Origin of the sequence: Geofilum rubicundum JCM 15548 (assembly GCF_000974365.1) — a bacterium.
Classification (GTDB): domain Bacteria; phylum Bacteroidota; class Bacteroidia; order Bacteroidales; family Marinilabiliaceae; genus Geofilum; species Geofilum rubicundum.
In genome coordinates this window covers 1-57,671 of record NZ_BAZW01000006.1, presented here as the reverse complement: position 1 = coordinate 57,671, position 57,671 = coordinate 1, and the positions used below count along the sequence as shown (strand labels likewise).

At 46.0% G+C, this 57,671-nt stretch carries 52 protein-coding genes, 1 tRNA gene and 2 pseudogenes (1 of these 55 running past the window's edge); 25 read left to right on the top strand and 30 right to left on the bottom strand.

All coding sequences use genetic code 11. From position 1 onward, the window contains the following. The 9 genes from JCM15548_RS04845 to JCM15548_RS04810 form a co-directional block, all read right to left on the bottom strand. A protein-coding gene (locus JCM15548_RS04845) for an alpha-L-fucosidase (RefSeq protein ID WP_162198174.1) crosses the window boundary here: on the bottom strand, positions 1-312 show its 5' portion. Its footprint begins 1,302 nt before the window's first position; the window shows 312 of its 1,614 coding nt (coding positions 1-312); the start codon lies at positions 310-312; its stop codon lies beyond the left edge, outside the window. Positions 313-810: 498 nt separating this feature from the next. Then, positions 811-1,116 carry an alpha-amylase family protein gene (locus tag JCM15548_RS04835; protein WP_062122796.1) on the bottom strand — a complete coding sequence of 102 codons (306 nt, stop codon included), beginning with the start codon at positions 1,114-1,116 and terminating at the stop codon, positions 811-813. Between the two features lie 662 nt (positions 1,117-1,778). After that, entirely contained in the window at positions 1,779-4,952 is a 3,174-nt protein-coding gene (locus JCM15548_RS04830) for a glycoside hydrolase family 2 TIM barrel-domain containing protein (protein ID WP_062122795.1), read from the bottom strand. 220 nt (positions 4,953-5,172) lie between these two features. Further along, entirely contained in the window at positions 5,173-5,313 is a 141-nt protein-coding gene (locus JCM15548_RS20985; protein ID WP_083984976.1) for a twin-arginine translocation signal domain-containing protein, read from the bottom strand. A 31-nt stretch (positions 5,314-5,344) separates the two neighbouring features. Further along, positions 5,345-7,363 (bottom strand): sodium:solute symporter, encoded by a 2,019-nt coding sequence (locus JCM15548_RS04825; RefSeq protein ID WP_157482433.1) that lies wholly within the window; start codon positions 7,361-7,363, stop codon positions 5,345-5,347. Next, the gene (locus JCM15548_RS21530) at positions 7,348-7,989 is read right to left on the bottom strand and encodes a hypothetical protein (protein WP_157482431.1); all 642 of its coding nucleotides are present in this window, start codon (positions 7,987-7,989) and stop codon (positions 7,348-7,350) included. The genes JCM15548_RS04825 and JCM15548_RS21530 overlap by 16 nt, the downstream gene beginning before the upstream one ends. Before the next feature lie 34 nt (positions 7,990-8,023). After that, entirely contained in the window at positions 8,024-9,199 is a 1,176-nt protein-coding gene (locus JCM15548_RS04820; protein WP_062122794.1) for a n-acyl-d-glucosamine 2-epimerase, read from the bottom strand. Positions 9,200-9,217: 18 nt separating this feature from the next. Continuing rightward, complete coding sequence (locus JCM15548_RS04815; protein ID WP_062122792.1) at positions 9,218-10,132, bottom strand: dihydrodipicolinate synthase family protein; 915 nt, start codon at positions 10,130-10,132, stop codon at positions 9,218-9,220. A 78-nt stretch (positions 10,133-10,210) separates the two neighbouring features. Next, positions 10,211-11,848 carry a sialidase family protein gene (locus JCM15548_RS04810; protein WP_062122791.1) on the bottom strand — a complete coding sequence of 546 codons (1,638 nt, stop codon included), beginning with the start codon at positions 11,846-11,848 and terminating at the stop codon, positions 10,211-10,213. Between the two features lie 184 nt (positions 11,849-12,032). On the opposite strand from JCM15548_RS04810, the gene JCM15548_RS04805 reads away from it, so the two are divergent. Continuing rightward, positions 12,033-12,758 carry a FadR/GntR family transcriptional regulator gene (locus JCM15548_RS04805; protein WP_062122789.1) on the top strand — a complete coding sequence of 242 codons (726 nt, stop codon included), beginning with the start codon at positions 12,033-12,035 and terminating at the stop codon, positions 12,756-12,758. Between the two features lie 70 nt (positions 12,759-12,828). Here the strand turns inward: JCM15548_RS04805 and JCM15548_RS04800 are convergent, their stop codons facing one another. From JCM15548_RS04800 to hpt, 9 genes are all read right to left on the bottom strand, one after another. After that, positions 12,829-14,130 carry a peptidylprolyl isomerase gene (locus JCM15548_RS04800; RefSeq protein WP_062122788.1) on the bottom strand — a complete coding sequence of 434 codons (1,302 nt, stop codon included), beginning with the start codon at positions 14,128-14,130 and terminating at the stop codon, positions 12,829-12,831. Positions 14,131-14,150: 20 nt separating this feature from the next. Further along, the gene (locus JCM15548_RS04795) at positions 14,151-14,954 is read right to left on the bottom strand and encodes a peptidylprolyl isomerase (RefSeq protein WP_062122786.1); all 804 of its coding nucleotides are present in this window, start codon (positions 14,952-14,954) and stop codon (positions 14,151-14,153) included. Between the two features lie 26 nt (positions 14,955-14,980). After that, positions 14,981-15,355 carry a peptidylprolyl isomerase gene (locus JCM15548_RS26150; protein WP_369403673.1) on the bottom strand — a complete coding sequence of 125 codons (375 nt, stop codon included), beginning with the start codon at positions 15,353-15,355 and terminating at the stop codon, positions 14,981-14,983. Next, the gene (locus JCM15548_RS26145; RefSeq protein ID WP_173427646.1) at positions 15,352-15,792 is read right to left on the bottom strand and encodes a peptidylprolyl isomerase; all 441 of its coding nucleotides are present in this window, start codon (positions 15,790-15,792) and stop codon (positions 15,352-15,354) included. The genes JCM15548_RS26150 and JCM15548_RS26145 overlap by 4 nt, the downstream gene beginning before the upstream one ends. Before the next feature lie 81 nt (positions 15,793-15,873). Beyond that, positions 15,874-16,221 (bottom strand): hypothetical protein, encoded by a 348-nt coding sequence (locus JCM15548_RS04785; RefSeq protein ID WP_062122785.1) that lies wholly within the window; start codon positions 16,219-16,221, stop codon positions 15,874-15,876. Between the two features lie 58 nt (positions 16,222-16,279). Continuing rightward, positions 16,280-17,134 carry a UDP-2,3-diacylglucosamine diphosphatase gene (locus JCM15548_RS04780; RefSeq protein WP_157482429.1) on the bottom strand — a complete coding sequence of 285 codons (855 nt, stop codon included), beginning with the start codon at positions 17,132-17,134 and terminating at the stop codon, positions 16,280-16,282. Between the two features lie 69 nt (positions 17,135-17,203). Next, positions 17,204-18,208: a GTPase ObgE gene (gene obgE, locus JCM15548_RS04775; protein ID WP_062122782.1), complete on the bottom strand. Its 1,005-nt coding sequence runs from the start codon at positions 18,206-18,208 to the stop codon at positions 17,204-17,206. A gap of 178 nt (positions 18,209-18,386) precedes the next feature. Then, on the bottom strand, positions 18,387-18,962 hold the full coding sequence (locus JCM15548_RS04770; protein ID WP_062122780.1) for an adenylate kinase: 576 nt from the start codon (positions 18,960-18,962) through the stop codon (positions 18,387-18,389). Positions 18,963-19,146: 184 nt separating this feature from the next. Then, a complete protein-coding gene (gene hpt, locus JCM15548_RS04765; RefSeq protein WP_062122778.1) occupies positions 19,147-19,683 on the bottom strand; it encodes a hypoxanthine phosphoribosyltransferase in 537 nt (178 codons plus the stop codon). A 206-nt stretch (positions 19,684-19,889) separates the two neighbouring features. On the opposite strand from hpt, the gene JCM15548_RS04760 reads away from it, so the two are divergent. Beyond that, entirely contained in the window at positions 19,890-20,768 is an 879-nt protein-coding gene (locus tag JCM15548_RS04760; protein WP_157482427.1) for a hypothetical protein, read from the top strand. A gap of 5 nt (positions 20,769-20,773) precedes the next feature. Then, complete coding sequence (locus JCM15548_RS04755; protein WP_062122773.1) at positions 20,774-22,807, top strand: ComEA family DNA-binding protein; 2,034 nt, start codon at positions 20,774-20,776, stop codon at positions 22,805-22,807. A gap of 7 nt (positions 22,808-22,814) precedes the next feature. On the opposite strand, the gene JCM15548_RS23030 is transcribed toward JCM15548_RS04755, so the two are convergent. Together JCM15548_RS23030 and JCM15548_RS23025 are read right to left on the bottom strand one after the other, a co-directional pair. Next, a complete protein-coding gene (locus JCM15548_RS23030; protein WP_369403674.1) occupies positions 22,815-24,134 on the bottom strand; it encodes an RQC domain-containing protein in 1,320 nt (439 codons plus the stop codon). Between the two features lie 80 nt (positions 24,135-24,214). After that, positions 24,215-24,994 (bottom strand): annotated as a pseudogene (locus JCM15548_RS23025) (RecQ family ATP-dependent DNA helicase); the annotation flags it as partial. A gap of 379 nt (positions 24,995-25,373) precedes the next feature. Between JCM15548_RS23025 and JCM15548_RS04745 the strand changes: the two are divergent. From JCM15548_RS04745 to JCM15548_RS25040, 9 genes are all read left to right on the top strand, one after another. Then, positions 25,374-26,525, top strand: a complete 1,152-nt coding sequence (locus JCM15548_RS04745) for a lactonase family protein (RefSeq protein ID WP_062122771.1) — start codon at positions 25,374-25,376, stop codon at positions 26,523-26,525. A gap of 9 nt (positions 26,526-26,534) precedes the next feature. Continuing rightward, a complete protein-coding gene (locus JCM15548_RS04740; protein ID WP_062122769.1) occupies positions 26,535-27,044 on the top strand; it encodes a YkgJ family cysteine cluster protein in 510 nt (169 codons plus the stop codon). Between the two features lie 85 nt (positions 27,045-27,129). Next, positions 27,130-28,155, top strand: a complete 1,026-nt coding sequence (gene porQ / locus JCM15548_RS04735; RefSeq protein WP_227625475.1) for a type IX secretion system protein PorQ — start codon at positions 27,130-27,132, stop codon at positions 28,153-28,155. 109 nt (positions 28,156-28,264) lie between these two features. Further along, complete coding sequence (gene cmk, locus JCM15548_RS04730; protein WP_157482425.1) at positions 28,265-28,966, top strand: (d)CMP kinase; 702 nt, start codon at positions 28,265-28,267, stop codon at positions 28,964-28,966. A 13-nt stretch (positions 28,967-28,979) separates the two neighbouring features. Beyond that, the gene (locus tag JCM15548_RS04725) at positions 28,980-29,882 is read left to right on the top strand and encodes a 4-hydroxy-3-methylbut-2-enyl diphosphate reductase (protein ID WP_062122767.1); all 903 of its coding nucleotides are present in this window, start codon (positions 28,980-28,982) and stop codon (positions 29,880-29,882) included. 49 nt (positions 29,883-29,931) lie between these two features. Further along, entirely contained in the window at positions 29,932-30,915 is a 984-nt protein-coding gene (gene pfkA, locus JCM15548_RS04720) for a 6-phosphofructokinase (protein WP_062122766.1), read from the top strand. A 639-nt stretch (positions 30,916-31,554) separates the two neighbouring features. After that, positions 31,555-33,033: a tagaturonate reductase gene (locus JCM15548_RS04715; RefSeq protein ID WP_062122764.1), complete on the top strand. Its 1,479-nt coding sequence runs from the start codon at positions 31,555-31,557 to the stop codon at positions 33,031-33,033. An 87-nt stretch (positions 33,034-33,120) separates the two neighbouring features. After that, complete coding sequence (locus tag JCM15548_RS25045; protein WP_262486889.1) at positions 33,121-33,894, top strand: UxaA family hydrolase; 774 nt, start codon at positions 33,121-33,123, stop codon at positions 33,892-33,894. 2 nt (positions 33,895-33,896) lie between these two features. Further along, positions 33,897-34,607: a UxaA family hydrolase gene (locus JCM15548_RS25040; protein ID WP_262486888.1), complete on the top strand. Its 711-nt coding sequence runs from the start codon at positions 33,897-33,899 to the stop codon at positions 34,605-34,607. Positions 34,608-34,760: 153 nt separating this feature from the next. On the opposite strand, the gene JCM15548_RS04705 is transcribed toward JCM15548_RS25040, so the two are convergent. Next, a complete protein-coding gene (locus JCM15548_RS04705) occupies positions 34,761-35,822 on the bottom strand; it encodes a GTP-binding protein (protein WP_227625474.1) in 1,062 nt (353 codons plus the stop codon). Next, a complete protein-coding gene (locus tag JCM15548_RS23020; RefSeq protein WP_227625473.1) occupies positions 35,761-36,090 on the bottom strand; it encodes a hypothetical protein in 330 nt (109 codons plus the stop codon). Before JCM15548_RS23020 ends, JCM15548_RS04705 begins: the two co-directional genes overlap by 62 nt. A gap of 239 nt (positions 36,091-36,329) precedes the next feature. On the opposite strand from JCM15548_RS23020, the gene JCM15548_RS04700 reads away from it, so the two are divergent. Then, positions 36,330-36,935, top strand: coding sequence for an acyl carrier protein phosphodiesterase (locus JCM15548_RS04700; RefSeq protein WP_062122761.1), 606 nt, complete (start codon positions 36,330-36,332; stop codon positions 36,933-36,935). Between the two features lie 42 nt (positions 36,936-36,977). On the opposite strand, the gene prmC is transcribed toward JCM15548_RS04700, so the two are convergent. Beyond that, positions 36,978-37,715: a peptide chain release factor N(5)-glutamine methyltransferase gene (gene prmC, locus JCM15548_RS04695; RefSeq protein ID WP_062122759.1), complete on the bottom strand. Its 738-nt coding sequence runs from the start codon at positions 37,713-37,715 to the stop codon at positions 36,978-36,980. A gap of 219 nt (positions 37,716-37,934) precedes the next feature. Between prmC and ribD the strand changes: the two genes are divergently transcribed. Genes ribD through JCM15548_RS25035 form a run of 3 tightly spaced genes read left to right on the top strand, consistent with a single transcriptional unit; the run spans position 37,935 to position 40,487 of the window. Next, positions 37,935-38,990 (top strand): bifunctional diaminohydroxyphosphoribosylaminopyrimidine deaminase/5-amino-6-(5-phosphoribosylamino)uracil reductase RibD, encoded by a 1,056-nt coding sequence (ribD, locus tag JCM15548_RS04690; protein WP_227625472.1) that lies wholly within the window; start codon positions 37,935-37,937, stop codon positions 38,988-38,990. A gap of 34 nt (positions 38,991-39,024) precedes the next feature. Continuing rightward, the gene (gene cls / locus JCM15548_RS04685; RefSeq protein ID WP_227625471.1) at positions 39,025-40,350 is read left to right on the top strand and encodes a cardiolipin synthase; all 1,326 of its coding nucleotides are present in this window, start codon (positions 39,025-39,027) and stop codon (positions 40,348-40,350) included. A 5-nt stretch (positions 40,351-40,355) separates the two neighbouring features. Then, complete coding sequence (locus tag JCM15548_RS25035; RefSeq protein ID WP_262486887.1) at positions 40,356-40,487, top strand: phospholipase D-like domain-containing protein; 132 nt, start codon at positions 40,356-40,358, stop codon at positions 40,485-40,487. Here JCM15548_RS25035 and JCM15548_RS04680 read toward each other — a convergent pair. From JCM15548_RS04680 to JCM15548_RS04655, 6 genes are all read right to left on the bottom strand, one after another. Next, positions 40,484-41,428: a pyridoxal-phosphate dependent enzyme gene (locus JCM15548_RS04680; protein ID WP_062122758.1), complete on the bottom strand. Its 945-nt coding sequence runs from the start codon at positions 41,426-41,428 to the stop codon at positions 40,484-40,486. The genes JCM15548_RS25035 and JCM15548_RS04680 overlap by 4 nt on opposite strands. A 256-nt stretch (positions 41,429-41,684) precedes the next feature. Further along, the gene (locus JCM15548_RS04675; protein WP_062122757.1) at positions 41,685-43,877 is read right to left on the bottom strand and encodes a sodium-translocating pyrophosphatase; all 2,193 of its coding nucleotides are present in this window, start codon (positions 43,875-43,877) and stop codon (positions 41,685-41,687) included. Between the two features lie 410 nt (positions 43,878-44,287). Further along, positions 44,288-45,502, bottom strand: a complete 1,215-nt coding sequence (clpX, locus tag JCM15548_RS04670; protein ID WP_062122756.1) for an ATP-dependent Clp protease ATP-binding subunit ClpX — start codon at positions 45,500-45,502, stop codon at positions 44,288-44,290. A gap of 85 nt (positions 45,503-45,587) precedes the next feature. Beyond that, a complete protein-coding gene (gene clpP / locus JCM15548_RS04665; RefSeq protein ID WP_062122755.1) occupies positions 45,588-46,268 on the bottom strand; it encodes an ATP-dependent Clp endopeptidase proteolytic subunit ClpP in 681 nt (226 codons plus the stop codon). Positions 46,269-46,336: 68 nt separating this feature from the next. Next, positions 46,337-47,698, bottom strand: a complete 1,362-nt coding sequence (gene tig, locus JCM15548_RS04660; protein WP_062122753.1) for a trigger factor — start codon at positions 47,696-47,698, stop codon at positions 46,337-46,339. A gap of 169 nt (positions 47,699-47,867) precedes the next feature. Then, positions 47,868-47,949, bottom strand: a tRNA-Leu gene (locus JCM15548_RS04655). Between the two features lie 522 nt (positions 47,950-48,471). On the opposite strand from JCM15548_RS04655, the gene JCM15548_RS04650 reads away from it, so the two are divergent. From JCM15548_RS04650 to JCM15548_RS26570, 9 genes and pseudogenes are all read left to right on the top strand, one after another. Continuing rightward, entirely contained in the window at positions 48,472-49,023 is a 552-nt protein-coding gene (locus JCM15548_RS04650; protein WP_062122751.1) for a helix-turn-helix domain-containing protein, read from the top strand. A 168-nt stretch (positions 49,024-49,191) separates the two neighbouring features. Next, entirely contained in the window at positions 49,192-49,443 is a 252-nt protein-coding gene (locus JCM15548_RS04645) for a PqqD family protein (RefSeq protein WP_062122749.1), read from the top strand. Then, positions 49,440-50,504 carry an ATP-grasp domain-containing protein gene (locus JCM15548_RS04640; protein ID WP_062122747.1) on the top strand — a complete coding sequence of 355 codons (1,065 nt, stop codon included), beginning with the start codon at positions 49,440-49,442 and terminating at the stop codon, positions 50,502-50,504. Before JCM15548_RS04645 ends, JCM15548_RS04640 begins: the two co-directional genes overlap by 4 nt. A 53-nt stretch (positions 50,505-50,557) precedes the next feature. Next, complete coding sequence (locus JCM15548_RS04635; protein WP_062122745.1) at positions 50,558-51,334, top strand: T9SS type A sorting domain-containing protein; 777 nt, start codon at positions 50,558-50,560, stop codon at positions 51,332-51,334. Positions 51,335-51,370: 36 nt separating this feature from the next. Beyond that, positions 51,371-52,723: an alanine racemase gene (locus JCM15548_RS04630; protein ID WP_062122743.1), complete on the top strand. Its 1,353-nt coding sequence runs from the start codon at positions 51,371-51,373 to the stop codon at positions 52,721-52,723. A gap of 98 nt (positions 52,724-52,821) precedes the next feature. Continuing rightward, a complete protein-coding gene (locus tag JCM15548_RS04625) occupies positions 52,822-55,014 on the top strand; it encodes an urea transporter (RefSeq protein ID WP_062122741.1) in 2,193 nt (730 codons plus the stop codon). Then, complete coding sequence (locus tag JCM15548_RS04620) at positions 54,999-56,330, top strand: hypothetical protein (protein ID WP_062122739.1); 1,332 nt, start codon at positions 54,999-55,001, stop codon at positions 56,328-56,330. The genes JCM15548_RS04625 and JCM15548_RS04620 overlap by 16 nt, the downstream gene beginning before the upstream one ends. Further along, positions 56,327-56,938, top strand: a complete 612-nt coding sequence (locus tag JCM15548_RS04615; RefSeq protein ID WP_062122737.1) for a tetratricopeptide repeat protein — start codon at positions 56,327-56,329, stop codon at positions 56,936-56,938. The genes JCM15548_RS04620 and JCM15548_RS04615 overlap by 4 nt, the downstream gene beginning before the upstream one ends. Positions 56,939-57,143: 205 nt before the next feature. Beyond that, a pseudogene (locus tag JCM15548_RS26570) lies at positions 57,144-57,263 on the top strand (transposase); the annotation flags it as partial. A gap of 146 nt (positions 57,264-57,409) precedes the next feature. On the opposite strand, the gene JCM15548_RS04610 reads toward JCM15548_RS26570, so the two are convergent. Further along, on the bottom strand, positions 57,410-57,671 hold a 262-nt coding region (locus JCM15548_RS04610; RefSeq protein ID WP_157482423.1), incomplete at its 5' end, for a type II toxin-antitoxin system RelE/ParE family toxin.

Below are 57,671 nucleotides of genomic sequence, written 5' to 3'. Positions count from 1 at the left end.
GTCGAACCACAATTCATATACAGGACCGTACTCCGTGAGCAGTTCAAACAATTGATTGAGGAAATATTCGTTGTAGTCATCTGCTTCATACGTAAAGGATCGCTTATCGGCAAAAGGGCGGTCGTGCACAGGTCGAGGAATCACGCGTGTGGTAAAATCGCTGCCATTGCCATAAACACCATCTGGAGATTCAATTTGGTACAAGTCGGCAGGTGAAAGATAAATCCCCAGCCGCAAGCCATATTTCTGACAAGATTCAGACAACTCACGAAGCACATCTCCCTGACCGTCGCGCCAGGGCGATGAAGCCACTGAATAATCCGTATACCGGGTTTGCCACAGGCAATACCTTCGTGGTGTTTTACCACCATCACAACACGCCGAATACCCGCTTCCTTCATCGAAGCACACCACTGATCGGTATCCAAATCACCAGGAACAAAGAGGGTAGCATCTTCAAAGCCAGTGCCCCATTCGCGACCAGTGTAGGTATTAGGACCATAATGAATGAAGCCAAAAAATTCATCTTCAAACCATTTCATCTGACGCGGATGCGGCAACACCTGACCCGAGAGCTCCACTTTTTGGTCATGGGCAAACCCCTCCGGAATTTCAACCGTTTGAATGTATAAGGGCTCCTCCTTAGTTTGACAGCTCGTCAAAAATATCAAAAAAACAACCACCAGAAATGGTCGCCAGGTAAGCAAATAATTTTTCATGCCTTTATAATAAATAGGTAAAGAATTTCATATCCTTAAATGAATGACTACTTAAACTGAAACACATTAAAAGGGAGCGAAGTCCCCTCAATTAACAAAGCCACCACACCATGAGCGGTCGAAGAATAGCGCCATCTGCATCCCTGCCGCCAAAGTAACCATCGTCGATGTTAATGTAAGAATAGCCTGCCTCCATCATACCATTGGCCACCATGGCATCTGCCTGAGCCTTAATAATATCTTCAGAGATGTTCACTCTGTAATTGTTCCAGCTGGCCCAGCCCACCAATGGTGTTAATGGTCGTTCCGACAGAGGTTCCGGGGGTGTTTGGGGATGCTGACACCCACTCCACACAACCACTAAAGCCAAGCATGTAAATAAACAAAAGCGCGTCATATATTTTATGATTTAATTCGTTACAGTCAGTTCACCATCAAAAATCCCCAGAGCAAGATCATCTTCATAAGCGACAATCAGGTCTCTGAGATCCTGCTTCATCGTAAAAAGCGAATCAATTGGTATCGTTCATTCCGAATGCATGCCGCTGCTGAGCAAAAGTTTGGATAGAGTGTACCACTGGAGAGGCCGTGTCTGATGAAGATTTATCACATCCAAAGACAAATGCTGTCAGGATAAAAGGTAGGGATAAAAGAGAATAACTAATTTGTTTCATAGTTTTAATATTCGAGGAAAGAATAAAGGTTTTTTAAAATATTATTAATCAAAGTTAACCTTTTATGAAAATTTTACAAAACCTTAGTAAATAACCTTGCAACCTACCTTTTCATTTCTTTTGATACACCCTTACCCAATCCACAACCATTTCAAAGGGTAGATCATCATTATTAATATCACCTACCCAATTGCCGCCTAAGGCTTGATTTAAAATGATATTTGCATTTACTTCAAGGGTTCCTTTATCGTACTAACTAAAAAACCCACAGAAACCCCTGTCAATCATTAACAGGGGTTTCATCAATCAACTTATTTTTCATCAGTCTTGCTCAAGACAGCTGTCCACCAATCCCTTACATCATTGCAAGTGGCTATATCCAGCACTATTGACCGTACCATTTTGCCCAATTGTCCTGCACCCCTTCCGTTACCGGTTTTATTCTAAAATTGATCGCCGTTGGCGCTGCGCTTACCAAATATTGTGGCAATACACCAGGGCCACAGGTGGCCGTACCAATTCCACTCTGCACAGCATTCAGATGCAAACTCGTAGCGTTGCTGACAGCGGGCAACTGATTATAATGCGTGGCTGCCTTCAATTCTGCATCACTGTAGGGAAGTGCAGCAAATTCAAATGGCACCTCTGATGACACAAACAAACCCGGACCATTGGGGTGCGTGATGGCCATCCAGCGCGTATCGGTGCGATTGCCGCAAGATTGCGGAACCACATAATTCACATACATCCGATCGGTAGTGGTCTGGTAATAATCTATTGTTCCATTCTGCTTGCGATCTGCATAAGTTTCATGGTCGCCTCTGCCAAAATAGTGTACCTGATTATAACTAGCCGGCATATCAAAAGAGAGCCCTACCCGTGCCAGTGTTTTCACCACCGATGTATCGGGGGTGACGAGGCCGCTGACAAGCATTTCTCCATCCGGATTCAGGATATAGGTCAGCGCCACATCCATAATCTTCTGATCTTTTTGGTTGGTGTAAGCCTGCCTCACCAACACTTGTAAGTTGCGACCTGCACGCATCAAATTAACCGACACATCCACCGGGTTCAAAGAAGACAAGCCTAGTTGCTCCCAGTGCCGACCACCATTCCAGTCGCGTCGATCATTGTCGGTGGGCGCGCGATCCACAGAAACAGACAGGGGCGAAGCCAAAAGCTCTTGCCCTTTGTAGATATATGAAACAAGCTCCCCGGTGCTTTCAGAAAAAGAAACGGAGACATCCTGATTCGAAGCTGAGGTGCCATTGATGGTGTAGCGCCGTCCATGCGCACTCGACGATGGCGTTTTGGGCGCCTCGGAAGCCGCAATCACAAACTGGTCATAAGCCACCCGAAAGCCTTCCGATTTAAAGGGCCTTGCCTCGTTCAACTCCCAATTGAGATTCAAAAAAACTTCCCGGTTATTGGCTGGCACAGAAAATTGGCCGTTGGCCAATTGCAGCATGAATGTCTCGCCTGGTACAGCGCTGACTATCTGGTTGCCCGACAGCAGCACTTTCCCCAGATCACTTTTCACTTCCCAACGAAGCGTCAAGGCATCCAAATTGGTAAAATCGTACCAATTTTTGACCTTCACCGTAAGGTTTTCAGTATTGACCAGCTCCGCTTTGACATACTGGTACACTTTGCCCACTTCTTTTAAATGGGGGTAAGGCTGACGATCGGCAGAAATAAGACCATTGGCGTTAAAATTACCAAAACTTGGCACATCTTCAGGACCATAATCGCCCCCATAGGCCCAATACCATCGACCATTTTCATCCACTTCCCTGAAGGTCTGGTCCACCCAGTCCCAGATGCAGCCCCCCTGAACCTGAGGCTCACTTTCAAAAACATCCCAGTAGTCTTTCAACCCTCCTACACTGTTGCCCATTGCATGGGCATATTCACACAGAATATAAGGTCGGACAGGGTTGCTCGCTGCGTAAGCCCTAATCTCTTCCACACTTCGGTACATGCGGGCATAGATATCACTGTGCGCGGTCTCACGCGCCATCTCATATTGCACGGGACGGTTCTTCTCTACCGATTTAAGCCATTCATAAGTTTTCTCAAAATTGATGCCATCTCCGGCTTCATTGCCCATCGACCAAATCACCACAGAAGGCTGGTTCTTGGAGCGATGGTACATTCTTTGGTTGCGCTCCAGATGCTGCTGCAACCAGGTCGTATCCTTAGCCAGAGAAGCTGGTCCATAACCCATTCCGTGCGATTCCACATTGGCCTCATCAATCACATACAATCCGTAAATGTTACACAACTCATACCAACGCTTATCGTTGGGATAATGCGCATTGCGAACCGTATTGATATTGTGCTGTTTCATCAGCCGAATATCCGCCAGCATACTTTCTTCGTCAACAGTCCTGCCCCGCTGGGTGTGCTCATGCCTGTTGACCCCTTTGATAAGAATGGGCTGACCGTTGAACAGATATTGCCCATCCTTTACCTCAGAGCTACGAAAGCCCACGTGATTTCCGGTAATGTGTGCATCCCTGCCCTGCACATCTGTGAGATTCAGAACCAGATGATAAAGATGGGGCGCTTCAGCACTCCAGGGCTTCACAGAATTTAGCACCTTGGTTTCAAAGGCCACAACGGTTTGTGCACCACCTGAAACCACCGTCTTACTGTCCTTAAGGACTACTGCGCCCTTATCGTCCAACAGCTCGTAATCTAACAAAGCCTCACCTTCGAGCGCCCCGCCAATGGTCACATTCAGATCAAAGATTCCATCCTTATAGGTCTTGGTCTCCAGCGATGAGCCGACCTCGTAATCGGCGATGTGCACTTTAGGCGTACTATAGAGATACACATCTCTTTCAATACCACTGATGCGCCAGTAATCCTGACATTCAAGATAAGAACCGGCACTCCATCGGTAAACCTCTACAGCGAGCACATTCTCACCCTCTGTCAGCTTATCCGTTACATCCCACTCGGCAGGCGTTTTAGAATCCATATTATACCCCAGCAACTCACCATTGAGCCAGACATAATAAAAAGAGTTTACACCTTCCAGACAAAGAACCGTGCGTCTGTCCCTCCAATTTTCAGGAACAGTAAAAGTCCGTCGATAGCAACCTACCTCATTGTGTTCGTCGGGAACCAACGGTGGATTCGGTCGGTCCATCCCAAACATCGGATGCACAAACTCATAATTCTCATTCACATATATGGGCAAGCCATACCCTTGGCGCTCCCAATTACCAGGCACCTCAATATCGGCCCAATGACCATCAAAAAAATCCTTCTCAAAAAAAGTCTCCGGACGCCCATCCGGATTTCTCACCCAGTGAAATTTCCATTGCCCGTTGAGATCCATATAAAAAGGCGATTTTTCATAATCGCGCGAAAGCACTTCTTGCTCAGAATTATAGGGAAGCACATAATAATGAGGATCTAATTTATTCATCCCCAAAGAATGCTGACTCTGCCAAACGGGTAGCTTTTCAGCAGAAACATTAAAGGCAAATGCCAAAAGCAGGAATATCACAATAAGGGACAAGCCATTGATACAACTTCTTTTCTTCATGTGAATATATTTAGTTTTAAGTATTACGTTTTGCTCTGTCCGGGACGATCGTTGGCCAAAAAAATTCAAACGATATGGTTTATGTATTACATATGCAAACATAATAAAAAAATTTATAAGTGGAATTAACCAGCACTAAGTTTATAACCATATTAATCTGAAAATAAACATGGTCGTCATTGGACAAGCACCTCGTCCAAGGCAATACACCTAAGTGCGCTCATAGGTCTCCACCAGCTGCCAGGCTTCCTCGATGAACATTAGGATGACCGGATGAAGTGGTACATCCGGTGAAAGAGGTTGCCAGCAAGCCTGAACTCAGCGCTGCTTTCTTTAAAAAATCTCTGCGATTTGATCCCATAACATTGATGTTTTCTACTAATTATCCATTTTTAAATTCTGCCACGTGTAACCTTTAATTTTTTTCTGTTTGGAAAAATCAAACTTAACAACAAGGCTAAGACCACACTTGAAAACATCCCGGTAAAGCCATACATCAAAAAGGAAAGATCCGAGTGGTTTTTAACAAGCAACAACACCATTAATCCACCGGTCACGCCACCCAGAGCGGCCGTCCCGCCAATGCGCTTAAAGAAGATACCCATGACAAACAGCGCGCCGAGCCCCCCGGTCAGTAAGCCCAGAAAGGTATTAAACTGATCCCAAAGTGAAGCAATATTCCAGGCGGCTAAAACCAGTGCCATACCAATACCAAACAACCCGATAACAATACCCGACCAACGGGCCACTAACATGCTTTTAGCGGATGATGCCGTGGGGCACAGGATTTTGAAAAAATCGGCCGTAACAACTGCGGAGACTGAATTGATATTGGAAGATAAAGTGGACATGGCTGCAGCAAAGATGGCCGCTATCAATAAACCGGCGAGTCCTGAGGGCATTTGAGACACAATAAATTGTGGAAACACTGAATCGATATTGGGATTCACAACCCCCAATTGTCCGGGATTGGATATGTAAAAAGCGTAGAGACCAGTTCCCAACAGAAAAAACAGCAGAGATACAGGAATACTCAAAAAACCGTTCAGCCAGATGCTCCTGGCCGTAGCTTTTTCGTCCTTGGTGGTCATGTACCTTTGCACTACGGACTGATCACTGGTGTAGGATATCAGCGTATTGGCCAATCCACCAATTAACACAACCCAGAAGACAGGTTGTGTAAAATCGAAGCGGAAATCGAAGGTGCGAAACTTATCATTGTCCATGGCAGAGGTCCAGAACGTTCCAATGCCACCTTCCACACCGCTCATCATATAAAAGAAGGCCAAAAAGGCGCCGATAATAAGTATAAATCCCTGAATCACATCGCCCCACACCACCGCTTCAATGCCACCACTGGTACAGTAAATAATGGTGACCACTCCCATTATAACAATGGCCCAATACACACTGAAGCCCGTCACCGCATTAAGGGCCAGTGAAGGCAGAAACAGTACGATAGCAATGCGACTTACCATAAAAAAGATAAACAAAAGTGACGCCACCCACCGCACTGGTCGGCTAAAGCGCAATTCGAGATACTGGTAGGCCGTATCAAAATTGAATCTGCGGAAAAAGGGTAGGAAATAGCGAATGACCACCGGCGCAATGAGAATAATGGTTAGATTAAAAACCAACATGCGCCAGTCTGCGGCATAGGTTTTAGCCGGAATGGCTATAAAAGTAATCGCACTTAGCGTAGTGGCGAAAATACTTATGCCGGCTGCCCACCAAGGGATACGCCCACCAGCTTTAAAAAAGTCCGTAGTATCATTCTCTCTACCCATAAAAAAGAAGCCCAGCAGGAGCATTCCTGTAAAATAAATGCCTAAAACCACATAATTGAGCCAGCCAAAACCTGTCTCAACCGAAAATGTGATTGCCTGAATGGAAGCTGACCGAATACCTGGTCGGCTTTCTCCTCCGGCAAGCAATACGGTATTCCCATCTGAGACCGCAGTGGATACGGCTACCGGTTCAGCCATTTGTCCGGCATCCAGCCAGGTATCGGTTACGGTATTATAAACCAGCAGTCGGTTGAAAAAACCGGGATGATGCAACCAAAGACTATCGCGTCGCTCACTTGCCGTCAAATCGCCCGACTCCAAAGCATTCATTTCTGCCTCCACACGGTTATAAATGCTTCCTTCATCGCCCCCGGCCAACAAAATGTGCGAGGCTCCCAAAGGAACGCCAGCGGCCATAGCCAGTTGTATCGGCTTTTTCCTTCCAAGTTGCATGTCGTTTTTGCGCGACCATTTACCTTCCGAGGGGCGGTAGTGGTATACGCCGGAGTAAAATTGAGTTACAGGTTCTTTAGCTTGCCTGGCACGACCACCAAAAAGGAAAAGAGCCGTTTCTTCCCCATCCATCTGAGCCACAAGCGTTGCCCCTGTCAAAGGAGCTGGCAATGAAGGTAATATTTGCCAACCCAGATCTGGTTGTGCCGTATCAAGCTCATAAATCCATCAGACGGCCCTTCATCGGTTTCCCCTCCGACCACAAAAACCTTACTGCCAATAACCGTTGCGGAATGGCCCCTCACCCGATAGGGCAAATCCGGAAAACGCTTAACGGACAACTGCCCGTTGTCATAAGCAATTAAATTGACGGCCCTGCTTAACCCTTCGTTGGACTGTCCGCCAATACACAACAAGCCGTTGGGGACCGACACAGAAGCCCCCTCACCAATAGCTACCGGCAAGTCATGCCCCTGGTAGACCTCCTTCCATTCACCATCGGCCGGCTTTTCCAGTACAATAACAGCATCCGAAAAATACTTGGCGCCTCCTTCCCATGGCTTTCCATGGGGAAATGCTGAGCCGCCGGCAATGATCAGATGCCTGTTATGCCAACCAAAATAACTTCCGGCCAGGCCCTCCTCCAATTCAGGTATTCCCAAAAGGTCAAATGACCAAACCTTGTCTTGTGTAACCCTATTTATTCCATTAACTTCTGCCTCCACAGCCACATACAAAATGGGGAACCAAGCCAACAAAATTAAAAGAACACTTCTCTTTGCGATTAATGTCATCATATCTTTGTCCAAAATGAGTAAAAGCAGCCATGCTTCATCGCTGGGATAGATCAATCAACTCCAGCGTTTTCCAGACCTGGAGCAAGCCACGAGGCACATGAAAACAGCCCTTCCATTTGCCCCCCTTGAGTGGCAGTAAGACTTCGCCTCTGCGGTTCAGATACCCGAACCATTCACCATTCTCAGCATCCGAAAAATGGGCCCAGGTATAAGCATGGACCCGTTCGAACCAGTCCACACACTTTTCATTCCCGGTCAGCTGATAACTTTTAATCAGACTGATAAGTGTTTCCATATGTACCCACCACAATTTCTGATCCCACTCGAGCTGCTGGGGTGGCGCGCCTTTTATATCCATAAAATAAAAAATCCCGCCATGCTCCTTATCCCAGGCATAATCAAGGGTGCGCAGCACTATTTCAGTAGCTTTCTCAATTAATTCAGGTTTTCCCAGACGAACCGCCAAATCCATCACAAACCACATGGCTTCAATGCCATGTCCGGGATTTAAAAGCCGGCCATCAAAAGTGTCTGAGAAACTTCCGTCCGGCTTCACATTTTCTAAAATCAGTCCGCTTTCCTCCTGATAAAAAACCTCCATTACCTCATGGAGCGCTGCTTGAATAGTCTCTTCAACCACCTCTGCCGGCAATAAATGCTCAATCTCCAAGGCTAAATTACAAAGAATCATAGGCAAGGAAAAACCTTTAAGCGGTCGTGTTCCCGGCGTTACTTTACTAAAACGGCCTTTAGGGTTGTCCACCCTATTTAAAATGTTTTGGAAGGTAGATTTTGCAATGTGCGCATGTGCATCATCCCCTGTGGCTTTATACAACTGTCCAAACGCCATGGTGGCAAAGCAATCAGAAAAAACATTGTAGGGCTCCACCAAAGGTTGGCCTTCCCGGGTTAAGGAAAAATACCAGTTAAAGTGACCATCATGACCATGACGGGCCAAAAAACCAGCGCCCAAACGGGCCATATCCAGCCATTCAGCTTTCTTTTCGACGCGGTTGTACAAGGTAGAAAATAGCCAGACCTGACGACCTTGCAGCCAGACAAATTTATCCGTATCAAATATTTTTCCGTCACGCTCCAGACAAGTGAAATATCCCCCGTACTGGCGATCAGGAGAATGCTTCTCCCAAAAAGGAATCACGTTGTGCAACAACGCATCCCTATATTCTGTTTTAAGTTTTCCGACATCCATAAGCCCACCCTCTTTTGACTATTTTACCGACAATAAGGCGCTCATATCCAGCGCATCCACATCAGACACAAAACGCTCATAGGCTTCCGCGCTCATATTCTTCACGGGAATCCGAAACTTCCCAAAATCAAAACCCAGATACTTCATAAAAGCTTTTCCGGTAGCAATGCCCCCATACTTTGGCAGCAAACGAATCATGTCTATCGACATTTGCTGAAGCTGACGCGCATGCGGCAAATCCCAGGCATCAAAGCTTCGAATCATCTCATGGTAAAGCGGTGCTGCATAATTGAAAGTACTGCCGACAGCAGCTCTGGCCCCCAATACTAAAGCTGAAAGAAAATTCTCATCCCTGCCCCAAAGCAAATCAAATTTCCCACCCTCAAAATGCAAACAGCTTAAATAGTCCATAAAATCTTCATGTGTATATTTAATGCCCGCCAAATTGGGGATTTTGTCCGATGCTTCCATCAGAAAATCATACATGGGCACATAGCAACCAGTCAGCACAGGAATATGATAAAAGTAAACAGGCAATTCAGGTACCGATGCGGCCACTAATCGGCAGAATTCAACCAGCTCAACTGCCGTAGGCGGCTTAAAATAGTAGGGAGCCATGATGGCAATGGCATCCACTCCTGCTGAAAAAGCATGCTGAGCGCTGTCAATACTGTCCTTGTATGAAGTTCCTCCCACCAATGAAATCACCTTCACCGCTTTCCCCTTAGCTGCTAAAGTCCAGGCCTCAGTCGTTTCGAGCCGCTCACGCTGCGACAAAGAGACGCCTTCTCCGGTAGAACCATTGATAAAAACGCCAGCCACACCGTTGCGCTGCAAAAATTCCAAATACCCCGGAATCAACTCCGGCATAACATCTCCGTTTTCATCCATCGGTGTAAAAGGAGCAGCAATCAATCCTTCAAATTTCTTCATTATATCCCGTTTACCTTAAATATTTATGGTCTCATCTTTAATACCCCCCCCAACTGCCTCTTTGGGAGACTCCTCAACTCATAAAGCTGGACGGCCCAACAATTCCCACACCGGGACTTTCTGGAAATAAAGCTCTTTGATGCCCTCATAAACAATCCCTACATACTCATCATCAACCATGGTCATGCATGAATAACCAAACCCGGAGGGTTGAAACAACTCAACCTGATGATTGTCAGGCCAGGAAAGGCCTCCATCCAGACTGGTTTTGATGGTCATGTTGGTACGCTGTGTTTTACTGTTGGGATTGGAAAAGAAAAGCACCTGTTGCATCTGGTTCTCCATTTCAATATCATGGGCTATCAGACTGGCCATACAGTTGGGCTCTATCAACGCGCTATTGGTAGAAGGATGGGGCTCCCAGGTTTGTCCCATATCATAAGTGACCGATACGGCACGGCCATTGGTATCCCCTTTATCATGCCGATTAAGATCGTCACGCATGTTAAGCATCAGTCCCCCATCAGCTAATTGAACCACCTGTGCTTCTGTTGTATTGGGCCTGGCACCTGTACCTATGTGCCATGAGTCGCCGCCATCCTGACTGTAAACGATGGTCGAGTGACAGGTATACTGGCCGCCATCGACGGCTTTCGTTCCTATATCTTTTTTAAACTGGGCAGGAAATACCAGCGTACCATCATCCAAGGTGATGCCTCTTCCGGGGCCAGCCAACAAGAGCTGCCACTCCGGATCTTTTATCTGTTCAGTGATGTTAATGGGCTCAGACCAAGTGCGACCATCATCGGTACTTTTCACAAGCACAAACTGACCAGTCTCCTCGGGCAACATGCCAGGTTTGGAATCCCACCAAAGCATATTATCCGGTGAAGATCCGCTTATCCAAAGGGCAGCCACCCATATTGTATTGGTCGTATGGTCGTAGAGCACCGAAGGATCTCCAATACCGTTTAAGCGTTGGCTGCGCCCACCCCATTCGCCCATGTCCATGATTACCTGCATGGGTTCCCAGGTTTGGCCGCCATCCACGCTCCGGCTCATACCTACGTCGATATCCTCTTGCAAATCTTTACTGTTGTTGTAACGGTTATCATAAACTGCAATGAGGGTTCCACTGTTTGTAGTTACCAGACCGGGAATACGGTAGGTATCGCAATCATCCTGTCCGGTAGCTCTAAGCACCAGCGCAGGACGGAATCTAAATGCGCGTTCGGGGTTTAACACCAAATGCCCCCCTCCTTTAAACAAAAGCCGCACCGATTCGATGGAAAAACTTTTTCCCAACAAGGCAGAACTGTCTGCCTTCAAATCAAATACGATGCGGTTGTGCCCGGCTTCCAGACCAGTATTTGTATCCAACCGGGATTTGTGCTTTACTTTGTCGATACCCCCGATAACAATGGATGATTCCACCTCTCCTGAAGCAGAAAGCACCTCATGCCGCAGCGTTATGGAAGATAAAATTTCGGGATTTCCATCCTTGCCAATGATTAAATCCACACGCTCAAATTGGAGGTCTTCACTTGCTTCCTCCACCATCAGATCAATCTCCACAAGCCCTGAATTGTCCCTGTCAATAAACACCGGCACATGTTTTTGTGTTAACTTAGAGGATTCCAGTCCAGCAACTTCTTTTCGATGAACACAGCCGGATAAAGCCAAAATCACTGCAAAAACAACGTTTAAAATTTTCATTCGTATATAATTTACTTATTAACTGAGTCATACCTATCTTTACCCAAAATATAAAAATCCAACATTTCAAGGATTTTTCAAACAAATAAAATTAAATGGCGTAATATGTATTACATAACACGCGAATTTAAATTCTAATTGTGTAAAAACAAATTTTAATTCACTTTTTTTTAGTTTTGCAACTATGAACACCGACGAAATAAAAAACGCCCTTTCGGCCATCGATAACAGAAGCTTAGTAGACAAGGTCGAAATGAACCTTATCCGCTTATTTATGGAGCAGCAGCTCAAAGCTGGAGATTTAATTCCCAAAGAGATGGAATTAGCTACAGGTATGGGCGTTAGCCGCACGGTTATACGAGAATCTTTGAATCGACTTAAAACCATGGGGCTTATTGAGTCGATAAAACATAAAGGCACCATCATAACCAGTCCGGATTTATCAAGCGTCATGCAAAAGATGATGATTCCGGCCATTATGGATAAAGATACGCTTAAGAATATTTTTGAGCTGCGCCTGATCATTGAAGTGGGAATGGCTGATTTTGTAGTGGCACGCGCTACAAAAGAAGACATTAATGAACTAAGAGGGATCGTTATCAATGAAATTTCACCGTCAAAAGACACACTCTTTGATGTGAACTACGAAATCGAATTTCACAGCAAACTATACGCCATAACAGCCAACGAAACGCTTAAAGGTTTTCAGCAACTCCTGTTGCCCATTTTCAGCTATGTGTATTCCAGTGGCCTAATGAAATCCAACCCATCTAACAGAAACTACGTATCTCACCGTGAACTCGTAGAAATACTGGCTCAAAGAGATGCAGATAAATTTCGCGATGGCATGCGCAATCATCTTGAGAACCATTTTGGAAGAGTTCTTGGATCCTCAATTAACGAAGGCTAATGACTGCCTGACAGTAGTTAGGAGAAACAATCAATAATTTATAAACTTGCGGCATATTCACCACTTCAACCTACCGGTAAATAAACTCCATCCGCAGCACCCGCACATCTTTCACCGGCCGGTCGCCCTGATAGGTTTCCAGTAAAGAGATTCTATCTACCAACTCCATACCTGTGGTCACTTCACCAAACACCGTATAGTCACCATCCAGATGGGGGGCTCCGCCCTGGGTTCCATATACATTTCGCTGTTCGGCTGTATAACGGATACCTTTTTGCTCCTCCAAATCATCCAGTTCTTTTTCGGTAAATACACGGCCGGAAACAATATAGAACTGGGATCCGTCCGACTCATCTTTGGGATTTTTGGCGTCGGGCAACTTTGAAGCGGCGATGGCGCCCCGCTTGTGAAAAATGCCCGGTACAATATTCATGGGCAGGGTATAGCCGGGTCCGCGCCAGCCCACCACATCCTGAGGTCCCGCATCCCGGGTATCGGCGGCGCCGGTTTGTATTAAAAACCCGCGGATGACCCGGTGAACGGTCAGACTGTCATAGAACTGGTCGGTCACCAACTTAATGAAATTATCCCGATACTCGGGCGTTTCATTGTAGAGCCTCAGGGTTATATTCCCCATATTGGTCACCATCCGAAAACCCCTGATGGTTTGGTAAGAAGGATATACGGTATTGCTTTTATTACTCAATCCAATGAGGGCTTGGGGGCTTTCCTGATTGTCCAGCAACGGCTTGATCCATTTCCCTTCCAAAACCCGGGTCATGGTCTCACCACCTTCATCCACTTGCTTTTGAATAATGCCTGCCAGACCATGGTCGGTATAAAAGGCCGGTTTGCCGGATTCCAACCGGGCCGAAAGCCGATAATAACCCGAAGAATCCGTCTCCTGAAAGCTGCGGACCGTGGTTTTGCTCACCAGTAAATCGGTGGAAGGGCGCAGCAAGGTGTAAAGCGTATCCACCGTATCGATGGGTGGGACGGGGCTCAGAAAGGCTGAATTCTTTCTGTCCACCTTCAAAACGACCAGATCCAGATCCAGATCATAGGCTGTATATCCTTCCACTTTGTATTGTTGCGTCGTACCGGGAGCGGCTACACGCACCCGATAGGCCCCTTGAATCTCACTCAGATTGGTCACCACCGTCTCCGGTCCCACATAAAAGCCAAAAGCTTTTCCCACCGGCCGGGTGTAATGATCCGAAAGATGCAGCTCCGCCATCCCGGAGATATTGCTGTGATAGGAACCTCGCGGCTCATCGTCGGCATTTTCTTCCGGCGCTTTCTTCGAACCGCCTGCACAAGCAACCATAAGCAAGACCAGAAGCGACAAAAAGGGGTGAAAAAGCCATCTCATAGCAGAAATTTACAGGGTGGTTATTCTATTTTTATCACGACATCCGTCAGCGGACGGTCGTTCTTATCCGTCTTGAGGGCGGCAATTATTGAAACGACTTCCAGTCCCTCCACCACTTCACCAAAAACGGTATAGTCACCATCCAAATCGGGCAATCCGCCAATGGTGGTATAGGCCTCCCGCTGCGCATCCGTGAAATACATATGATCCGACACATTGAAATCAAAATCAATCTTGGCGCGTATTTCCCGTATTAAAGCATTGAAGGCACGGGGATCCTCTTCACGCAAACGGTCCAGTTCCGGCTTTTTGGGCACATAATATTTCTCACGCAACTCCTTTAAAATCGGATTATTGACCCGCTTCTCAAGAATATCCAACTCTTCATGGGTATAAACCCGTCCCTGGACGATGTAGAATTGGGAAATGTCAGACATCCTGAAATGATTGATGTTTTCGGGCTGTCGGGGGGCACAAATGGCGCCCCTCTTATGAAAATACCGGTCGTTGAACTCCGAACTGATATTGTGGGCTCCACTTCCATAACCAATGTGCTTTCCGGGAGGCGCGTTGCGAGAATCGCTTGAGCCACCCTGTATCACAAAATTTTCAATCACCCGGTAAAACAAGGTGCCATCAAAATGATCACTATTCACCAACTTCAAAAATTCACGGCGGTGTTCAGGTGTTTCATTGTAAAGAAGCACCCGCATATTGCCATGACTGGTTTTTATGGTCACATAAGTATCCTGGGCCCTTACCGTTTCAGCAAACATCCAGAAACCAAGCAAAACAATAATCAGCCGCCATCCTGCCTTTCCCATCTGATCTTCAAATAATGATTCAAAATCTATTTTTTAACCACTTTCATTTTCAGCACCACATCCTCCAAAGGCCGGTCCATGTTGTTGACCTCCAAAGCAGCAATGCTATCGATGACTTCCATCCCCTTAACCACTTCACCAAAAACGGTGTAATCACCATCCAGATGGGGCACTCCCCCGACGGTGGTATAGACCTGGCGGTGGTCCTCAGGAATGACAAAATCTTCAACGGCTTCCATTTCGGGTGCCGCTTCCTGCTCTATCTGCTTCATCAAAGCCTCAAAGCCTGCGCGGTCGTTGGCCTGCTGAAAACCTGCCAAGTCATTCCTGTAGGGGGTGGCGTATTTCATCATGATCTGCTGTCGCTGGCGTTCCCCACGCATTTTTTCCAGTTGATTCAACTCCTCCTCGGTAAAAACCTTTCCCTGAACCAGATAAAACTGGGAACCGGATGATTTCTTCTCCGGATTAACCTGGTCGCCCTGACGGGCGGCCGACAGGCGCCGCGCTTATGAAAAAACTTTGGATAGACGATTTCAGCCTCCAATTGGTAACCGGGACCGCCATCTCCCAGACGAGCCTCGGGCGAGGCGCCTTTGGAGTTGGGGTCACCTCCCTGAATCATAAATTCAGAGATGACCCGGTGAAACAAAGTCCCATCATAAAACCCCTCCTCTGCCAATTTCAAAAAATTATCCCGATGTCCGGGCGTTGCATCGTACAGTTGAATGTCGATGTTGCCATAAGTGGTTTCAATTTCTACGTAAGTCTGCTTTTGACAAAAGACCAGCATTTGGGCCATGGCCACCATGGCCACTGAAAACAAAATTCGCTTCATTCTTAATCGCTTATTTTAATTTACCTATTAACCTCAAGACCTATTTACCTAACGATGTATTGTTCTTTTAATCCCTCACAATTATTGTTCCACAGGTTCCAGCACCTCATCAAAATAGGCTATCATGGCCTGCTTCAAGAGTCGCTTCTGGAGGTTGGGACTCAAACTTTTTACATTCTTAATGGCCTCAAATTCGGGCCAGCCCTCTTTGTCTTTCCCGGTTTGCTCCAGGTAGCCCAAATTGGTCAGGAGGCGACATTTGCCCAGATTGATAATGTCCCATTTTTCATCCCGGGTATATTGGGTCATCCCGGTTCCCAGTTCCTGAATACCGACGATAAACAACATAAAATCAAATTCAGCCGTAACGCTGAAATGTTTACTTACCCTTAGAACGGTTTCATTCCATATATCTTCACTGTAGTCCATTTGTCTCATTTTTAGTTTTCACAGAGAACAACAAGTACCTGCGCGGAATGTTGCCTGTTTAGCTTTTCAGTATCTCTTTAAAAGCCCGGATAAAAATTTCTTCGGTTGATTCAGATATTATTTCCTCCACGGTTGATTCTTCCTTGACTTCGGTCATGGATTCATTCCAGTGCTTTAAATGCCAGTCTCCTGCATCATATTCCAAGGCGGTCATGTGATCCACCCAATCGCCAGAATTCAGGTAGGTGGTTACCCCGGCGGCTGTAAGAATCCGCTTTTTCGTTGGTCGGTGAATGTGTCCGCAAATCACATAGTGGTAACCTTTTCGAATGGCCAGACGGGCCACCATGCCCTCAAACTTGGTCACGGCCTGTCCCTTGCCCCCTTTCACCATATCTTTGATTTTTGCGGCCAGGGATATCTTTTTTCCGCCGAAAAAGACCAAAAAAGCATTCACCATCCGATTGATGCCAATTAAAATACCAAATCCCACCGAGCCCATTTTTGCCAGCCATTTGGAATGATGCATAACCACATCAAACACATCTCCATGAAAAATCCAGGTAGTGGTGTTATCCAGAGAAAGAACAATCTTATTGTCCACGGTAAGCCGGCCAAAATCAATCCCGGTAAAACGACGGGCGATTTCATCGTGGTTACCGGGAATATAGACAATTTTAGCCCCTTCCTCGGCCATTTTAAATAAGTAGCGAACCACTTTGAGGTGGGAAGCCGGAAAGTATTTGGGAGAAAACCGCCAGGCATCTATAAAATCACCATTCAGGACCAGTATCTCGGGCTTTATGGTTTTTAAATAGGTGTGCAACTGCTCCGCTTTACTTCCGTAGGTTCCCAAATGAACATCAGAAATAACGACTGCTTTGAGCGGCCTTTTGATCGGTTTGGCTGTCATAGACATTGGTATAAAATCCTACTACAACAACAAATATACTATTTACCCATTAAAACCGGGCAACAACCTTTATCTTTCCAGCATGGAGGTTTCCAATTCTTTCCAGATCATATCCTTTAGTTGAGCAATTCCGTAGCCGGTAACCGAGGAAATAAAGACATAGGGAACATCCGGTAAGTCCTTTTCCAACTCACCCTGCAATTCATCGTCCAGGAAGTCGGTCTTTGAAATGGCCAACAGCCGTTTCTTATCGAGTAATTCAGGGTTAAACTGCTGCAATTCGCTGATCAAAATCTGGTATTCTTTACGAATGTCCTCACTATCGGAAGGAACCATAAACAAAAGAATGGAATTACGCTCAATGTGCCGAAGAAACCGCAGTCCGATACCCTTACCTTCATGTGCGCCTTCAATGATACCTGGGATATCGGCCATCACAAAGGATTTATAATCGCGGTACTCCACAATGCCCAGATTGGGAATGAGAGTGGTAAAAGGATAGTCCGCAATTTCGGGTTTGGCCGCACTCACGGCTGCCAAAAGGGTAGATTTACCGGCATTGGGAAAGCCCACCAGACCAACATCTGCCAGGACTTTTAACTCCAGCACAACAGGCACTTCCACAGATGGCTCGCCCGGCTGTGCATAGCGGGGTGCTTGATGGGTAGAGGATTTGAAATTCACATTTCCCAGTCCACCCCGGCCGCCCTGTGCCACAATGCGTTCTTCACCATGCGTGGTGATCTCAAACAACACTTCTCCGGTTTCCGCATCTTTGGCCACAGTTCCCAGTGGCACTTCAATGGTCTTATCTTCCCCGCTGGCACCTGACGATCGTGAGCGGCTACCGGAGCCGCCATGTCCGGCAATAACGTGGCGTTGATACTTTAAATGAATCAGGGTCCAGTAATTCTGATTGCCCCTTAAAATGACATGCCCCCCACGACCACCGTCACCGCCGTCGGGGCCGCCCTTCGGCTCAAACTTCTCACGTCGGAAATGACGGGACCCTGCCCCACCATTGCCCGAACGACAAAATATTTTGACATAATCAACAAAACTACTTCCTGCCATATACTTATGATATTATTCTTATTTCCGGGTCGGATGGTTTAAAACTGATCGCCCAGACAGGCCGTCAATTCGCTGCAAAGGTACACAAAAAAGATGGAAACAGGCATGGGTGAGAAACTTACAAAAAAAGGGCATCCAAGCAGATGCCCCCCAGTATTCTTATATTTTGAACAGGGTGTTAGACCATGCAGACTTCAATCACAGCGCTTATTCGCTCAAAAATCTCATCCACCGTGCCTTGTCCGTCAATCCCCCGATAAGTTCCCTCCTTCTTATAAAAATCAATGACCGGAGCTGTCTGGCATTCATACACACGAATCCGCTTCTCAATGGTTTCCAGATTATCATCACTGCGCCCGGAAGTCTCACCGCGCTTTAGCAGACGTTCGGTAATTTCCGCATTGTCCACTTCCAGGTTGATCATGACATCAATATCCTCTTCCCGCTTATGGAGCAACATTTTTAAAGCACATGCCTGCTCAATGGTTCGGGGAAATCCGTCAAAAATAACGCCTTTTACAGCCCCCAGAACATTCAGCTTATTTTCAAGCATACCAACAATGATGTGATCCGGCACCAACTCGCCCCTATCAATAAAAGAAGCAGCAATCTTTCCCAAATCGCTGTTAGATTTTATTTCGGTACGCAGGATTTCTCCGGTGGAAATATGTTCCAAGCCGAAGCGCTCAATAATTTTTTCACTCTGTGTACCTTTCCCTGACCCCGGAGGACCGAAAATCACAACATTAAGCATGATGGTATAATTAGTTTTTAGTTATTTTTCGATGAAACCAGATCCCATTAAAGCACACACCTTTTTGCACCTGAACCATCAGGCACAAAAACCATCTCATTCGTTTAAAAAACAGAAATATGAGTTTTCCTACGTATGCTTAATTCTAAAAACCCGGTAAATAGTCGGTTGAGCCTCAGGAGGCTTACTTAACCAGGCTGTAAATATCGGGCAGATTGCGTCCATAGCCATCATAGTCCAGACCATATCCCACAATGAAGTCATTGGGAATTTCCAGTCCGATATAATCCAGCTTCACCTCCCGCTTACAAGCGTCGGGCTTGTAGAGCAAGGTGGCTACGATGACTTCGCTGGCTCCGGTCTGCAACAACTGCTTAACGCTGTTCTCAACGGTGACTCCCGTATCAACAATATCTTCCAGCAGCACCACGGTACGTCCTTTTAGCTCTTCGTTGAAACCAATCAACTCCTTAACTTTTCCGGTACTTCCCATTCCTTCGTAAGAAGCCAGTTTCACAAAACTAATCTGGCAAGGAAATTCGATAAGCTTCATCAAATCAGCCGAAAACATAAAGGACCCGTTAAGAATACATACCATTAATGGATTTTTATCCTTCAGGTCCCGATTGATTTTATCGGCCATTAACCATATAGCCCTCTTAATATCACTAGCCGGAATGGACAGACTAAACTCTTTATCTAAAAGTTGGATGCGCTTCATAGGTGCTTATTCGAAATAATGAAAAAACAAAAGTATAAAAAAAGAGGGATACCCGTTCATTAAAGGTTTACTTTTTGGCCAATAAAACTTAAAAACGTCTTTCACATACAATTGATTAGCCCATAAATCCCGCCCGCCAGATTTGTGCAGAAAAAGGAAAACTGCTATATTCGACCCGTCAAAAGCCTAACCTTAACCCTGTTTGCTTGATGAAACCACCTGCCATTCGCATCTTTGGAATATCCTCGTATGAGCGACCCATCCTTTTCTGTTTTTGCCTCTCTCTGATTTTTATGGCGCCCTCCAATGCGCAACACAGCTCGTTTAAAAGTCCCCTGGGGGGAATATTGGGCAGCAGCGGCGCTTTGGAAAAAAGCCCCTGGGCTATTTTCTCTAACCCGGCAGGACTTTCTGTGCTGAAGAAACCGGTTGGAGGCATAGGCTACCAAAATGATTTTTATCTCAAAGAACTCAGTACCCGCACAGCTTTTGCAAGCGTCCCCTTTCACGGCTCCATCTTCTCCGGCGCATTCACGCATTCCGGCTACCAGCATTTCAGGAAACAGCAATACCATCTGGCCCTTTCCAAAAACCTGGCTCCCTGGTTAAATATGGGCCTGCGCTTCAATTACCACCTTCGCTACCTAACTGGCCGTAAAAACCAGCGACTCCTCACTCTGGACGCCGGCTGGCAATTGGCGGCATCAGAGAAAATCCATTTGGGATTCCACGCCCTTAATCCTGCCCGCAGCCAATGGCACATAGAGGGCCAAAAGGAAAACCATTTGGTGGTATTGGCCACTTCGGTGGACTATAGGCCTGTATCGGACGTGCGACTGGAGGCGGGACTGGCCAAAAAATTGGCATTCCCTCCTACCCTTTCAATGATGGTGGAGAGTCAGGTCCACGAAGCAGTCACCATTAAAGGAACGGCCGTTTCAGCGCCCCTTCGCTTTGGATTGGGAACAGGCATCATATGGCAGTCCCTGGGATTTGAAATGGGGCTCATGCACCATGAAACGCTGGGCTTTTCATCCGCATTCGGCCTGCTTTACCATTTAAACCATACGACCAAAAAACCTTAGTAACCATGAAGTCTTTAACCCTATTTAGTTTTTTCCTGACGACCTTCTTAACCGGCCTTCAGGGCCAGTCGACCGAACAGATACAGCAACTGGCTGCTGAAATATTTGAAAACAGCACGGCTGCATCCGAACAGGAACCGGACTTTTCCTCCCTGACGGATAATTTGATTCAGCTGTATCAAAGCCCCATCAATATCAACCAAGCCCGGCGGGAAGATCTGGAAAAAATCTTTTTCTTAAGTGACAGCCAAATAGAAGCCCTTCTTTATCAGCGCTATCAACTTAAAAACTTTTATTCCATCTACGAAATGCAAAGCATTGAGGGCTTCTCAAGGCAAACATTGGAATGGCTCGAGCCACTGATCACCTTTGGTATTTCTGAACAATTGGCACCCGGCAGATTCCGGGCTAAAGGGGACCTGTTTGTCAGAGCTCAGACCTTATTGGAGACCCGGGCCGGATACCGGCAAAGGGAAGATGGCAGTAAGCCCTATCAGGGCTCTAAAATTAAACTCTACACCAGACTGGAGGTCCAGCCTGTCAAAGATCTTAAGATGGGGTTCATCGCTGAAAAAGACCAGGGGGAGCCCATGTTCAACCATCAGATAGGTACTGGATCATCTGGCGGGTTACTTATCCTGGCAACCGGACAAGGTTCTCAAACAAATCATTGTGGGTCAGTACAGAATGAGCGGCGGTCAGGGCCTGGCTCTGCAGACAGGTATGGCGCCCATCAAAAGCAGTGCTACCACATCCATCCGCAACCGCCAGGCCTCCTTCCGTCCTTCCTCTCTGCTTCAGAATACGGGGGATTGAGCGGCGTGCTCATGGACTTCGGAACCCGTGATCTTTCTATCACTCCGTTTATATCCATAAAAAAGGTGGATGGAAGACTGGACACGCTGGATAATGGCTCCACCATTATCACGAGCCTGAAAAACGACGGCTACCACCGGACCCTTACCGAGTTAAGTCAACGTAAGAATGTGCGGGAAGCGGTTTATGGACTTCAGGCTAAATACCACCTCAACCGTTTCATGATTGAAACGGGCTACCTACACTATCATCTGGCCAATCCGGTACTGCCCCCATCCGAGGTTTACAACCGGAATTACTTCAGTGGAAAGAGGCATCAAAACTTTTGGGTGGCCGGTGAAGGCAGCCTGTACAACCTTCACCTTTTTGGAGAACTGGCCTTTAACCCAAACGGAGCCCCTGCTGTTTGGGGCGGAATATTACTGCCGGTAAAATCGGTTGTGGATCTTTCACTGGGCTATCGGCGAATACCAATGGATTATCGGGCACCCTTGGGGGCTCCGTTGACCGAAGCCAGCGTGCCTGCCGGTGAAAGCGGATTATATATCGGCTGGCAAATGGATTTGCCGGCCAGTCTTACCCTCTCCGCCTATCTGGATTATTACCGACACAACTGGCTGCAATACCAAACGAGTGCACCGGCCAATGGCCATGACTTTCTGTGTGTTTTGAGTCACCAATCCTATAAAGAGTGGGAAAACACCTTGCGTTACCGCTACAGAAATAAGACCATTAACTTAACAACAAGCGACAGGGGAAAACCGGTAGGCAAGCGGACCCAGAACCAATGGCGCTTGCAAAGCAGATATCATACAGCGGCCAACTGGATTTTCACCTTGAGGGCTGACCTTCAGACGGTGAACAGGCCCGACCGGCCAAACCTTCCCAAAGGATTTTATCTGGGACAGGACATACGCTATGTCAGCGACAATAAAAAATGGAACATCACCACCCGTTACGCCTTATTTGATGCAGAGGAATATGACACCAGAGTGTATGCCTATGAACCGGATGTGCTCTACAGTTTTAGTACCCCGGCCTATTACGGGAGGGGCAGCCGGTGGCTCATTGTGGGTAAATGGACCATCCTGCCAAAGCTGGATCTTTGGGCCAGATATGCCCAATGGCAATACAGCAACCGCGAAAATATCAGCACCGGCCATGCTTTGATTGAAGGCAACAGGAGCAGGGAAATAAAATTTCAGGTTAGAAAGCGCTTCTAAGCGCTTTCTAATTACCGACTTCAGAAATAAATTTAATGCGGACCATGCGCACTTCCTCTTCCGAGAATTCATCTTCACCCAGCTCCTCTAAAGCCGTGGGGATGTCATCCGACTCGGCATCCTCTTTGAAATACAGGAATATGTCGTCTCGGTGGTCCTCATCCATCACCTGGTCAATGTGGTAATCAATATTCACCCGGGTACCACTGTAAACAATGGATTCCAGCTCTTTAAGCAAATCGTTCATTTCAATCCCCTTGCTTTCGGCTATATCGTCCAGCGAGACTTTACGATCGATGTTCTGAATGATGGAAATTTTCAGTTTCGACTTATTGGCCACCGATTTTACCACCAGGTCGATGGGACGCTCTATCTCGTTATCTTCAACATGGCTTTGAATCAGTTCGAGAAAATCATTACCAAAACGCTTGGCTTTACCCGCACCCACTCCCGGCATATTCTGGAGCTCGTCCATGGTAATGGGGTAATAGGTCGACATGGCCTCAAGGGAGGGATCCTGAAAAATAACAAAAGGAGGCAGATTGAGCTTCTTTGAAATGCGCTTTCGTAAATCCTTAAGCATGGAAAAAAGCTGAGGATCAACGGCTGCCGTACTGGCTCCGGTACGGGTTTCCTCCTCCATCTCATCATAATTATGGTTCCGCGTCAACATAATACTATAAGGAGCATCCAGATAGGCCCATCCTTTTTCACTCAGTTTCAGCAGCCCATAATTTTCAATTTCTTTGATAATCAGACCAGCCACCAAAGAATGGCGGATAACAGCGCTCCAGTAATGGACATCCTGGTCATCGCCTGATCCAAAAACTTCGAGCTCGTGATGGTTATAGGCCTTCAAAGCGGTGGTCGGCTTCCCGACAAGCATATCCACGACATACTCCGCTTTAAATTTCTCTTTAATATCCCGAACCACCCTTAACATCTTTACTATGGATTCCTTGCCTTCAAACTGCTCTTTGGGATGCAGGCAGTTATCACAGGAGTCACAATTATCCTCATGAAATGGCTCGCCAAAATAGTGCAAGAGCAGTTTTCTTCGACACAGGGAGGTCTCGGCATAAGCCACCGTTTCAAACAACAGTTGCTTACCAATTTCCTGTTCCGCCAAAGGTTTACCCTGCATGAATTTTTCGAGCTTCTGAATGTCTTTATAGCTATAAAAAGTGATGCAACGTCCTTCACCGCCATCGCGACCGGCGCGACCGGTTTCCTGGTAATAGCCTTCCAGACTTTTTGGGATATCGTAGTGCATAACAATGCGTACATCGGGCTTATCAATACCCATTCCAAAAGCAATGGTGGCCACAATGATATCGACCTCCTCATGCAAAAACTTATCCTGATTACCCGATCGGTGGAGGCATCCATGCCTGCATGATAGGCCAGGGCCTTCAGGCCATTAACCACCAGCATTTCGGCCAGCTCCTCCACTTTTTTGCGGCTCAGGCAATAGATGATGGTGGATTTGCCGGCATTTTCCTTTAATATCCGAATGATTTCTTTAGAAGCGTTGACTTTGGGGCGCACCTCATAATACAGGTTGGGTCTGTTAAAAGAGGATTTGAAAACATGCGCTTTCAACATGCCCATTGTTTTTTGAATATCGTGCTGCACCTTCGGCGTGGCCGTAGCTGTGAGTGCTATAACCGGCGCTTCCCCAATTTCATTGATAATGGGCCGGATGCGGCGGTATTCAGGCCGGAAATCATGTCCCCACTCAGAAATGCAATGGGCCTCATCTACCGCATAAAAGGATATCTTTACCTGCTTCAAAAAGAGAATGTTCTCTTCCTTCGTGAGCGATTCGGGGGCCACATAAAGCAATTTGGTCTTACCGGCCATCACATCTTCCTTCACCTGCATAATGGCAGACTTGGTCAGAGAAGAATTCAGGAAATGGGCCACCCCGTCATCTTCACTGAAATTACGCATGGCATCTACCTGATTCTTCATCAAAGCTATCAGGGGAGATATAATAATGGCAGTACCTTCTAAAATCATTGCAGGCAACTGGTAGCAAAGCGACTTGCCTCCACCCGTTGGCATCAGAACAAAAGTATCATTCCCTGCAAGTACATTTCGGATAATCTCATCCTGGTTCCCTTTAAAAGTATCAAAACCAAAATGCTGCTTCAAATAGGCATTTAAATCAATATGCTTTGTCATAACAAGGCTTGCGTTGTTCTCTTTTATGTGTGTGCAGTCCGTTCAATAATAATAGTATCATGTACTATTTTCAAAAAAAACAAACAAATATAACAGAAATAAGTGGTTCTGTCATCCCGAAATATCACTTCATCAACAAAATGCAAACATCCCCTTGCTATTTTTCCACTTTTAGAATGACTGCAAAGGAACATGAAGTTATAAAAAGTTTTAGCCATTCACAACATCCCCTTTGATAAAAAAAACAAAGCCCTTGTCAAGCCGAGCTTTCAAGTACCAGAATACTTTAATAAAGTAAAAATAAATCATTGCCATCCTCCATAATTTGCAGATCAAGCTGGAAAGGAATATTTTTACCCATGAAACAAACCATTCTACCATGCCAAAAAATCATTTTATGCGGTTGACTTTTACAGTTTCCATGCTGTTGACCACCTTGCTATTTGCTTGCCAATCGCCCCAAACCCCAAAAAACCAGGTCACCTTTTATATAGGTACCTACACCAACGGCAGTTCAGAGGGCATTTACAAGGCCCTGTTTGACACCGTAACAGGCCATATCTCCGAGCTACAACTGGCGGCCAGACTCAACAACCCAAGTTTTCTGACCATCTACCAAAAAGAAAAATTATTGGTAGCAGTCAGCGAAAGAGATGGCAGCCAAGCCAATGTATTCAGTTATGAAATCCATCCTATATCGGGGGAATTAAGCCTGCTCGATTCGGTAGCAACTGGCGGACAAGCCACCTGCTATATAAGCATGGTTCATAAAAATCTGGTAGCCATTGCCAACTATGTCTCCGGAGACGTCTCCTTTATTCCCTACAGCAACAAAGGAACCTTTGAATCGCCGGTCACCACCTTTAAACACAGCGGAACAGGACCGGTTACTGACAGACAGGAAGCCCCGCACGCCCATTCCATTCTGGCCGATCCCAACGGATCCTATATATACGCGGCTGATTTGGGAGCCGATAAGGTGATGGTTTATGAACTGGACCAACAGGAAATAAGAGCTGCGGGAACTATTTTGATGACACCCGGGGCGGGACCAAGACATCTGGCCTTTTCACCTTGTGGCCAACAAATGGCGCTTCTGAATGAATTGAACCATACGGTAATAACCTTCTCAAAAGATGAGAAGGGCGCATTTACCAACCAAACAGCCACCGTTCAACTTCTGCCGGATTCATTGCACAGGGGAAATAAATCGGCTGACATCCACTACTCGCCGGATGGCCGCTTTTTATATGCATCGGTAAGAGCGATTGACGAAGTAACTGGGGTGGACAAAATTGAGGTAATGGATGTAACAGACAAAGACAGCGCTCCCCTTCGCGTCGGTTCAGAAGAAAGTGGCATCCACTATCCCCGTAATTTCTCTATCGATCCATCCGGCCAATTTCTTTTGGTAGCGAATAAAAACAGTCATTTAATTACGGTGTATGAAAGGGACCAAAACACCGGACAATTAACACCCATCGATGCCTCTCTTGAATTGGACAGTCCCGTATGCATTCAATTTTATTAGTCAATTATTTTGAGCCATAAGCCACCTTCCGTCCACCTTGAGCATTTTAGAGCTCAATCGTTAACCAGATCGAAAGAGAACCGGCTCTATCTGGAAAGATTGCGCAAGCGAAAGCCGGGCGATCTGGACCAGGCAACCCTTGATCTGCACCAAAAAGCTTTCTCCCACATAGATTGTCTGGATTGTGCCAACTGCTGTAAAACGACCAGTCCCATTGTTATCGACCGCGACATAGATCGTTTGGCAAAGCGTCTGAAAATGAAACCCTCACAGGTGGTGGACCAATACCTTAGGTTGGATGAGGACGGGGACTATGTTTTCAGGCAGGCCCCTTGTCCCTTTCTGATGCCCGACAACTACTGCATGGTATACGAAGACAGGCCCAGGGCCTGCCGGGAATATCCGCACACCGACAGAAAACGCTTTCATCAGATACTCAAACTTACTTATAAGAATACGCTGGTATGTCCGGCTGTTTTGGAGGTTGTAGAAGGATTAAAGGAAAAATACAGTCCCTAGAAAGAAAAAAAATCACGCAAAGCGCCCATCAAAACAATGAAATACTATTTTTACCGTTTAAAGAACGTACCCAAGAACTAACAAATTGAAAAATATCCACAAATACTTTTTCACGATATTGTTGGTGGCACTGAGTTATAGCGGACAGGCCCAAAGAGGTGGCGAAAGCACCTTTGGCTTGTTGCATTTAACCCAGTCGGCCAAAATGGCTTCACTCGGTGGCAATCAGGTGGGACTGGCAGGTAATGACCTGGCCATGCTCCTGCACAATCCGGCCATCCTCGATTCATCTTTTTCCCAACAGGTATCCATGAGTTACGTGCCGTACATGGCCGACATCAGTTATGGTTTTGGCGGCATTGCCTGGCATTTTGATCAGGCGGGCACCTTTGCTTTGGGCTTTCACCACATCGGACATGGCGATTTCATTGCTGCCGAAGAAAGCGGACTCATCACCGGCAGCTTCACCGCCGGCGAATCCATGGTACAATTAAGCTACAGTCGGCCGCTCAGTCCACGCCTCACCGCAGGTCTCTCCATCAAACCTGTTTTCAGCCGCATTGAGGCCTACCATTCCTGGGGAATAGCCACAGACTTAGGTTTATTTTACAAAAGCATGGACCAGCTGTTTCAGGCAGGTATAACTTTACGAAACTATGGCCGGCAATTAACGGCCTATGACAACGCTCCTTTAGAAACGCTTCCGGCAGATTTGCAAGTGGGCTTGTCACAGAAACTGGAACATGCCCCTTTTCGCTTTTCATTGACGGCACAGGACCTCTTTTCCGGATCTCTTCAGTACACCCTGCCCGAATCAGAGCAAGGCGCTTCCAACACCTTTCTGGAAGAGGACAATACCTTTGAAAAGGTAGCACGACACCTGGCCATAGGGGTAGAGTTTGTTCCCTCTGGAAACTTTTATGTGGCCGGAGGCATCAATCCCCGTCGCAGGGCCGAGTTGAAAATGGCCAATAAACCTTCAACCGTTGGGTTCACCTGGGGCTTTGGCATCAAAATCTACAAATTCAATTTCTCCTACGGCTCCGGTCGTTACCACCTGGGAGGCACTTCCAACCACTTTTCCATCACCACCAACTTGTCCGCCTTCTAGTGTCAATTTTCCTCGCCTTTCAAAATTTCAGAAATTTTATAACTTTACGGGCCAATATCGATCCGGTTGATTAACGACTGATCGTCTTCCATGCATACACCCATTTTTTATGTCGAAAAACATTCAAAACATCATCATTGCCATAGACGGGCATTCCTCCTGCGGAAAAAGCACCGTGGCCAAGGATCTTGCCAAAAAATTTGACCTGACCTATATCGATACGGGTGCCATGTACCGGGCGGTGACCCTTTTTGCCAGGCAAAAAGGGTTGATTTCGGATGGACAAGTCCACACCGACGCCCTCCAAAACCAAATTGGCAACATCCATGTGGAATTGCGCAAAAATCCAACCAGCAAACAAGTGGAGACCTTCCTCAACGGAACCAATGTGGAGGCGCAAATCCGCACCCTTGAAATAAGCAAGCATGTGAGTGCCATAAGTGCTTTGGCTTTTGTCCGAAAAAGAATGGTGGAATTGCAACAGGAAATGGGCAAGGCCGGAGGCGTCGTATTGGATGGTCGCGATATTGGTACCGTTGTTTTTCCCGACGCCCACCTCAAAATATTCATGACAGCCTCACCCGAAATACGGGCCCAACGTCGCTTTGATGAAATGCAGGAAAAAGGGGAAGCCGTCACCTTTAAAGAAATCCTGGACAACGTCGTTTTGCGTGATCATTTAGACAGCACCCGCAAAGAAAGCCCCTTGAAACAAGCAGAGGACGCATGGGTACTCGACAACAGCCACTTGTCGCGTCAGGATCAGCTGGACTGGATATTGGATCGCTTGCAGAAAAACGGTTGGCTATAGAGGAGACTTGTGTATGAATGCGGAAAGAAAGCCTACCACGACTATCGTTATTGACGCAAAATCAGGATTTTGTTTTGGGGTGTCCAAGGCCATAAAAACGGCAGAGGCGCATCTGCAAAAGGGGGGCGAACTGACGAGTCTGGGCGACATCGTCCACAACGAGGAAGAAATCAAACGGCTCAGAGAAAAAGGATTGCACAGTGTTGGTCTGTCAGATTTATCCACCTCCAACAGTCCAAAAGTATTGTTCAGAGCCCATGGAGAGCCCCCTTCCTCCTACGAAACCATCAAAGCCGCCGGGAAAGAAATCATCGATGCCACTTGTCCGGTCGTCCTCAAACTCCAACAGCGCATTTTCAAAGCCTGGCAAGAGATAAAAATGGTCAAAGGGCAAATTGTCATCTACGGCAAGAAAAACCACGCCGAAGTCATTGGTCTCAGCGGACAAACCAACAACGAAGCCATTGTGGTGCAATCATCGGCCGACCTCCACCTGGTGGATGCCAGCAAAAAAACCATCCTTTTTGCCCAAACCACCATGAGCCAAAGTGGCCTGGAGGAAATGGAAGGATGGCTTAGAGCGCACCTCCACAACCCTCAGGATTTAACGGTGCATAAAACCATTTGTGCGCAAGTGGGCAACCGGGTCCCTCATTTAAAAGAATTTGCCAAACAATATCAAGTGATTATTTTTGTGGGAGGAAGAAAGAGCAGCAACGGCAAAGTCCTTTATGAAGTTTGCCGGTCGGTCAACCCCCATTCCCATTTCGTTTCCGGCATAGAGGAGATTCAACCCTCCTGGTTGAATCCGGCACCGGCATCCATTGGTATTTGTGGCGCCACCTCAACCCCCCAATGGCTGATGGAACATGTAGCGGAGAAAGTCCATTCCTTGTTAAGCCAGGATCTGCCATGAAACCTGGCCCTTAACCACATTTATTATCAACATTTAAAAACAATTTGACATGGGTCCCTTAAAAAAAATCGCAGTACTGACATCAGGAGGTGATGCTCCCGGCATGAATGCAGCCATACGCGCAGTTGTGCGGGGCGCCATTTATAACAAATTGGAAGTCATGGGGGTCATCCGTGGATTTGAAGGACTGATAGAAAACGATTTAATTCCCATGGACTCCAAATCGGTGAGTAACATCATTCAACAAGGCGGCACCATTCTCAAATCGGCCCGCAGCAAGGAGTTCATGACCAAGGAGGGTCGTCAGATCGCCTACGATAATTTAAAACAACACCACATTGACGCGCTGATTGTTATCGGTGGTGATGGCACATTTACCGGGGCCCGCGTTTTTAGTCAGGAATTCAACATCCCCACCGTGGGTATTCCCGGCACCATCGACAACGATCTGTATGGCACCGACTACACCATTGGTTATGACACAGCCCTGAACACCGTTATTGAAGCCGTGGACAAAATCAGAGACACGGCCAGTGCCCACAGCCGCCTCTTCTTCATTGAAGTGATGGGTCGGGACGCCGGATTTCTGGCTTTACGCAGTGCCATTGCCTCCGGTGCGGAAGCCGTTCTGGTCCCCGAAATCAGTACAGATTACAAAAAGCTGGATGCTTTTTTAAAAAACAGTTACAACAAGGAAAAATCCTCAAGCATTGTATTGGTAGCCGAAGGCGACAAAATAAGCGGAGGTGCCATCAAAGTAGCGGAGCGTGTCGACAAAGAGCACCCCGATTACAATGTAAGGGTCACCATCCTGGGACATATTCAGCGCGGAGGGTCACCCTCGGCTTTTGACCGGGTAGCCGCCTCACGAATGGGCGTATCGGCCGTGGAAGCACTGCTGGACGACCAAAAAAGCGTCATGATTGGCATGGTCAACAATGAAATTGTCTATGTCCCCTTTAACCAGGCTTTGAAACATAAAAAACCACTCAACCCGAGATTGCTGGAACTCATTGAGATTCTATCCATCTAACTGTTTATTGACATTATCCAAACATAAAAAAGCCGGCCTCGCCGGCTTTTTTCATGGTACTTACCGGCCGTCCTTCCTGAAATTCAGCCGCTTCTCAACAATAGAACGCCAGCTAATAATCGGCCCTATCTGTGGATAAAGAAACGGAGGAGGTAACACCAGGCGGTCAGTTCATCCAGTCTTACAGGCTTAATAGAAAAGTCCATCCTTCAAAAGCAGGTTTAAATTCGTGTGCGATAACGAAGACTCAGAAAACCATTTAATTTACTATGCTACAGCTATTTACATAGTTTTAATTCGTTAAATATTCTTAACAACAGGAAAATAACACGGAAAGAATTCCTTATCAAAACCAGAAAGTATATCTTTGTCAATGCCAAACCGAAGACAAAACACGTTATTAAAATTCATTCTAAACAAGCAAAACCACCCGTTTAAAACCCAGTCTTCAATCCTTTTTTTTTGATTAAACACCTATTATTAAACAAGTTAATTACAAATACTGTTTTTCAAACCTCTACCCGGAAGACCCCAATCATCTTTTCTTATTTTTCGGCTGGAAAAAAGAAACAGAAATAACCGTTATCGATAACGGTAAATCACACGAAAAACAATAGACCACTCATAAAACCTTTAAAAATGCAACTCAATCGTCAAACAGCAACTGAAGCCAAAAGCTATCCCACCAGAATCCTTCAGTTTGGAGAAGGAAATTTCTTAAGAGCTTTTACCGACTGGATCGTGGATCGCATGAACAAAACCATTGATTTCAATGCGGGCATTGATGTGGTGCAACCACTGGCCAACGGCATGGTGGACATGCTCAATGCGCAGGATGGACTGTACCATGTCTATTTGAAAGGTATTAAAGACGGGCAAGCCATTCAGGAGTTTAGCCTGATTGATTGCATCAATGACGGCATCAACCCCTATTCGGAATTTGATAAATATGAGGCTTCTGTATTGAATCCCGATTTGCGCTTCGTATTCTCCAATACCACCGAGGCAGGTATCAGCTGGGACGAAAGCGACCGTCTGAACATGACGCCGCAAAACTCCTTTCCCGGAAAAGTAACGGCCTTACTGCACAAACGTTTCAAAGCCTTCAACGGGGATGTTTCCAAAGGATTGATCTTTTTCACCTGTGAGCTGATCGACCGAAACGGGGACATGCTCAAAAAAATCGTCCTGCAACACGCCGAAAACTGGCAGCTTGAAGCCGGATTTATCAACTGGGTCAATGAGGCCTGCTGTTTCTGCAACACCTTGGTGGACCGCATCGTCCCGGGATTTCCCAAAGACGACATCAAAGAAATCCAAAAGGAAATCGGTTTTGAAGACAACCTGGTGGTTGTGGGTGAGTACTTTCATTTCTGGGTGATTGAAGCCCCTGACTGGGTCAAAGCAGAGTTCCCTGCCGAAAAAGCCGGACTGGATGTCAAATTTGTTAAAGACATGACCCGCTACCGGGAACAAAAGGTGCAGGTACTTAATGGCTGCCACACCGGCAGTTACGCCGTATCTTTTCTGAGTGGCATCGACACCGTGCGCGAAGCCTTTGAAAATCTGGAAACAGGCGAGTTTATGCGGGATTTGGTTTACGACGAGGTGTTACCGGCGCTGGAGGGGCCCGACACGGAACTCAAGTCTTTCGCCAAAAAAATCCTGGAACGTTTCCGCAATCCCTATATCCGTCACCAATGGCAAAGCATTGCACTCAATGCCATGAGCAAATGGGAAACCAGAAACCTGCCTTCGTTGTTACATTACTACGACACCCACCAAATGTTGCCCCAAAAGCAAGTCTTTTCCCTGGCAGCCATGATTGCCTATTTTAAAGGGGAAGTCAACGGCAAACATTACCAGGTACAGGAAGACAAGTGGATCATTGATTTTTACAAACAGGCATGGGAAGCCTGTGATGGTCGCCCCATCTCCATTTACCAACTGGTGGAGAAGGTGCTGCAACTGGACAAGATATGGAAGCAAAACCTGAACGAAGTGCCCAACCTGACCATTTCGGTGAGCCATTATTTGTTCCTGATTGAGCAGGTGGGTATGCGCAAGGCCGTGAAGGCTGTTTTAAACAAAAACAACCCCTTGATGCAGATGTCGTAAGGACCGAATTTAAAAGGCTTGCCTTTGACGTTAACGTATGAAAGACGGAAAAAATGGTTCTTTGCTAATGAAACTAAATACAAGAATATGTCAAAATTCTTATTAATACATCCCGATGATAATGTAGCCGTTTGTCTGGAAGCCGGCGCCCCCGGCGACCAGGTGACCGTTGGGGAATATTCCGTAACGCTTCTGGAAGCCATTCCGGTGGGACATAAAGTGGCACTGGTCAACATCGAAGCGAAGCAGGACATCATTAAATACGGGGCACCCATCGGACATGCTCTGGAAAACATGGAGCCGGGCAAGCATGTGCACACGCACAATTTAAAGACCAACTTATCGGACAACCTCCAATACGAATTCAGACAGAAACTCCAGGCCCCCCGTTACGAGAAGCGCGACCTGACTTTCAACGGTTTTAAGCGATCAAACGGCAAAGTGGGCATTCGCAATGAACTGTGGATTGTGCCCACAGTAGGCTGTGTCAATGGTCAGGCCCAACAAATCATCGATTTATTTAAGCAGGAGATGAACCCCACCGATATTGACGCGGTGGAAGTGTTCAAACACAGCTACGGCTGCTCGCAGCTGGGCGACGACCATGTAAATACACAGAAGGCCTTGGCCGACCTGATTAACCATCCCAATGCGGGCGGCGTTCTGGTGATCGGACTGGGTTGTGAAAACAACCAGATTTCGCATCTAAAGAAATTCATTGGCGACTATGACGAATCAAGGGTGCGCTACCTGGTGGCTCAGGATGTGGAGGACGAGGTGGAAACCGGATTGGAAATGCTCAAAGAGATTTATGCCCTTATGCGCCGGGATCAGCGGGAACCGCCCCCCTTTCTGAATTGAAGGTGGGGTTAAAGTGTGGTGGCTCGGACGGTTTCTCGGGCATTACGGCCAATCCGCTGGTAGGGGTCTTTTCCGACTTTCTGATAGCACAAGGGGGGACCACCATTCTGACCGAAGTGCCGGAGATGTTTGGTGCGGAGACGCGCTTAATGGAGCGGGCGGAAAACGCCACGGTTTTTGAAAAAACCGTGGGGCTTATCAATGGCTTTAAAGATTACTATAACCAACACCATTTGCCCATCTATGAAAACCCTTCACCGGGCAACAAGGACGGCGGAATTTCCACCCTCGAGGACAAATCGCTGGGCTGCACCCAAAAAGGCGGAACAGCGACTGTAGTAGATGTTTTGGCCTATGCCGAGCCGCTTAAAAAGAATGGCCTCAACCTGCTTTCGGCCCCGGGCAATGACCTGGTGGCCGCTTCCGCCTTAGGCTTCAGCGGATGCCAGTTGGTATTGTTCACAACGGGCCGGGGAACCCCATTTGGCAGTTTCATCCCTACCATGAAAATATCGACCAACAGCGCCCTTTTCAACAAAAAGCGCAACTGGATCGATTTCAATGCGGGCCAATTACTGGAAGACAAAACCATGGACGACTTGCTGGAAGAATTTATCCAATACCTGATTGCTGTCGCCAGCGGCGAAAAACTGCGACACGAGGAAAGTGGCTTTAAGGAAATCGCCATTTTCAAGACCGGCGTTACGTTATAATAACACTATTAAATGGAGGGGGAAGAAAAGGGCCGGTTCAGAAATAAAACCAGCCCTTTTCGCATACTTTTTGGGGCTGTAGCACAATGGATCAAATAGAAATCATGCGGGCAATTAAGATATCGCCTTCCCAAATAAAAAGCCAGAGCCCTCTTAAAGTCCCATTTTCTTGAGAAAATGATCCATCACCTCATTTAAATCGGGCTGTCCAATTTCCTGCAAATCATAATGCACACGGGTTACCGGCTTGTTAATCTTCACCACCCGACTCAAATCAATGGGTGTGCCAATAATGACCGCGTCACAGGGTGTGGCATTAATCGTCTTTTCCAAATCCCGCACCTGCTCGTTGCCATAACCCATGGCAGGAAGTAAGACCCCAATCTCCGGATAAAGCTCAAAAGTGCCTTTCAATTTACCCACGGCATAGGGACGCGGATCAACAATTTCGGCAGCCCCGAATTTTTGAGCCGCCACCATTCCGGCACCAATTTTCATTTCGCCATGGGTCAGCGTTGGACCATCCTCAACCACCAGCACCCGTTTTCCGGTAATTAATTCGGGATGATCAATGCGGATGGGGGAGGCGCCATCAATGACCGTGGCCTTGGAATTGGCCATTCGGATATTTTTGCGCAGCAGCTCAATATCTGAACCATCGGCACTGTCCATTTTATTGATGACCACCACATCGGCCATTCTCAGATTAACTTCTCCCGGGTAATAATTCAACTCATGTCCCGCTCTGTGCGGGTCGGTCACCGTTATGGTCAGGTCGGGCCGGTAAAACGAAAAATCATTGTTGCCCCCATCCCACAAAATCACATCGCAGCCATCCGGATCCTTCTCGGCAGCGCGGAGAATGGCCTCGTAATCCACACCGGCATAAATCACATTGCCGCGTACCACATGGGGCTCGTACTCCTCCATTTCTTCAATGGTACACCGATGGTCCTCCAAATCCTTTAAAGTCGCGAAACGCTGCACCCTTTGTTTGGCCAAATCCCCATAGGGCATGGGATGACGAATGGCCACCACTTTGAGCCCTTTCTCCATTAAGATTTCAATCACCCGACGGGAGGTTTGACTCTTTCCACATCCTGTGCGTACAGCCCCCACCGCAATCACCGGCTTGGTACTTTTAATCATGGTATCATTGGGACCCAACAATTTGAAACCGGCACCGGCCGCATTCACCACTGCCGAAACCCCCATGACCCGGGAATAGTACATCACTGTAGGAGAAGACACAATCATCTATACCGTATTCATGGATCAATCGTGGCAACTCGGCCTCTCCATAAATCGGAATTCCCTCGGGATATAAGTCCCCCGACAGTTCGGGCGGATATTTTCGTCCGTCAATATCAGGAATTTGAGCGGCCGTAAAGGCCATCACCTTGTAATCGCTATTATCGCGAAAGAAGGTATTGAAGTTATGGAAATCTCTTCCGGCAGCACCAATGATGATTACTTTTCTCATACAGTCGGTTTTTTATGAGGGTAAGACAATAATTTATTTTACCAACCTTCTCCTTGACCTAAACCGATCAAAGACAGCTAAAATTGGTCATTTTCAAGCATCACTCATTAAAGGTAAATAATGCCGTCTGACAAAAAATAGTCATTTGTCATGTTTCAACCTGTTAAGAAACAGATGAAGAGCTTCATTAATTTCGGCATTTATTTTGTATATTACAAGGTTAACCAAGCAAGAGAGATATGAACTATTTGGCGCATCTGTATTTATCGGGCCCCGCTGCAGGCATCAAAGTCGGGAATTTCATCGGCGACTACGTGAAGGGCAGTCGGCACAACCGCTATGCGCCCGAGATTCAGAAGGGCATTTTAATGCACCGTCAAATAGATTCCTTTATGGACAGCCACCCGGTAGCCCGTGAAAGCGCCGCTGTCTTTAAGCCGCAATACCGCCGTTATGCCTCGGTGGTGATCGATATCATTTACGACCATCTGCTGGCGGCTAATTGGAGCCGGTACAGCGAAGCGTCACTGCACCATTTTGTTTCCGATGCCCATAAAATACTTCTCAAACACTACTTTATTCTCCCGGGCGTGGTCAAGCAGTTTCTGCCCTTTCTGATTAAGAGTCGACGCATGGAGCACTACCGCCTCACGAGTGGTGTGGAGCGCACCCTAAAAATCATGGCCGCTCATTCTTCGCTGCCCGACCATAGCCAATGGGCCATTGAACAGCTCCATACCCATTACGATGTTCTCAATCAGCAATTCAACAGCTTTTTTGAAGAAGTCATGGTGATGTGCGAGCTCTACCTCGCCGAAGAGCTCATTCAGAAGCAGGCCATATAGCCCGGACCATCCGGTCGCGGCCCGACAAGTCTTTCCTGAGCACTATTTGTTCAAATCCAAGTTTTTGGAGCAGGGCACAAACCTCCTGGCCGTAGGCTCATTGATCTCAAAATAAAGGCAACCATCTGGTAACAAACACGTCGTGGCCATTTGGGCAATGACCCGATAAAACAAAAGGGGCGTATCATCCGCCACAAAAAGGGCCAGATGTGGCTCATGCTCCAGCACATTCTGCGCCATTTTCGTCTGCTCACTTTGGGTCACATAAGGCGGATTGCTAATTACCACATGTCTGGGAGCCAAAGGATACTTCTGATAGTTCAAAACGTCGCGCAGCTGAAAATCCACTTCCACATGGTTCAGCAGCGCATTCCCCCTGGCTGTTTCAAGTGCCTCAGCCGAGATGTCCCAGGCCTCAACACGCGCCCAAGGCCGGTTTTTCTTTAGGGCAATGGGAATGCACCCGCTGCCCGTGCCAATATCAAGGATTTCAAGAGGAGCCTTGGACCCACCCGAGGAACGATCCAGGGGAGCCTCCTCCAGTATCCAGGTCACCAATTCTTCTGTCTCCGGTCGGGGAATGAGCACATGCGGATTCACCTTAAAAACCATATCCATAAAATGGGTTTGTCCCAATACGTACTGCAAGGGCTCGTGCCCTTGCAGTCGGACAACCGCCTCATGAATGAATGCCACCTCCTCATTGCTGAGCTTCTCCTCCCCCTTCATCATCAAATCAAGCCGGGCGTATCCACGTAAGTGATCGAAAATCAACCCCACAAATGACTGCAGCTCATTGGCTCAACAACTTTCTTCAAATTCGACTGTATGTAAGCAGCTAGTTCTTTGACAGATGGCATATTAATTCAGATAAGAAACGGATGACTTGAAAAAAGAAACAATCCGGCATAAAAATAAACATTATCTTAGCAAAACAAACCAGGCGCCAGCTGTTTTGATCAATATTAACAAGCGTGGAAGGCGCTTACAACATATCTCATGAGTCATCATACCACAACCGACATCCAATACATGCAACGTTGCCTGAATTTGGCGCGACTGGGCGAAGGGAAGACCTATCCCAACCCCATGGTCGGCTCCGTCATTGTGCACAAGGGACAAATAATAGGTGAAGGCTATCACCGTAAGGCCGGTGGTCCCCACGCAGAAGTGTGGGCCATCAACTCAGTGGCCAATCAGGATCTGCTTAAGGCCTCCACGCTCTATGTGAACCTGGAACCCTGCTCGCATTACGGTCAAACGCCCCCCTGCTCCCTGCTCATTCAGCAGAAAAAAATCCCCAGGGTGGTGATTGGTTGTGGGGACTCCTTTTCAAAAGTCGCTGGTCGCGGCATCCGGCAATTGGAAGCAGCCGGTGTGGAAGTCACCACAGGCATTCTGGAGCAGGAAAGCCGGGAGCTCAACCGTCGGTTTTTCACCTTTCATGAGGCCAAACGTCCCTACATCATCCTCAAATGGGCCGTTACACGCGATGGCTTTTTGGATATTGACCGGGAAGTGGTCAAAGGCAATCGTCCCACCTGGATCACCAATGAACATGCCCGCCGCATGGTTCACCAATGGCGCAGCAGAGAGCAGGCCATCCTGGTCGGTTCCACCACCGCCCTCAAAGACAACCCCTCGCTGACGGTGCGCGACTGGACGGGCCCGCATCCCTTGCGACTGGTGCTCGACAGAGGTAATATCTTGCCGGACCACCTGGCCCTTTTCGATGGCGAAAGTCCGACCCTGCTCTTTTGTTCAGCAAAAAAAGCAGACAACAAACAGGCGGAAAAAATAGTGATCCCCGCCGATAAAGAACCGGTCAATGCCATTCTGGAAGAGTTGTATAAGCGTCACATACAATCCCTCATCGTGGAAGGCGGCGCTCAACTGTTAAAGGCCTTTATTGAGAAAGGCCTTTGGGACGAGGCACGGGTTTTTGTGGGCGACCAATGGTTCCAGAACGGCATTGAAGCGCCACAATTGCACCTGACGCCCCTTCAAAGTGAAAAATTTGGCAACAGCGAAATGTTTATGTACCGAAATATTTAGTACATTAGTGATGAACATCTACTAACCAGCCAATATGGAGAGCCTGCAAAACATCCTTAACATAGTCAACCCCTTCATTATGGGGATTTATGTAATAAGTATTCTGTTTGTTGTAGTGTTCACTGTTCTTGAAAACCGCAATCCCCTTAAAACCATTTCCTGGGTACTGGTACTGATCATGCTGCCCGTAATTGGTTTTGTTTTCTTCATTTTTTTCGGCCAGAATTTTCGCAAAGAAAAAATCATTGCCCGGAAAGGACTGCGAAATGTGGATTTACTTTCTAATTTGGCACATGCACAGATACACCGCATTTCGGAGGGTGAAATGTTCGATAATCAGGCACTGGAGCAGCACCGCAATCTGATAACTATGCTGCTGAACAACAGCAATGCGGTGGTGACCATTGGCAACAGAGTAAAAATTCTACAAAATGGAACAGACACTTTCGACGCCATTCTGCAAGCCCTGGAAAGTGCCAAAAAATTCATTCACCTGGAATATTACATTTTTGACAATGACGAAATTGGGGGAAAAATAAAAGAAATTCTTAAGCGTAAAACGGCTGAAGGGGTTGAAGTACGCATGATTGTGGACGATGTGGGCAGTTGGGAATTAAAAAAACCTTTTTTCAAGGAAATGTGGGATGCCGGCATCCAGGCCTACTCTTTTCTTCAGGTACGCTTCCCCAACCTCACCAGCAAAGTGAATTACCGCAACCACCGAAAAATTCTCATCGTAGATGGCTATACGGGATTTATTGGCGGCATTAATATTGCCGACCGCTACAAATATGGCAGTGAGAAGTACGGGATTTGGCGCGACACCCATGTGAAGATTGAAGGCGATGCAGTCAATACGCTCCAAACCGTTTTTCTCACCGATTGGTTTTTTGTCAGCCAGACAGAGATCCACGACCGCAAATACTTCCCTACCAAAGAACCGGCGGGCCAAAAAATGGTGCAAATAGTGGCCAGTGGTCCGGATTCCGACTGGCCCGCTATCATGATGGGTATTTTCCAGGCCATTGCCTCTGCCAGAAAGTACGTCTATATTGCGACGCCCTATTTTATGCCCAGCGAAAGCGTCCTGCTGGCCCTGAAAACCGCTGCTCTGGGCGGGGTTGATGTGCGTATTTTAATACCGGAACGCAGCGATGCCTTTGTTACGCTGCTCTCCTCCCGCTCCTTTATTCGCGAAATGCTGGATGCGGATGTAAAATTCTACTTCTACCAAAAAGGATTTTTACACTCCAAAGTCATGATTGTCGATAATTCCCTGGGCGTTGTAGGTTCGGCCAATATGGATTTCAGAAGTTTTGAGCAAAATTACGAGGCGACAGCTTCATTTTTGATGAACTGACGGCGATGGAACTTAAACACACTTTTATTGAAGATCTCAAAGACAGTCGAGAAATCACCCTGAACGAATGGCCCTTGCGCCCCAAGATTCAGAAGATTAAGGAGTCCTTTGCCCGACTGGTCAGTCCGCTGCTTTAGTCCCCCAACAACGCCGCATCGTAATTACCACCACTGATGATCATGCCCACCCGTTTACCCTCAAAATAGCTCCGGTTTTCGAGCAAGGCAGCCAGGGGGACGGCCGAAGAGGGCTCCGCCAAAATGGCCGCATGCTTCTTCAAAAGCACCATGGCCGCCTTAATAGAACTTTCAGAGGCGGTGAAAATATCATCCACATGGCTTCTAATAATTTCCCAGGTGAGATCACTTAGTGAAGTACGCAAGCCATCTGCCATCGTCTCAGGGTTATCCGAAAGAAAAAGCTTTCCGGCTTTCAAAGAGCGACAGGCATCATCGGCATTTTTGGGTTCTGCGCCAATAATTTGGGCATCCGGACAAAGTGCTTTGGCCGAAATGGCCGTTCCGCTCATCAAGCCCCCGCCACCAACAGGCGCCATAACCACATCCAGCGGCCCCACCTCCTCCAGCAACTCCTTGGTCGCCGTGCCCTGACCGCAAACCACATTGAAATTATTATAGGGATGAATAAAGGTGGCCCCCGTCTCTGCCACCACCTTGGCCAGCGTTTGCTCTCTGGCTTCCAGAGTGGGTTCACAAAAAGTAATAACACCACCGTATGTCCTGACGGCTTCCACCTTCACGGCAGGTGCCGTATCGGGCATCACAATATGGGCCTTAACGCCCTTCAAAGAAGCGGCCAGGGAAAGCGCCGCCGCATGATTGCCCGAAGAATGCGTGGCCACGCCATGGACCAGCTGTTGGTCGGACAAGGACAGAATGGCATTCAGCGCCCCCCGAAACTTAAAAGCCCCCGCTTTTTGCAGGTTCTCACACTTAAAAAACAAGCGGGCCTTAAACAATTCATTCAAGGCACTGCTCTCTATAACTACTGTATGCCTGACAAAGGGTCGGATGCGCTCATGGGCCGCCTTCACATCTCTAAAAGTTGGTACAATCATATGGGCATGTATTAAAGAAGGGTTAAAGATAGTAAGAATACTATACCTTAACCCTCCTGCTAATAATGGATAATTCTTCTAATCAATGAGACCTCCAAATGTCTTTGATAATAAAGGTGTCAAAGACAAGGCTTGCGTAGTCAGAAAAGACGGAGTCGCAGCGAAGCGGAGTCCCGATTTTCGGGATCGACTGGTATCATTGGGTGTTTTTCTGACAAGCATAAAGCCGTATTTGGGGTTTTTATTTTCAAAGCCCCTATAGCAGGTGATAGGACACGGCCACTCCGACGGTCACCACAGAAGCCATCACCATCAGTTTGATGAGGATATTCAAACTCGGACCGGAAGTATCCTTGAACGGATCCCCCACTGTATCACCAATGACAGTAGCTTTGTGCGTTTCAGACCCCTTGCCACCCAGGTTGCCTTCCTCTACGTACTTCTTGGCATTGTCCCAGGCACCTCCGGCATTGGCCATAAAAATGGCCAGCGCAAAACCACTGGTGATGGTACCTGTCAACAAGCCGGCAATTCCCGGAACACCAAATACCAAACCGACAACAACCGGAATCAATAAGGCGATTAAAGAAGGGGTCATCATCTCGCGCTGGGCCCCTTTGGTCGATATTTCCACACAACGGGCATAATCAGGCTCTGCGGTTCCTTCCATGATACCGGGAATGGTCCTGAACTGACGACGCACCTCGTCCACCATTTTCTGAGCGGCACGTCCCACAGCATTCATGGTAATACCACTAAAGACAAAAACGGCCATAACTCCCAGGAACATACCCACTATCACTTTGGGGTTCATCAGGTGTATTTCATAATGCTGAACAAAATCATAAAAAGACGCATCAATGGCTGGTACGTTATTGATGAGTTCCTGTGGACGATCCAATATTTTCACAAACATCATCCGGACCTCTTCAAAGTAGGAGGCCAAGAGCGCCAACGCTGTAAGCGCAGCACTTCCAATGGCAAAACCTTTTCCGGTAGCGGCTGTGGTGTTTCCCAAAGAATCCAGCGCATCGGTCCGTTGGCGCACCTCCGCGCCCAGACCGCTCATTTCGGCGTTACCCCCGGCATTGTCCGCAATGGGTCCGTAAGCATCCGTGGCGAGCGTAATTCCCAAAGTGGAAAGCATGCCCACAGCAGCAATACCGATCCCATATAAACCGACATTCAGACTGTCCATGCCAAAATTAAATCCGGTGGCAAAACCAAAAGCCAGCGTAATGGCCACGACAATAATAATCAAAGGAATGGAAGCAGAAATCAGTCCGGTTCCCACGCCACTGATGATAACCGTAGCTGGTCCCGTATTGCCCGATTCGGCAATTTTTTGCGTGGGCCGGTAGGCCGATGCCGTGTAATACTCGGTAGACTGTCCAATACCAATTCCTGCCAGTAAACCGACCACAATAGCCCCCCAAATCCCCACATAATTGGGCAAAGCCAAATATTGAAGAATAAAGAAAGAAGCGATAATAATCAAAAGGGCGCTCACATTCACACCCAATCCCAAGGCTTTTAGCAACTCCTTTTGCGTGGCACCCTCACGGGTACTCACCATAAAAACACCGGCAATCGAAAGCAAGGTACCTACCGCAGCAATGAGCATGGGTGCCAGAACAGCATTCAGTTGAATGTCTTCCATATGGATAAAGGCAGCTGCCCCTAGCAGAGCCGTTGCTAAAATTGAAGCAGCAAAGGATTCAAACAAATCCGCCCCCATACCGGCCACATCCCCCACGTTGTCCCCCACATTATCGGCAATGGTCGCCGGGTTACGCGGATCGTCCTCAGGAATTCCGGCTTCCACCTTTCCTACCAGATCGGCCCCCACATCCGCGGCCTTGGTGTATATACCCCCGCCCACACGGGCAAAAAGGGCCTGCGTAGAAGCTCCCATACCAAAGGTCAGCATAATAGCCGTAATGGTCATCAGCTTATAGCCGCCTGCCATATCTTCAATGAAATGATTCAATACCAAAAACCAGATGGAGATGTCCATAAGCACCAATCCGACCACCACCAGTCCCATAACAGCACCACTGCGAAAAGCCAGCTTTAGACCCATATTTAAGGAAGTGCGGCAGGCATTGGCCACCCGTGCAGAAGCATAAGTCGCAGCCTTCATACCAAAAAAACCGGCCAGTCCGGAGAAGGCACCACCGGTTATAAAGGCAAAGGGTACCCACTTATTTTGAACACCCAGACCGTAGGCCAGAAAAGAAAAGATAATGGTAATGACAATAAAGACAATGATGACAATCTTGTATTGCTGTCGCAAATAAGCAGAGGCCCCTTTACGAACGTGTTCAGCAATGCGTTGCATTTTTTCAGTCCCTTCGGAACTTTTCATCATTTGCCTGAAAAAGATAAAGGCAAAAGTAAGCGCCAACAGCGATGTTACAGGAACAATCGCAAAAATAGAGCTAAGCATAAGCATTTTGAGTTTAAGTTATTATTGAATGATGATTTGATTATTTAATCCGATCCATGTATTCAATTGTCAGTCACTTCAGCCAGCCAGCACACTTTTTACAGCTTTTTCAATATAATTAAGTTTTAAATGTAGCAAAAAATTAAATCCATTGTCATTATATTCTTTCTAAATAACCGGGATTCATTAAAACTTCCTCCTCCTAAATGGAGACAAGGAACCAAACGAAAAACGCCCACCTCTATATTCAAGGGGAACGCTCACTTTGTTATTAAAAATATAGACAAATGCAGCTCATCGACAATGTCGCCAAACAAAAACACCCACTACACGCAATAACGCAGCACAAATGGAATGTCGCGTTAGTTGGTGTAGTGGGTGGTCTCTATTATTTATTCAGCCGAAGGGGATCAACCTGCCTTCAACAGACTAATATTGGCTTTCTCCAATTTCTCCCGGGCCATTCTCAGGGTAATTTCGAGCTTACCGGTGTCTTTACCGGGACTCTCAAACATGTGGTCCATCATAATGGTTTCACAAATGGAGCGCAGTCCCCTTGCCCCCAATTTAAATTCAACAGCCTTATCTACGACGTAATCGAGCACCTCATCATCAAAGACCAGTTCAATTTTATCCATTTCAAACAATTTGATGTATTGCTTGATGATTGAATTCTTAGGCTCCGTCAGAATCTTCCTCAAGGTATCCCTGTCGAGCGGATTCAAATACGTCAGAATGGGTAAACGGCCAATAATCTCAGGAATTAAACCAAAAGACTTTAAATCCTGGGGGGCAATATATTGCAAGAGATTCTTAGGATCAATGGCATCCCTGTTTTCTGAAGCGGCATAACCCACCACACGGGTATTGAGTCGTTGACCGATTTTGCGATCAATGCCATCAAAAGCACCACCGCAAACGAAAAGAATATTTTTGGTATCCACCGGAATCATCTTTTGCTCCGGGTGTTTGCGTCCACCCTGAGGCGGCACATTCACCACGGCCCCTTCCAATAGTTTCAGCAGACCTTGTTGAACACCTTCGCCGGACACATCACGGGTAATGGAAGGATTATCACCCTTACGGGCAATTTTATCGATCTCATCGATAAAAACAATTCCCTTTTGAGCTGCTTCCACGTTATAGTCGGCCGCCTGCAGTAAGCGCGTCAGAATACTTTCAATGTCCTCACCCACATAACCGGCCTCGGTTAAAACGGTGGCATCAACAATGGTAAAGGGTACGTGCAACATACGGGCAATGGTACGGGCCAAAAGTGTTTTGCCGGTACCTGTTTCTCCCACCAAAATAATATTCGATTTTTCAATCTCCACATCTTCCGATGAAGAAGGTTGCATCAAACGCTTGTAGTGGTTGTAAACAGCAACGGACAAGTATTTTTTGGCTTCCACCTGACCAATGACATATTGATCCAGAAAGGTTTTGATCTCGGAAGGCTTCATCAACTTAACGCCCTTCATATCAAAAGAACTTTTCTTTTTGAACTCTTCCGCCAAAATGCCATGGGCCTGTTCAATACAACTGTCACAAATATGCCCGGACACCCCCGCAATTAAAAGATTGGTATCTTTTCGGCTTCTTCCGCAAAATGAACATTTATCCATAAAAAATCTCCCTGCTAATTAACAGTGAATGCAGGATCAGTTCAAAAGAACAGACCCTGCATCTCCAGTGATGTAAATATCCGTCTTATTTCTTTTTCTCCCGGGTCAACACGTCATCGATCATACCGTAAGCCTTGGCTTCTGCAGCAGTCATCCAGTAGTCCCGGTCCGAGTCCTTCTCAACTTTCTTAAAAGTATTACCGGAATGCTCCGCAATAATGGTGTAAAGCTCCTTACGCAACTTCACAATCTCGCGGGTGGTGATTTCAATATCCACCGACTGTCCCTGAGCGCCGCCCATGGGCTGGTGAATCATAACTCGCGAATGCTTCAGAGCCGACCGCTTGCCTTTGGCTCCGGCCGTCAACAACACCGCACCCATGGATGCAGCCATACCCGTACAAATGGTGGCCACTTCGGATGAAATGTATTGCATGGTATCATAAATACCTAAACCGGCATGTACCGATCCGCCCGGCGTATTAAAATAGATGGAAATATCCTTGGACGGATCCACAGAATCCAGGTACAATAACTGAGCCTGGATAATATTGGCCACATACTCATCGATAGGTAGTCCCAAAAAGATAATACGATCCATCATCAATCGCGAAAACACATCCATAGAAGCCACATTCAACTGACGTTCTTCTATAATGGTGGGTGAAATATAACTGTTGGAGACAGACATGTACTTATCCATCATCAAACTGTTAATACCCACGTGCTTGGTAGCGTACTTATAAAAATCTTTTGGATCACTCATTGATTTAACTTTTTAAATTAGCAACCTTAAAATTAGCAAATTCTTCTGGTTGCAAGGGTGTGAATCAATTAATTATTGTCAAATAATTTATTGAAGTCCTCACGGCTAATATTCTGCTCATCTATTTTAACCGCCTCTTTGATGAAAGCCATCACCTTTTCCTGAATAGCTGCTTCGGCCATACGACGTCCCTGATCCTCTTTTTTCAACATATCCATGGCATAGCCTTCGATGTGCTCATCGGGCAGATTGGTCAGACCATATTGCATAAACTGCATACGTGCCGATTTCTTGGCATAGTCCACCACATCCTTCTCTTCCACTTTCAACTCGTTGGAACGGATGATTTCATTCTTAATCAGCTGCCATTTTAAATCTTCCATGAACTTGGGCATATCGTTATCGATCTGCTCATCACTCATTTTTTCTTCGCCCCGATCGGTGGCCTTTAACCAGCGCTTCAGGAATTCCTCCGGCAATTGAACATCCAGCTTGGATGTCAATTTTTCGCGGGCATCCATGGCAAATTTGTATTCGGATTCCATTTCGAAATTGCGCTGCAAGTCTTCTTTCACCTTGGTTTTCATTTCCTCTTCTGTGGAAACGACACCGGGACCAAACAACTTGTCGAACAACTCTTTATTGAGCTCAGGCTCAATAAATTCAGTGATCTCCTTGATGGTGAATTTAAAATCACCCTTCACCTCAGCCGCCTGTTCCTTGGTGATTTTTAACAGGTAAGAAATCTCCGTATCATTAGGGAAGGCTTTCTTAACATCAAAGACCACTTCCTCGCCCACTTTCTTACCCAATAACTTTTTCTTCTGGGCATCGTTTTTAACGATGGCCATTGACATCACTGCGTCCTCAGCAACAATACCATCCTCAACCGGGTTGCCATCCTTATCCACTTGCACAAAGTCGCCTTTGGCCAGTGACTGCTCCGTGACTGCTTCTACCACGTCATTGGTGCCAAAACGGCCGGTCAGGTTCTTGATTTGGCCATCCAACATATCGTCAGACACTTCAATCTGGTAATAAGGCAGTTTCTCGCGCTTGCTCAACTTCACTTCCACAGTTGGGGAAAGCGCAATGTCAAAGGCAAACTCAAAACTGTCCTGGGTATCAAAATCAATGGGTTGTTGTGCTTCACTTGGCAGCGGCTCACCCAAAATATTTAATTCATTTTCAGTCAAATAATTGGAGAGATTTTCAGACACCAACTTATTTATCTCATCCACCATCACGGCGTTGCCATACATCTTTTTGATAAGACCGGCAGGCACTTTTCCAGGGCGAAACCCGGGCATGTTGGCCTTTTTCTGATAGGTTTTCAGGACATCGGCTACTTTTTGCTCGTAATCGTCCTTATCGATGGTCAGTTTAATAACTGCATTCAGTTCGTCAATGTTTTCCCTTGTGATGTTCATCAGCGTTGAATTAAATAATATTTGAAATAAGAGAGCGCAAAGATAATGAAGCATTTACAATGTAACAACATCTATAGCTCAATCTTCATAAGCGATCATTTTAAACTTAAAAAACCGCCTACTTACGATAAAAATCGTTAGCCAGGCGGTTTCTCCTATTTGTTTTATGTGCGGACGAAGGGACTCGAACCCCCACGCCTTTCGGCACTAGATCCTAAGTCTAGCGCGGCTACCAATTACGCCACGTCCGCTCGAAAACGCGGTGCAAATGTAAGAACATTTTTCATTTTTACAAATAGCACCCTGTTATTTTTATAAAAACGTTCTTCCAATGCTAAAGACAAAACCAAAACTTCCAGACTAAGGGATGCTTTAGCCCTGTGAATGCTGAATGGAGTCGTCCTCAGGTTGGACTAGGTGGTTATTTAGGATCGTTTATTTTTCGTGGTTGATTATTTTAAACTGTCCGTCTTACAGGAGCGGCTACATCCGGTATGCACCTTGCATCCTGAGCGAATGGCAACAAGAACTATATACCTAAAGGCCATTCCGACCAATTCATCGGAAAACTTTCACTACATGGAAATCGTCATATATAGAATGGGCGTCATCTACCCGGGGATTAAACATTTTTAGCTGTTTCCTGCATCGTCTTTGTGAAGTAATATTTGTATATTTAGGAGCCTTGATAAGTATTCCAATTCTATCAAATGTCTGATATTAATCATATTGACAAAAAACCACTTATCCGCCAGATAATACGGATAAAAAATATGATCTGCAATTGCTGTAAGGTTTCTGTAAGGGAATTGCTGGAGCAGCATGGGATAAAAGTTGAGGAGTTGGAATTGGGATATGCTGTTGTGCTTTATAAAGGGTCAGAAATGAGTCTGGAAAAAATGGACACCTTACTCAAAAAACTCGGGATGGGTATAATTAAAACCCGGGAAGATCAAATGATCGAAAAAATAAAGCAAGCCGTGGTTGATTTGGTGCACCACATGAACAATGTCAACTCAATTGTACGTAAATCCGATTACCTCGTTGAAAAACTGGGAATGAGTTATCAGCAGCTATCCAAAGCCTTCTCACACCATGAGTCCATTACGTTGGAAAAGTATATCATCCTCAACAAAATTGAACGGATTAAGGAGCTTATTGATCAAAATGAGTTTTCGTTAACCGAGATTGCCTATATGATGGATTACAGCAGTGTCCATTATTTGTCGGGACAATTTAAAAAATACACAGGCTACTCTGTCTCCGACTACAAGGTAGGATTGGCAGGGTCCAAAACTTCGCTTGACCAAATTGGGCAGGATTGATAACAATCCTCAATAAGTCGTGTCAATGCAGAAATGCATTGACAACACTTCTCCTTGCAAAATTTCATACAATTTACACATGATTTAGTAACACTTTTCAAACGGAATCATTGCTAATTTGTATTGTGTAAAATTCAAAACAATAATACCCTATAAATTCAGGCAGTTATGAGAATTAAACCTACGATTGCAATCAATGACAATGGTTTTTTGTTCGATCCGAATACCGGGGAGTCATACACCACCAATCCTGTTGGCAGGGAGATCGTTTTTCATTTGAAAAATGGCATGCAGGAGAATGAAATTAAGGAGGAAATCAGAGCGCGTTATGATGTAGAGGAGATAACGCTTGAAAAAAACATGATTGATTTCTTTGCCATGCTGAAGCATTATAACCTCAGTGAAGAAAAAGACAAATGAGTAAACAGACAATAAATATTGCGATTACCGGCCTCAACAATACCGATAACCCGGGGCCGGGCGTACCAGTAATCAGGGGCATCAGAGAATCTCAGGACCTGGATGTAAAGATTATCGGGATGGCCTACGAAAACCTGGAACCCGGTATATATATGCCAGGAATTACTGACATCACCTACCTTATTCCTTATCCTTCGGCCGGAACAAAAGTGTTTTTGAACCGCATAATGGAAATCCATGAACGGGAAAGGATTGACTTGATAATCCCCAATTTTGATGCGGAACTCTATACTTTTATCAAATCAGAGAAGCTTCTTGCGCAGAAAGGCATACGGACCTTCCTGCCTTCGCTGAACCAGCTAGAAGAACGCAGTAAGTCCAACTTACCTGCCTTCGGAGAGAAGTATGGCATTAGAATACCAAAATCGCGCGAAATTGTTAGTTTGATTGACATTCCTTCGTTACGAGAAGACTTTGATTACCCACTATTGGTTAAAGGAAAGTTTTATGATGCCTACCTGGCTTATAACTCAGAGCAGGTAATTACTCACTTTAATAAAATTTCTGCCAAATGGGGACTTCCGGTTATTATTCAGGAATTTATTAAAGGGACGGAGGTCAACGTGGTCGCACTGGGCGATGGCACCGGCCGCACTGTGGCAGCCGTTTCAATGCGTAAACAATACATAACCGATAAAGGAAAAGCCTGGGGAGGCATCACCATTGATGATTCGCAAATGATGGAGATAACCCGTGACATCATTGCCAAAACCAGATGGAAAGGCGGAATGGAGCTGGAAATGATAAAAACTTCATCGGGCGAGTACTTCCTGATTGAGATTAATCCACGCATTCCGGCATGGGTGTACCTGGCAGTTGGTGCCGGACAGAACATTCCTGAATATATGGTAAAGATGGCTATGGGTGAGAATGTTCCGACGTCCCAAGAATACCAGGTAGGCAAAATGTTTATCCGTTATTCCTGGGATATGCTGGGCGACATAGGTCAGTTTGAAAAGATATCAATGGACGGGGAACTTCAACATTCAGATGAATTTTAATGATCCCTTTTGTCCATCTTACTATTGAAATCCACATTATTAAAACAAATAAAATGAGAGCTTTAGCATTTTTTTTGGTGTTGTTTTTTTCACTTCAGGCTGGGAAAGCCCAGTTTGATTTAGAGAAAACGTATGACTTTTCCCTGACGTCGACCAAGATCAATGCCAGCGATTACAAGTATTACCTCATGGATGTTCCTAGGAGTGAATGTCGCATCTATCATTTGGACCATACTTTGTGGAAGACCATTCCCATAGCATTGCCGGCCGATTATTACCTGTACGATATTCAATTTGTGACCCAAAACTTATTTAATGCTGATTCAAACATTGAAATATGGTTCTCTGCATACAATTGGGTAACGGTTGGCGAGGATGGTTACTATCGGTATATCTCAAAGGTCATTGATGAGACCGGGCGGGTGCTAACTACAATAAATGGGGGATTGTATGCATCAATATTACCCGTCGGAGAAGAGGTATATAAAATGGTGGTGCATGCCTATGACAATTCATTTTGGCCGGGCTCCATCAAGACCTATCTCTATTCCATTCCCGGCACCCAAACGGCCATTTGGCATGCCGTTGCACAATCGCCCGAATCCTATCCAAATCCGGCCAGGGACCTTATTCATATAATTGTTCCAACCGGGAATGAACTTGGCATACTTAAAATATTTTCACTCTCGGGAAAAATTATGAAGGAAATACCCCTGGAAGGAAAAACAAACATAGCATTGAGCATATACGGCTGGCCTGCAGGCACTTATCTTTATCATATTGCAGTTGGTCATAGGATATCCCAAACAGCCAAAATTGTTGTGTATTAAAAGTGGAAGAGCAGAATAACTAAACATTTACCAGAGATGGAAAAATTAAAATATGAAAGACCCGTTATTAACCGCATCCAAAGCGGTTTACCTGATAAATTCGGGGCCAAATTTGTTCTCGAAGCCAAAACGGAAATAGAGGGGCATTTGGTGAAGGATTTGTTGGCCGAATATGGTTCACCGGTTTATGTCTTGTCAGAGATTGTGATCCGCGATACTTATCGCGAATTGTTACAGGCATTTTCTACCCGATATCAGAAAGTACAAATGGCATGGTCCTACAAAACCAATTACCTAGATGCCGTATGCCGTATTTTTCATCAGGAAGGCTCATGGGCCGAAGTTGTTTCGTGGTTTGAGTACGAGAAAGCCCTTAGCAATGACGTGGATCCCAGAAACATAATTTTTAACGGGCCCTACAAAACGGCGGAAGAGCTAAAATCTGCCATTCAAAAGGGGTCTTTGATACATGTGGACCATTTCGATGAGTTGTATCAAATCATTCAATTATCAAAAGAGTTGCCTGAAAAAGCCAGATTGGCTATCCGAATTAATATGAACACAGGCATCTATCCGCAATGGGAACGATTTGGGTTTAATTACGAAAATGGCGAGGCATGGAATGCTGTTAATCGAATAATGAACACTGAAAACGTTGAGTTGGTAGGCCTGCACACACACATTGGCACTTATATTATGAGTGTTTCTGCATACAGCGTAGCAGCAGCCAAACTGGCTGATTTGGCTGTCAGGACCGAACGAAAATACAGTCATAAGATCAGGTACATAGATATGGGGGGAGGTTTTGCCACCCGAAACACCTTAAAAGGTGCTTACCTGCCAGGTACGGACACATGTCCAACATTCGATGATTACGCGGAAGCTATAACCGGAGCTCTGCTTAATTCAGAGATTAAACCGGAGGATATGCCACTGCTGATCTTGGAAACCGGAAGGGCGCTCATCGATGATGCCGGTTACCTTTTAGGCTCTGTGGTTGCCAACAAACGAATGGCCAGCGGACAGAGGGGAATGATAATAAACATCGGTGTAAATCACTTATTTACTTCATTCTGGTACGAGCACACCATAATACCCGGAGTACCTGTCAATGACGACTCGGAGGACACCCAGATATGTGGCCCGTTGTGCATGAATATTGATATCATACGCCAGGCAGTACGTTTCCCCTTGTTGCAGCCGGGCGATCCGGTAGTAATAGAGCGTATAGGGGCATACAACATGACACAATGGCTTCAGTTTATTACTTACAGGCCAAAAATTGTTTTACTGGGAAGTGATGGTGAAGTATATGTAATAAGGGAAAATGAAAGCCTTGAAACTTTCAAGGCCCAGGAAAGCGTCCCTGATTATTTGAAATGTGTATGAATCGACAATAACAAACACGAATGAAACGTGCGTGCGAGAGCAGCTCTCAAGTTCCATTTCGCCAATCACTATAACAAATTATATACTGATGAAATAGTATGGAATCATTGAAGCAATCATGGCGAATCCTGACCGATGGCTTTCTTAACAGCTATGCACAAGTTTTCTTTTCAGATGACAGAAAGCTTGGGTGGATTTTATTGTTTGTCAGTTTTATTGACGTGAACGCAGGGTTGTCTGGGGCAATTGCTGCTATCGTCAGCAATTTGGCTGCGCAATTGATGGGATTTGACACCTGGTTCACAAAAAAAGGTTATTATGGCTACAATAGTTTGCTGGTAGGGCTTGGATTTGGCCTCACATTTAATGTAGGGCCCGCATTTTTCCTGTTGCTGTTGGTGGCTGCCTTACTAACATTTTTCTTCACCATTGCCTTCCAGGGGTTTTTCTTTAAATATGGCCTACCCTATTTAAGTATTCCTTTCCTATTGGGAATATGGCTGGTGATGATGGCATCTGCGGAGTTCAGCGAACTGGGGTTGAGCACACGAGGAATATTTATTCACAATGAGCTATTTGCAATAGGGGGCAAAGGGCTCATTGATGGTGTTTCCTGGTTTGATGAATGGATCAGTCATGAATGGATCAGAACATATCTGTTTTCGTTAGGAGCCATCTTCTTTCAGTATAATTTATTGGCAGGTCTTTTAATTGCCATTGGGATCCTGTTGTATTCGCGCATTGCGTTTACTTTGTCAATATATGGTTTCATGCTGGCATGGGGTTTTTATCACATAACCGGTGCCGACATATCCGTATTGGGATACAGCTACATAGGCTTTAATTACATACTGACAAGTATTGCGATAGGCGGTTTCTTCATCATCCCGTCGCGATGGTCATACCTTTGGTTGATATGGTTACTGCCAATGGTAATAATGGTGACATTGAGCCTCCAGAAACTGTTTGCGTTTCTTCAGTTGGGATTGTACGCACTGCCTTTCAATGTAGTGGTAATAACGTTCTTGTATGTCCTAAAAATAAGGATTAAGCCAGGTCACAGGCTCATTGAGACACCTGTGCAACTATTTAGCCCAGAAAAAAACCTTTATCAGTTACGCACCAATGTCAACAGATTTCACTCTATTGATTACCAACCAATAGGACTACCGGTTATTGGCGAGTGGACCGTTAGCCAGGCTTATGACGGGGAATTGACACATAAAGGGGAGTGGGCACAGGCACTGGATCTAATTATTCTTGGCAATAATAAAAAACAGTTCAGGGAAGGTAACAATGTGCAAGACTATTATTGCTATGAAAAGCCTGTCGTGGCACCTGCTGATGGAATTGTGGCTGACGTGACAGACGGCATCTCAGATAATCTCATAGGAGATAGCAACATAAATAAAAACTGGGGAAACAGTATAGTCCTAAAACATAATGACCACCTTTTTTCACAGGTAAGCCATTTAAAACCAGGCTCTATAAAAGTCAAAAAAGGCGATCATTTAAACAAAGGTGAGATAATTGGATGGTGTGGTAATTCAGGGCGCTCTCCTTTTCCGCACCTGCATTTTCAAATTCAGGAAACCCCGCATATCGGCAGTAAAACAATGAACTATCCTTTGTCTAATTATCTGGTGGAAGAGGATGGTCGTCTGACGCTGAAAACACATGCCATTCCTGCAATTGATGAAAAGGTAACAGCGATTCAAAACCATGCCATGCTAGAGCAAGCTTTTCATTTTGTACCAGGGCGTAAATTTGTTTTCGAAGTTGAAAAAGCTGATGATGACTGGCTCGCCGGCCGCCATGAGTGGGAAGTAAAAACCGATGAGTACAACAACTCATACATTGAATGCGCCCGCAGTGGAGCAACAGCCTGGTTTTATAACAATGGCAATATTCATTATTTTATTAATTACCTGGGCACCCGTAAAAGTTTACTTTATTATTTCTACCTGGCTTTTTATAAAGTGCTCACAGGTTACTACAAAGGATTAACAATAGAGGATCAATTGCCTCCAAACAAGGTTTACGCTCATTTCCCGATGTTTTTACACGATTTCATTGCCCCCTTTTGGTTCTATTTGAAAGCTGATTTTCAGCTTTCTTATAAACAGTTTAATGATGACATTTCGGCATCATCGGGGATTATTAGCTCGGTTATTAATTTGAGCAGAAGCAGAAAAATGCATTTTGAAGCTGAACTGTCCGAACACTTCATAACCTCATTTAGTGTTAAAATTGAAAACCAACAATTTAAAGCCATATGTATCGAATCGTAGTTACAGTTATTTGGTGGTCAGTGATACAAGGTTTGGGCTACAGTCAACCAGTCCGCCAGAAAACCGACTCATTAACCTATCAGCTCTATCTTTCCCAAGAGTGGAAACCACTGATGCGCGAAACCAGGCGCTCCCTCCACCAAGGAATTGACTTTTTCTATCTCCGGGTAAGGGCAGGAATAGCTGCTTATGAGTTGAAGAAATATCGATTGGCGGCCCATCATTTGTCAAAAGCCTACAAGAAAAACAGTTCCGATGAGTTTGTCAATTATTGGTATTATTATTCATTGGTGATGTCCGGCCGCAAGGACGAGGCAAATAGACTTGCAATGCGTTTTTCCGATGATTACCTCTCAAGCATGGACATCAGGAAACAGACTGGAGTTAATTCAATACTGGCCGAAGTGCAGATTTCAGACAACAGTGAAATAGAGGCTTTACTGGACGAAAATATAGCTGGGGCATACAATTATCTGGGTTACCGAAATGTGGCCGACCGCCAGGTTTATAAGGCATTTGGCATTGATCACCGGGTTTCCGGCAGGGTGTATGCATTTCACGGGGTCAGTCACCTCGGGATTTCAAGAATGCAACTTTTTCAGTCACCACTTACAAGGATAAATATCCAACATGAGAGCACAACCACACAATACCAATATTATCTGCAGGGACGTTATTTGTTCGATCATGGGTGGATGGTTACATCTTCTGCTTCTCTATTGTGGGGAGAAGCAGTAAGTCATTGGTTCTCCTACTCTTCAGAAGGGGTTCCCCGGTTAAACAGGAACATTTATGCCATCAATGATTATGTTTTAAACGCAGGAATTGCCAAAGAATTAAGGTGGTTACGTCCAAAACTTTCCTTATCGGCAGGAGAAATAAGTGGCACCAAACAATGGCAAATTGATGGACAGGTGATTGTTTACCCCTTGGGAAATACCAATTTGTATTTGACTTCGGACCTGTCAAGGTATCACGACAATGGTACAGACAAAAACCATCATGTTTTTAGTCAAAAACTAAGTATTAAAACCGGACCTCTTTGGCTAACAGGTGAGTGGGTGACAGGGAACATAAGAAATTTTAGTGCCTCCGATGGCTATATCGTTTACAACATGTCCGAAACCATTAAAGGCATAGCCGGCATTACTGCCTGGATACCACTATTTAATAACCGGTTTGACATCACAGGTCGTTACCGCATAACAGATAAAGAAGGACTAACCTTCATTTATGCCAACACCGTTGATTATCAGATGGCGAAATATTTGTTCAGCGAAAAGAGCTTTTTAATCAGTTTAAGATACAACTTATGAAGCATTTATTAGCAATTGCCATTTTGTTTGTTGTGCTTGTTTCGACAGAGGCACAATACAGCGATCAGGTGTTAAAAGCCTTTGAACAAAGTTACTCGCTTGAAAAAGCAGGTGACTTTGAGCAGTCTGCTGCAGTGCTTCAGAACATCTACCAGCGCGATTCCTATGAGTTTAACCTGCGATTGGGATGGCTATATTTTAACGAAGGTTGCTTTGAAGATTCAAAAACCCATTACAAGCGCGCATTGGCATTGATGCCTTACAGTGAAGAAGCCCGCTTTGGCATTGTCCTGCCAATGGCTGCCAATGGTGAGTGGGACGAAATTATAAAAATCTACTCCCAGATACTTGAAAACAGCCCAGGTAATACGGTCGCCCTCTATAGGCTAGGATCCATTCATTACGAAAGAAAAAACTGGACGCAGGCAGCACGCCATTTTCAAAAGGTGGTGGATTTATATCCCTTCCATTACGATGGCCTGATTATGATGGCCTGGACCAGTCTGCAACTAGGGAAAAACCGGGAAGCACGAGTACTTTTTAATAAAGTTTTACTTTGGTCACCCAATGACGCCTCAGCCCGCGAAGGACTAAAACTACTTGACTGACTTCCAGCATTTTATTTATAGACTTTGGAAATAAACATTCAGCCTGACAAGTCTTGTAAAAGTAAGAAATTTGCGCTGACTTATCACCAAAGAAGAGGATCCCATGCACATAAGTAGAGAGTTTGCGGGTGTTGTTAATGCCGGCCGTTACAAAAATTGACGCGGGGAATAAAAACCCAGCTATCTGACAGTTGCCGAGCATTTTATCAGGTATCTGGGGCAATACACCCATCGCATTGCCATCAGCAACCAGAGGATATTGAACGTTGACTCAACACACGTCACTTTCGTAGCTAAAGACTACCGGAACCGGGCACAAAAGAAACCAGTACCATGGGTGGCCTTGCCAAAAACATCAAAAACCGACAACAAGTCCATAAAAGAAGATTGTAGCTCAACCGAGCTGGGTTCCCGATTCTCGGGACAAGCAGTGCCGACCGCTCATATACTCTAATATATTATGTGGGGTTATTATTTTCCTTTTAATCTATTCTTTAGGTCCATTTGCTCGTGGAGTATTCTTATAATTTCAATTTGACCTTCTGCTTTCTTTTGATAGAAAATAATATGTCGCCCCGACTTTATTCCCAACAAAAACTCTGTTATATTGGAGTAGTCTTTCCCTAAATCGGGCTTTTTAGCAGCCTCTTCGCAAGAATCAATAAGCATTTCATAGTAGATGTCTGCTTGACTTTCAGACCATTCAATTACAGTGTAATTCCAAATATTGGTT

Coding starts and splice junctions, on each gene's coding strand:
- hpt (WP_062122778.1), bottom strand. CDS start 19,683: ATGAAGCGCATCCAACTTTTAGATAAAGAGTTTAGTCTGTCCATTCCG.
- obgE (WP_062122782.1), bottom strand. CDS start 18,208: ATGGCAGGAAGTAGTTTTGTTGATTATGTCAAAATATTTTGTCGTTCG.
- JCM15548_RS04835 (WP_062122796.1), bottom strand. CDS start 1,116: ATGACGCGCTTTTGTTTATTTACATGCTTGGCTTTAGTGGTTGTGTGG.
- clpP (WP_062122755.1), bottom strand. CDS start 46,268: ATGAGTGATCCAAAAGATTTTTATAAGTACGCTACCAAGCACGTGGGT.
- JCM15548_RS04725 (WP_062122767.1), top strand. CDS start 28,980: ATGAATGCGGAAAGAAAGCCTACCACGACTATCGTTATTGACGCAAAA.
- JCM15548_RS26145 (WP_173427646.1), bottom strand. CDS start 15,792: ATGAAGCGAATTTTGTTTTCAGTGGCCATGGTGGCCATGGCCCAAATG.
- JCM15548_RS04640 (WP_062122747.1), top strand. CDS start 49,440: ATGAGTAAACAGACAATAAATATTGCGATTACCGGCCTCAACAATACC.
- JCM15548_RS04745 (WP_062122771.1), top strand. CDS start 25,374: ATGCCAAAAAATCATTTTATGCGGTTGACTTTTACAGTTTCCATGCTG.
- JCM15548_RS04630 (WP_062122743.1), top strand. CDS start 51,371: ATGGAAAAATTAAAATATGAAAGACCCGTTATTAACCGCATCCAAAGC.
- JCM15548_RS04805 (WP_062122789.1), top strand. CDS start 12,033: ATGAACACCGACGAAATAAAAAACGCCCTTTCGGCCATCGATAACAGA.
- JCM15548_RS04795 (WP_062122786.1), bottom strand. CDS start 14,954: ATGGGAAAGGCAGGATGGCGGCTGATTATTGTTTTGCTTGGTTTCTGG.
- JCM15548_RS04675 (WP_062122757.1), bottom strand. CDS start 43,877: ATGCTTAGCTCTATTTTTGCGATTGTTCCTGTAACATCGCTGTTGGCG.
- JCM15548_RS04615 (WP_062122737.1), top strand. CDS start 56,327: ATGAAGCATTTATTAGCAATTGCCATTTTGTTTGTTGTGCTTGTTTCG.
- JCM15548_RS04680 (WP_062122758.1), bottom strand. CDS start 41,428: ATGATTGTACCAACTTTTAGAGATGTGAAGGCGGCCCATGAGCGCATC.
- JCM15548_RS04815 (WP_062122792.1), bottom strand. CDS start 10,132: ATGAAGAAATTTGAAGGATTGATTGCTGCTCCTTTTACACCGATGGAT.
- JCM15548_RS04645 (WP_062122749.1), top strand. CDS start 49,192: ATGAGAATTAAACCTACGATTGCAATCAATGACAATGGTTTTTTGTTC.
- JCM15548_RS20985 (WP_083984976.1), bottom strand. CDS start 5,313: ATGGGATCAAATCGCAGAGATTTTTTAAAGAAAGCAGCGCTGAGTTCA.
- cmk (WP_157482425.1), top strand. CDS start 28,265: ATGTCGAAAAACATTCAAAACATCATCATTGCCATAGACGGGCATTCC.
- tig (WP_062122753.1), bottom strand. CDS start 47,698: ATGAACATCACAAGGGAAAACATTGACGAACTGAATGCAGTTATTAAA.
- JCM15548_RS23020 (WP_227625473.1), bottom strand. CDS start 36,090: ATGAGAAAAGTAATCATCATTGGTGCTGCCGGAAGAGATTTCCATAAC.
- JCM15548_RS25035 (WP_262486887.1), top strand. CDS start 40,356: ATGGAACTTAAACACACTTTTATTGAAGATCTCAAAGACAGTCGAGAA.
- JCM15548_RS04635 (WP_062122745.1), top strand. CDS start 50,558: ATGAGAGCTTTAGCATTTTTTTTGGTGTTGTTTTTTTCACTTCAGGCT.
- JCM15548_RS04810 (WP_062122791.1), bottom strand. CDS start 11,848: ATGAAAATTTTAAACGTTGTTTTTGCAGTGATTTTGGCTTTATCCGGC.
- JCM15548_RS25045 (WP_262486889.1), top strand. CDS start 33,121: ATGTCAAAATTCTTATTAATACATCCCGATGATAATGTAGCCGTTTGT.
- JCM15548_RS04620 (WP_062122739.1), top strand. CDS start 54,999: ATGTATCGAATCGTAGTTACAGTTATTTGGTGGTCAGTGATACAAGGT.
- ribD (WP_227625472.1), top strand. CDS start 37,935: ATGAGTCATCATACCACAACCGACATCCAATACATGCAACGTTGCCTG.
- clpX (WP_062122756.1), bottom strand. CDS start 45,502: ATGGATAAATGTTCATTTTGCGGAAGAAGCCGAAAAGATACCAATCTT.
- JCM15548_RS04820 (WP_062122794.1), bottom strand. CDS start 9,199: ATGGATGTCGGAAAACTTAAAACAGAATATAGGGATGCGTTGTTGCAC.
- JCM15548_RS04700 (WP_062122761.1), top strand. CDS start 36,330: ATGAACTATTTGGCGCATCTGTATTTATCGGGCCCCGCTGCAGGCATC.
- pfkA (WP_062122766.1), top strand. CDS start 29,932: ATGGGTCCCTTAAAAAAAATCGCAGTACTGACATCAGGAGGTGATGCT.
- JCM15548_RS04755 (WP_062122773.1), top strand. CDS start 20,774: ATGAAGTCTTTAACCCTATTTAGTTTTTTCCTGACGACCTTCTTAACC.
- JCM15548_RS04715 (WP_062122764.1), top strand. CDS start 31,555: ATGCAACTCAATCGTCAAACAGCAACTGAAGCCAAAAGCTATCCCACC.
- JCM15548_RS04705 (WP_227625474.1), bottom strand. CDS start 35,822: ATGGGGGTTTCGGCAGTGGTGAATGCGGCCGGTGCCGGTTTCAAATTG.
- JCM15548_RS04650 (WP_062122751.1), top strand. CDS start 48,472: ATGATCTGCAATTGCTGTAAGGTTTCTGTAAGGGAATTGCTGGAGCAG.
- JCM15548_RS21530 (WP_157482431.1), bottom strand. CDS start 7,989: ATGATGACATTAATCGCAAAGAGAAGTGTTCTTTTAATTTTGTTGGCT.
- JCM15548_RS04785 (WP_062122785.1), bottom strand. CDS start 16,221: ATGGACTACAGTGAAGATATATGGAATGAAACCGTTCTAAGGGTAAGT.
- JCM15548_RS04780 (WP_157482429.1), bottom strand. CDS start 17,134: ATGACAGCCAAACCGATCAAAAGGCCGCTCAAAGCAGTCGTTATTTCT.
- JCM15548_RS04770 (WP_062122780.1), bottom strand. CDS start 18,962: ATGCTTAATGTTGTGATTTTCGGTCCTCCGGGGTCAGGGAAAGGTACA.
- cls (WP_227625471.1), top strand. CDS start 39,025: ATGGAGAGCCTGCAAAACATCCTTAACATAGTCAACCCCTTCATTATG.
- JCM15548_RS04830 (WP_062122795.1), bottom strand. CDS start 4,952: ATGAAGAAAAGAAGTTGTATCAATGGCTTGTCCCTTATTGTGATATTC.
- JCM15548_RS04625 (WP_062122741.1), top strand. CDS start 52,822: ATGGAATCATTGAAGCAATCATGGCGAATCCTGACCGATGGCTTTCTT.
- JCM15548_RS04800 (WP_062122788.1), bottom strand. CDS start 14,130: ATGAGATGGCTTTTTCACCCCTTTTTGTCGCTTCTGGTCTTGCTTATG.